We start from the raw sequence: 57671 nt of genomic DNA on the forward strand, positions 1-57671 counted from the left end.
GAGATCTTCGGCTCGTTCGGCCTCCTCAAGGAGACCGCGGGCGAGCTCGATGCCTCGCCCATCGAGTGGCAGCTCAACAGCAAGATGTTCCTCACCAAGGACAAGGCGGTCTACGTCGGCGCCGGCGTCGGCACCCGCATGAGCGGCGGCTACGCGCCCGATTTCCGGGGGGTCGCCCTCGTCGGCGGCTCGTTCGGCATCGCCGACTCCGACGCCCGCTCGCCCGGCTTCAACTACGTTATCACGGCGGAGAAGGACACCGACGGCGACGGCTACCCCGACGTCATCGACCTCTGCCCGGAGGACCCCGAGGACGGCAAGCAGCCCAAGCCGAGCGACGGATGTCCGGACATGCCGGACCGCGACAGCGACGGCATCCCCGACGTCGTCGACAAGTGCCCGGACGACCCCGAGGACAAGGACGGCATCGACGATCGCGACGGCTGCCCCGAAGAGGACGCGGACCAGGACGGCATCCCCGACGCCGAGGACAAGTGCCCGAAGGAGCCGGGGCAGGTCGTCGTCGAAGACCCGGAGAAGAACGGCTGCCCGTTCTACATCCGCAGGATCACGGGCTCCGCCGAGATCGAGATCATGAAGCAGGTCGAGTTCGAGTTCGACAGCTCCAGGATCCTCCCGCAGAGCTATCCGATCCTCGACGAGGTCGTGCGCCTGCTCAAGGCGAACCCCGAGATCAAGCTGCTCAGCATCGAGGGGCACACCGACAACCAGGGCACCATCGACTACAACGACCGGCTCGCGCACAACCGCGCCATCGCGGTCAGGGTCTACCTGATCAACAAGGGCGTTCAGTCGGAGCGGCTCACGTCCATCGGCTATGGCTCCCGCCGGCCGCTCCTGTCCAACGACACGCCGGAAGGCCGGCAGCGCAACCGGCGCGTCGAGTTCCATATCAAGTCGCAGTCGATCGAGGGCCGGTAAGCTCCAGCCGGAGCGGCTGGCCGATCCTCCCCCCGAGATCGAGCCACGTTTGCGTGCACGTGCCCCGGCATGTGCACGCGAACGTGATCTCCCAGAGCCGGCTGGGTTCGGCCCGGCCACGCGGGCGCGTCCCACGCAAGCGCGCTGCCGGGGACCGGCGTTCAGTCGTCGCGGCGGGTGAGCGCCGGGCGACGATGGTCGCATTTGCCGGGGATCGGAAAGCCGCAGACCGCCTCTTCCGTCAGGCAAACCTGCTCCGCGGGACATTGCTCCGGATCGAGGGCGCCGGGATCGCAGGGACGAGAGCAGAAATCGGGCCTCGCCAGCGGGGCGTCGTAGCGGCCGTTGCCGTCGACATCGATGGTGATCGGGTTGGTGATCGCGTAGGGCGGGACCGGCGACCAGTCGGGCACCGTCGGCGTGGGCGCGAACAGGGCGCTGAGCGCGGGGATCCGGCCGAACGCGTCGCCGGCCAGCCGGGAGAGCTGGATCTCGCCGAAGGGGACGTCCAAGGAGACAGGGCTCATGAGGTTCCTGTCCTCGAGCCCCATGGCGATGATCACCACCCAGGAGTCGCGATCCGGCGCCGTGAAGGTGACCTTGCCGCGCACGTCCACGATCGCGCTCGGCGGCATGGCCGGCTCCAGCAAGCGGACCATCCCGCCGTTCAGGTAGATCTCCACCCGATCGACGCCGAACCAGCTCGCCGTCTGGACATCGAACAGGAGCTCGAGCGATTCCCCGGCGCTCGCCGCCGCCACCTCACCATACGTCTTGCCGCGGATCGTCGCGCGGATGAAGGGGCCGTACGTCGCGAAGGCGTGCGCGCCCCGCAAGCTCTCGACCGCGGCCGGCGTCTCGAGGGCGGCCGGGGAGTCGGTCGCGCTCCGGAAATAGGTCCGCGGGAAGCCCGGCTCCTTCGACCCGTCGTGGCTGTCGCTGCTGGCGATCTGCGCCGGGGCGAAGCCCCGCTCGAGGTAGCGGAAATAGTCGTCCACCTGGCCCGCGCGGTACGTGCACGGCGCGTCCCGCGCGTCCTCGGGGACCGGATCGTCGCCGAGCGCCGCGGGCCCGCAGAGATCCTGGCTGTCGGAGGTCGTTCCGGAGAAGCCCCAGTCGTTCGCCTGCTCGTCGGGCGTCCGGGCGAGGATGCGCTTCATCAGCGCCCACGCGAGCTCGGTGCGGGCGCGGCGCTTGCAGTCGGAGACAGCGACAGCGATGGCGGCGGCAGCCGCGCCGACGCCGGGGGCGCCGCCCGGCGCGGACGCCGCCGCGCACGGCGCGCGCAGCCAGCCCGCCACCTCGGGGCACGCGGCCTCGATCTCGGCGGCGCTCCCGGCGGCGTTCAGCCGCGCGAGGCAGCGGTTCCAGTCGACGACCTCGGCTACGCTCGGCGTGCGCACCAGATCGAACCGCTTGCCGTTGATGACCTCCATCGCGTCGAACGCGCAGCTCGCGGTCCGGAAGACGGGGTTGTTCTCCTCGAGGAACGTCGGCGTCCGGCCCATCGTGTACGTGTCGACGCCGAGCTGGTCGATGTAGCCGAAGAAGCCGTCGCGCGGGTGCGCGACGATGGTCAGCGGCGCCACGGTGCCGTCGCCGGAGGCCCGGATGGCGTCGAGGATCGCCCCGCCGGGCTCGCACGTCCAGTCGTGCGCCCCGTGGCCCGGGACGTCGAGCTCGTCGTACCCGAGCGGGAACCCGATGAAATGCCCCTGCTCCAGCGTGGTGATCCCCGCCCCGATCGCCGTGGCGAGGTGAGGCGCGAGCCCGAGCGCGCGCGCCGTCGGCTGGTAGTCCGTCTCGACGTCGTGGTCGGTCGACACCGCGAGCTCCACGCCCTCCGCCGCCGCCGTGGCCACCCGCCGCGCCAGCGCCATGCCGCTGTCGAAGCTCGGCTCGGAGTGGAGGTGCATGTCGGCCGACATCCACCCGCTCGTGTCGACCTCGCGCACGAGCGTGGCGTCGAGCTGGAACGTGCGGCCCGGCGCGAGCGTGACGTCGCGCTCCACGTAGATGCCGTACTCGATGCCGCGCGACACCGTGATCTGGTATCGCCCCGGCTCGATCTCGACCTCTCCCTCGCCGGTGGCCGTGATCTCGACGGCGCGGTTGCCGTTGCCGAGCCGGCCGTCGCCGAGGTAGACCCTGCGCCGGCCGTCGCCCGGGAGCCTCCGCCCCGCCTCGTCGAGCGAGGCGAAGGCGAGCTTGGCCGGCACCCGCTGGCCCGCCTCGTCCGCGACGCGGTAGCGCACCCTCGCCGGCGCGGGGAGGCGCGGCGACAGCTCGACCTCCTGTCCGGCCCGCAGGCTCACCCGGACGGGCGCCGACATCGCCGTCCCCGCCGCGTTCCTCGCCACGAGCAGGTAGCTGCCGGGCGGCAGGGCGCCGCGGAAATCGCCGTCCTCGGACGGGTCGAGGCCGAGATCCGCGTCGATCTCGTCGATGAGGCCCACGTCGCCGCGCGCCTCGCGGTTGGCCGCCACGAGCTCGTCCAGCGAGGCGAAGGGCCGCGCGGGATCGGGATCGGCGAAGACGAACACCCGGGCGTTCGGCGCGGCCTCGAGGGTGTCCTCCCACAGCACGTGGCCGCTGACCGCGCCCGTCGCGGTCCCGCGGAGCCGGTGCATCACGCCGGTCACGCTCGAGACGTCGCCGTCGCCCACGGCGAGGTAGCGCTCGTAGCTGAACGCGCGGTGGGCGTCGCACGCCGCGTCGTCCTCCTCGCTGAACAGGCACGATCGGCTGGCGGACACGAACGCCGTCGCCGCGCTCGCGAAGAGGGGCACGTTGACCACCGATGGCGCCGCGCCCTCCGCCGCCTTCGTGAAGTAGCCGTAGCTGACGTCGCCGCCCGCCGCGGCCACGAAATCGAAGGTGAGCGGCGCCTGGAAGGAGTTCCGCCCCGCGTTCCATGCGTCCTGGACCGCCGTGTCCTCGTCGAAGCCCGCGCCGGGCGCGAAGACGTCGTTCTGGTTGCCGAAGAACACGAAATCTCCGGCGACGATGCCGGCGCGGCGTGACGACGCCTCCTGCGCGGCCTCCGGCGGATCGCCGAGGACGCCCCCGAACACAGAGACCGGGGCCGTGGCGTTGTCGAGCGGCAAGACGTCGCTGCACGCGCAGGTCAGGCAGCCGCCCGGATCCTGCCGGTACCCGTTCGGGCACGGCGCGCAGCTCCTCTGGGGCTCGCAGCCGGGCGGCTGCCTGTCGTCGAGCAGGAGCACCGTGCGCACCGTCACGAACCGATCGCCCGGGTGAAGGAGGTAGTCTGTCCGGAAGCGGATCCTGGAGCGGACGCCGGGGAAGAAGAGGCCGAGCAGATCCTCCTGCGCCCGGAGCAGGCCTATCGCCTCGAACAGGAACTCTCCGTCTCCCTCGACGCGGATCCCGGCCTCCGCGCCGTCGGAGCCGTCCGCGAGCACGGAGACGTCGGTCGCCGTCGGGTCGGGCACGATGAGGTTGGCGAGCGAGAACATCTCCGCGAACCGGTCCCGCCCCTGTCCGCCCTCCTCGCCGATCCGCCCGCGCCGCCGGTCGACGTCGACGATGGCCCCGCCGAAGATCCCCGGCCCAGGCGAGTCTCGCCCGCCCAGGATCGCCACGCGGATCTGGTCGTTCTCGAGGAGGAAGTCGCCGATGTCCGCCATCGCCACCGGGCCGCCGACGAGCTCGGCGCGCTGCTCTATCCGCTTGGCGCGGAGCAGCCGATCGCCCCCGCAGCTCGGCAGCGCGGGGGCGGCGAGCGCGGCGGCGGCGAGCGGGACGAGCGCTACCCGGGTGAGCCAGCGGTGGGGTCGCCGCACAGCAATCTCTCCTACAGCGAGAGCTGGAGTTGCAGGAGGAGCACGTCGTTCGAGAGCGACAGCCCGCCGAGCTCCTCCCGGTGCGTGACCTCGAGCTGCGCCTTCACCAGATCGTCGTATGCATGGTAGCTCGCGCCGCCGGTGAGCACGAGGTTGTCCCCTTCGTCGTCGATATCCAGGTTGGGGTCGATCCACTCCACGCGACCCGAGACACCGAGCTTCCGGGCGATGAGCATGTAGCCTGCCTCGAAGACGAGGGCGAGCGACGAGATCGAGGTGATCTGCGCGATCGGCTGGGTGGGCACCGCCTTGGGGCTCGCCCCGGTCCAGAGCACCTCGCCGAGCGCGTGAAGCCCCGCGGCGTGCACCAGGACATCGGCGCTCGCGCCGTAGAGCGTGCGCGCGCCGCCGTCGCTGAAGAAGCCGTCGGCGCCGACCCCGAGGCGGAAGGGCGAGCGGGCGACGTCCTGGAGCGCACGGCCGAGCGGGCCCCGCGGCTCGGTGGCGACCCGGCCGGCGACGGCGATCCCCTCGAAGCGGTTGCCGAAGGGGGCGAGGCTCTCGGAGGGACCTGCGTAGAACTGATCCGAGCGCTGGAAGGCGTTGTAGACGCCCGCGTGACAGCTGAAGGCGCGGTCCTGGAAGTGCCCTTCGGCCTGGATCCCGACCTGCGTGAACGGGGCGATCGCGCGGACGGCGAGCGGCCGCTCGGCGAGGGCGCCGTCGCCGGCGCCGGTCATCGCCGAGCGAGAGAAGGGCACGGTGCGCGCGCCCGCGATCACCTCGATCGCGCGCGCCGCCGTGACGCCGGCCCACGCCTCGTGGATGCGCGCCGTCCCCTCGTCGTCCCCGGCGAGCTCCGTCGAGATGGCGAACCGCACGAGCCCCGCGACGTCGCCGCGCAGCCCGGCGCGGACCCGGCGCAGCCGGAAGCCGGGCCGCTCGGCGCTGTCGCCGGCCTGGCCCAGCGCGTCGTCGCCCACGTAGGGCGCGGCTTGCAGCGCGAGCAGCGCGATCGGCGCGATCTCCAGCGGCCCGAGCGCGACCCGCACCCGCTCCCGGAAGCCCGGCGACAAGAGATCGCCGCGGTCGCCGCGGTCGCCGCTCGCGGGCGCCGGAGACGCCGGCGCTGGCGCCTCACGCGGCCGCGGCTCCCGCGCCTGCGCGCTCGCCCGAGCGGCCGGCGCCGCCGCGCCTTCCGGCTCGGCGGCCGCCTCGACCGCTTCTGCCTGCGCGTCGCCCGGGCTCGCGACCGCGGCGGCGGGCTCCTCTGCCGCGGGCTCGGGCTCCTGCGCGCGCGGCGTGGCGGCGGCGAGCAGGACTGCGGCGCCGCCTGCGACGCGAGCGAGGTGCCTCATGGATTCGAGTCTCCTGGAGGGCTGCGTGGAGCGCCCCGTGCCGCTCCGGCTGGCCAGTGGTCGTCACCTCGTGCCGTGTCCACCCGGCGAGGTGCCCGGGAAACTAGAGGAAGACACGCGGCGCTGCAATCCGCGCGGCGCGCTGTGCTAACGCTCGCGGCCTGCCCGCTCGTCGCGCAGCAGCGGAGGGAAGGGGAGCGCCACACTTCTCATGGAAATGCCCGTTTCGAGCCCGCCCGACAGCGATCCCACGCCCCGGGCCGGCGCGCCCGCCGCCTCGCCGCCTCGACCTCCCGGCGCAGAGGCGCCTCCCGCGGTCGGGAGCGGGGATCGCTGGCCCTGCGACAGGGCGTTCGCCGCGACGTTCGTGCTCCTCGCCGTCGCAGCCATCGTGCCGATATGGCGGGTGCGGTTCCTGCCGCTGCTCGATCTGCCGAACCACCTCGCGGCCGTCCATATCTGGCACAGCTTCGATGAGCCGTGGACGCGCTTCAGGGACTTCTACGAGCTCAGCCTCCGTCCGGCCCCCTACGGCGCCTATCACATCCTGACGCACGTGATCGCTTATGGCGTCGGCCTCGAGAACGCGAATCGCGTCGTGCTCTCCGGTTATGTGCTCGCCATTCCCGCGGCGGCGCTCGGCTGGGCGCGCCAGACGCGGCGCAGCCCCTGGCTCTCGGTCCTCACCTTCCCGCTGGCCTTCACCCTCTCCTGGGCGTGCGGCTTCCTGCCGTTCCTCGTCGGCGTCGCGCTGCTGCTCGCCGGCGTGCTCGCGCTCGACGTCTACCTCGATCGGCCGAGCCCCTTGCGCGGGGCCGCCGTCGCGCTGCTCAGCGTCGGCTGCGGCCTCAGCCATCCGCTCATCCTCTTCGGCTATTACGTTTGCGTCGCCGTGCTGATGCTCTGCCACCTGCCCCGGTGGTCGCGGATTGCCGTCGCGCTGCCGCTCTTCGCGCCCGCCGTCGCGCTCGTCCTGTGGCAGCTCGTCGCCTTCAAGAGCCCCATGGTCGATCTGCGGAGCGGCCCGCGGTTCCAGGGCGTCTGGGTGACATGGCACGAGATGCTCCGATCGTTCCCCGAGTACACCCTCGACTCGGTATCGGGCGATCTCGACACCCGCCTCTTCTGGGTGCTCCTCGCGGTGGCGTCGCTGCTGGGCCTCTCTGGCATCGCGCGCGTCGCGCGCGTCGCGCGCGTCGCCCGGCGCTTCCTCCCTGGCCGCAGCCTTCCCGCGCGCGAGCCAGCCGCGCCTGCCGGCTCGCTCCTCGACCGGCTGCACCGCCATCGCTCTCTCGCCCTCTGCGCCGCGATGGCGATGTGCTATTTTCTCGTGCCGCTGCACCTGGCTCGCCCCTTCGACTGGTGGTTCGTGAGCGGGCGCTTCTCGCCGTTCATCTGCTTCTTCGGCTTCCTGGCCATCACGGCGCCGCTCCAGGGCCGCTCGCGCCTGCTGATGGCCCCCGCCGTGGCGGCCGCGCTCGTGCTGCCGCTCCACCTCTCGGAGAAATATGCGCGCTTCGACGAGCGGGTCGCGCCGTTTGCCCGGATGGTGGAGCGGATCCCGCCGGGCGCCGAGGTCCTCTTCTTGACGCTGCCTCCACGGACCGATGAATCGCTGATCATCGAGGGCACGAACCACTTCTCGTCGTGGGTGCAGATCATGCACGGGGGCTTCAGCGCGGACGGCTGGCACAACGTGGGTTTCCCCTTCACGCTGAAGCGTCGCCTCCCCGCGCCGCCGTCGAACCGCGGTGAGTGGTTCAAGCCGGATGTCCATGGCGTCGCGTACGATTACGTGATCGTCCGGAACGAGCGGCCGGATAAACCGCTGTTCACCGCGGCGCACCGCTCGTTTCGCCGGATCGAGCGCGACGGCGCCTTCACGCTCTACGAGCACACGCGTTGAGCGACGCCCCGGTCGCACCTCCGCGCGGCGCGGCCGAGCGCGCCGCGGTCGTGTGTCGCGCGTCGCAAAGCGCGCCGTGGTCGTAGGCGCCGCGTCGATGACGTGACGTTCGGGCGAGGCGCCTCATCCCCGCCGATCTGCCGTCGTTCCAGGCACCGACCGGGTAATCTACGATCCTTGCGGTCGGCCACCCCTCGGGGGCGTCGCGCCGAGGAGGGGAGCCGCTTGCCGATGTCGACAAGAACCCGCGCAGTCCGTCGCCGCCCGCTGGCCTGGAGCGGAGGGCTCGCCGCCGTGGTCGGGCTCGCGCTGGCGTCCGGCGTGGCGCCGTCCTGCGCCGGCGCGGCAGGCCCCGACATCCCGCGAGGCGCGGGAAGCGAGGGCGCTTCCGGCTGCCCGGCCGACTGCGCCGCGGACCCGAGCTCCCCGCTGTGCGACCGGGAGACGGGCGACTGCGTGGCCTGTCTGCCTGGCCCTCTGGCGTGCCCGTCCGGTCAGTACTGCGATCCCGAGGCGAAGCGCTGCCTTTCGGGCTGTGAAGCCGAGTCCGACTGCGCGGCTCCGCTCACCTGCGATCCCGCGAAGCACGCCTGTGTCGCCTGCGTCGTCGACGGCGACTGTCCCCTGGGCGCGCTGTGCACCGGAGAGGGCGAGTGCGTTCAGGGCTGCTCGGCGGCGCACCCGTGTGAGAGCGGCGCGGCGTGCTGCGATGGTGTCTGTCGGGATCTCCGGACGGACGCGCTGAGCTGCGGTATGTGCGGTCGCGCCTGTCCGGAGCTCTCGCACGCCGGGATCGGCTGCGTCTCGGGCGCGTGCGCGCTCATCGCGTGCGAGGACGGGTTCCTCGACTGCAACCGCGACCCGGCGGACGGGTGCGAGCACGACGAAGCAGAGCGCGGGCCCTGCTCGTGCGCGCCGGGCGACACGAGGGTGTGTTACGAGGGACCGCCGGGCACCGAGGGGGTCGCCCCCTGCGCGCCAGGGGTCTCCACGTGCAGGCCGAGCGGCCTCTCGTGGGGGCCGTGCCTCCACCAGGTGCTGCCGGCGCTCGACGTGTGCGCCGACGGTGTCGACAACGACTGCGACGGCACCGTCGACAACCCACCCGATCAGGACGGCGACGGGTGGACGATCTGCGACGGCGATTGCTGCGACTTCCCGTCGGACGGGTGCGGCGCCCCGGCCCTCGTGAACCGCGGCGCGTTCGAGGTGGCGGGCAACGGGATCGACGACGATTGCGACGGCGTGGCAGACAACACCGCGCCTTGCGACGCCGGGCTCGCGAGCGACTCGCCGACCGCGCTCGATTACGCGAAGGCGATCGACCTGTGCGTCACCACGACGGCGAGCCCGCCGTCCAGCTCGCGGCGAACGTGGGGTGTCCTCTCCGCGAGCTTCCACCGCGCCGACGGCACAAGCGCGCCGGCCGCGGCCCAGCGATCGATCCGCCAGGGCTTCGGCTCCGGCATCACGCCGCTCCGGGGCGCGCGGCTCGCGGTGCTCTCGACCGGCGTCGCGGCGGCCGAGGCGGCGCCGAACGACACGAGACCGAGCTTCGCCCCGTTCCAGGGTGGCCAGGACATGGGGACGTCGAGCAGGGTGCCCGCGGACTGGCTCGACGCGAACGGCGACAACCTCCCGAACGCGCCCGGGTGCCCTGGCCCGCAGGGCGGCGCGACTGCCCACGATCCCGTGATGCTGAAGCTGCGCGTCCGCGTGCCGACGAACGCGAGCGCGTTCAGCGTCTCGACGTTCTTCCTCTCGTCCGAGTATCCGGAGTGGGTGTGCAGCCGGTTCAACGACTTCTTTCTGGCGCTCCTCGACTCGACGTTCGAGCCCTTTCCAGGCGAGACGGCGAACCCGGCGGACGGGAACCTCGCCTTCTATGACCCGCCGCCTGCCGGGGGGCCGGTCTACCCGCTGGGCGCGAACCTCGCGTTCGGCGGCACCGGGCTCTTCACCCAGTGCGTGAACGGGCCAACCGGGTGCGGCGACGGCGCCATCCCCGGCACGACGACCACCTGCACGAGCATCACCCAGCTCCGTGGGACGGGGTTCGATGCCACGAGGCCGCCCGCCCACGTCGGCGGTGACCCTGGCTGGTGCGGATCGAGCGACCTCGCGGGCGGCGGGACCGGATGGCTGGTCATGAACGGCAATGTCACCCCGGGTGAGATCATGGAGCTGCGCTTCGTACTTTGGGACACCGGCGATCCCTGGAATGATTCCGTGGCCCTCCTCGACAACTTCCAGTGGTCGACGTTTGCCTCGACGCCCGGCACGCGCGAGTGAAGCGCCGCGCGGGACGATGGCGCGCGACCGCAGCGGACGGACGGCGACCCGATTACACTGCGCGGCGCACAGAGGACCGCGGCACGCATCCCTCGGCCTCGCGCTCGTCAGGAGCGCTTCCGATGATCACCCAAGGAGACTGCATGAGGAGAACGATCACGCCGCTCGCGCTGTTGCTCGCGAGCCTGTCTTTCGCCACGCTCGGCTGCGATAGCAAGGGGAGCGACGCGACGGCCCCCGGAGCGGTGGCCGAGGGCAAGCCGACCGAGAGCGCCGCGCCTGCGGCGACGACGGCCGCGCCGGCGGCGACGGCGGCCGTGCCGGCCGCGGCGACCGCCGAGCCGACGGCCGCTGCGTCGGCCGCGCCGGCGGAGACGGCCGCGGCGACCGCCGAGCCGGCGGAGACGGCCGCGCCGAAGGCGACGGCCGCTGCGTCTGCCGCCGCGGCCGCGGGGCCGGCGTCGACCGGCGCCGCGCAGGCGGGCGAGAAGAAGTTCGAGTGCGGCGCGAAGGGCCAGAAGATGTGCCCGATGCAGGCCTGGATGAAGAGCACGATGGCCTCCGCGACCTCGAGCGGCGACGCCGCGAAGATCGCGACGGCGCTGCAGTACGTGGCCAGCAAGCCGCCGCCCGGCATGGGCAGCTGGGTGGCGATCACGAAGGCCGGCATCGCCAAGGCGAAGGCCGGCGACGTCGACGGCGCGAAGGCGAGCTGCAAGCAGTGCCACGACCTCTACAAGGAGCAGTACAAGAAGACGATGCGCGATCGTCCCTGGTGAGCCGCCCGCCGGCGGCGCGGCGGAGCCGCTCCGGCTCGCGCCGCTCGCCGCTGCGTCCCCGCGGCTCGCCGCGGCGAAATTCCCGTAACCCAACGACATTTTTGAGGGCTCACGGCGCCGTGGCGAGCGCTGAGCGCCGCTTCCAGGAGCGCCGCGAGCGTCGCCGCCGCGCGCCCGGTCGGCGATCGCTGCTCGGCCGGCGGGGCGCGGGACAAACATCTTGGACGGGAGGGGGTGATGCGATACAGCGCTGAGCTGATGGCGCGCGCTGTTCGCACAGGCCCTGGGGGTGCCCATGCGCCTGCCACCGCGTCCACTCGCGCGCGGGGGGCCGGCAAATCGAGCGGGGCAGCGGGTGCTCCGCGCCCGCGCGGCGGCCAGGCCGCCGACCCGTTCTCGAGCGGCGCGACGCCGCCCTCGAAGCCGCGCGCGGGCGCGGCGCCGCGGCTCACCGGGGACGCGGCCCTCGACGTCAGGTCGAGCACGGCGGCCCCGAGCGCGCGCCCTCCAGCGGCCCCGTCCTCGCCGAGCGTGCGCCCTCCAGCGGCCCCGTCCTCGCCGAGCGTGCGCCCTCCAGCGGCCCCGTCCTCGCCGAGCGTGGGCCCTCCGCGGGCGGACGCGGGTGCTCCTGCGGCCGCCTCGAAGAGGCCTCCTCCGCCGGACGACGACGACGATGACGATGACGACGTGCGGGGCGGCGCGCAGCGCGGCCGGCCGCGCGGCCCGTTCACCCAGCACCGGCGGCTCGACTCGCTGCGCAGCCTGCTGCAGAAGCACCCTGCCGGCCTGACGATCTACGATCTCGCGCGCGAGCTCAACGTCACGCCGCGCTCGCTCCGGCGCTACCTTGTCGAGGTCAAGCGCGAGCTCGATCTCGTGTCGGTCGCCACGCGCCCCGGGGGCCCTCGCCTCTGGCGGCTGTCTCCGAGCGAGGCGCCCCGGCGCGTCGAGGTGCGGCGGACGCAGGCGTACGCCCTGCTCGCCGCCCGCCGCCTGTTCGAGCCGATGCGCGGCTCGACCCTGTTCGAGGAGATCGACCTCGCCGCGCAGCGCCTCCTCGGCGTCGCGCGCAGGCCCGGGCGCGGCCCGAACGCCGGCGTCGCCGACGCGCGGTTGGAGGAGCGCTTCCTCTATCTCCCGTTCGCCCCGAAGGACTACGCCGCGCGCACCGAGGAGCTCGACGACCTGTTCCAGTCCGTCGCCGACCTGCGCCCCCTGCGGTGCCGCTACCGCCGCTCGCGGGACGGGCGCGAGGAGCGGGTGCTCATCCACCCGTACGCGCTCGTCCTCTACAAGGACGCGATCTACTGCGTGGGCCTCCACGTGGGGCGCGGCGAGGTGCGCACGTTCCTGCTCGATCGCATGCGCGACACGGAGTGCGCGGTCACCGAGCGGTTCGAGCTGCCCCCGGATTTCTCCATCGACGACTACTTCCAGGGCCAGTTCGGCATCTGGCGCGGGGGCGAGCCCCGGCGCGTCGTGATCGACTTCGACGAGCGCGTCACCGAGTTCGTGCGGACGCGCAAGGTGCACCCGTCTCAGGAGATCACGCCGCTGTCCGGCGGCGGCGTCCGGCTCACGATGCTCATCGGCGACATGACGGAGCTCGCGACGTGGGTCCTCGGCTTCGGCGAGACCGCGCGCGTCGTCGAGCCGCCCGACCTCGTGGACCGCGTGAAGCGCGAGCTCGCCGGCGCGCTCGCCCGCTACGAGGAGCCGCCGTCGCCGGCCGAGGCCTAGCTCCGCAGTCCAGCGATCCCGGGTGGGATCCCTGACCCACGGAGCTGGCCCGCCTCAGCGCGAGGCCTGGAGCGCCTCGTCGATCATCTTCTGGTGCTCCGCCGGGTCCGCCCAGCGGGCGCGCCCCTCGGCCGGGAGCTGATCGATCGGATCGAAGTACGTGTACCGCTGCCCCGGCTTGACGCTCGGCGCCTCGAACACCGAGATCCCCGTCGTGCGGTCGTAGTGCTCGAACGAGTGCGCGTCGCGCTTGCCTCCGCCGCCGGGCGCGTCGACGACGAACGTCGGCGTGTTGAACCCGGCGGTCGAGCCGCGCACGTGCTTCTCGATCGTGAGCCCGGTCGCCAGCGTGGTCCGGAGGTCCTCCACGCCGCGGACGAGGTCGTGGATGTAGACGTAATAGGGGTGCACGTGCACGTGCCCCAGGCGCTTCACGAGCAGCTTCATCGTCTCGGGCGTGTCGTTCACCCCGCGCTGGAGCACGGACTGGTTCCTGACCGTGATCCCCCGCTCGAAGAGCTTGTTCATCGCGTCGCGGGTGACGCCCGTGATCTCGTTCGGGTGGTTGAAGTGCGTGTGGATCACGACCTCCTTGTGCAGCTTCCGGCCGAGCTCGACCGTGCGCGTGACCGCGTCGATCCACTCGTCGTCGGTCAGGATCTTCTGCGGCATCACGGCCGGGCCCTTCGTGGCGAGGCGGATGCGCTGGATGTTCGGCATCCTGAGGAGCGTCTCGCCGATCGCGCCGAGCTGCTCCGGCCGCAGGTTGTACGCGTCGCCGCCGGAGACGACGATGTCCTCCAGCTCGGGGCGCGACGCGATGTACGCGTACGCTCGCTTCCAGCGCTCCTCGTCGACCTTGAAGTGGGTCTTCTCGACCTCCTCCGTGTCGATGCCCACCGCGTAGCTGCGCGTGCAGAAGCGGCAGTACACGGGGCACGTGTCGAGCGGCAGGAAGAGCGCCTTGTCGGCGTACCGGTGCGTCAGCCCGGGGACGGGCGCGTCCGCGCGCTCGTGCAGCGAGTCGAGCCCGAGCTTCGGGTGATCCGGCAGGAAGCGCGAGGCCAGCGGGATGAACTGCGTGCGGAGCGGATCGCCGTACGGATCGTTCCAGTCGATCAGAGAGAGCATGTACGGCGAGACCCGGACGCTCATCGGCGCGCGCGCGAAGCCCTCGGTCGCGTCCCGGATGAAGTCGTCCGACACCATCCCGCGCAGCGTGTCGAGCAGCTTGTCGGGGCGGGTGATCGACTTCTTCGCCTGCCACCGGTGGTCCATGAACTGCTCGTCGGTCACGTCGGCGTAAGCCGGGATCCTCCGGAAGTCGGGCAGCTCGAGCAGGTTCGCGTGCTGGAGGGACACCGGGTCCACCGGCGGCTTGAGGGGCGCGATGTCGTGGCTTCGCTTGCTGAGTTCGATGAGGCTCGAGGTGGTCGTCATGTCGTGGACCCTTGCTCGCGCGGAGCAAAGAGAGCGTCGAGGGATGGCCGCGTGCCTGCGCCTACGCGTCTCGGGGCCTGCCCGGGAGAGGCTGCGGCAGCGGTTCCTGAGAGCGTAGCATCGCGGTACCCCGCCCGGGGGCGATGTGCGCCGCTTGTCGCCGAGCAGCGCCTCTGGCGGGCGGGCGGCGGGTTGGCGAGCGCGCTCGCGGTCGGCGGGCGCGCGAGCCGGTCAGGGCTCGATCGATGCGACCGTGGTGTCCCGGGTGGTGCGGTAGCGCGCGTAATAGGTCCGGACGCGCGTCACGTAGGCCTGGGTCTCTTCGTAGGGCGGGATGCCGCCGTGCCTCATGACGGCCCCTTCACCGGCGTTGTAACCGGCGATGGTGAGATCGAGATCTCCGTTGAAGAGGTTGGCCAGGATGCGCAGGTACCGCGTTCCACCGAAGATGTTCTCTCGCGCGTCGAACGCGTCGCGCACCTGCATGCGGAGCGCGGTCTCTGGCATCAGCTGCATCAGCCCCTGCGCGCCGACGGGCGAGACGGCCCGTGGATCGTAGTCGCTCTCGCACTTGATCACCGCGCGGACGAGCTCCTCGGGGATCTGATAGAGCGCGGAGGCCTGCCGGATCCACGCGTCGTAGCGGCTGAAGCGCTCGAGCGATTTGTCGCTCGGCGCGACGGGCGTCACCCCCGCGCGCGTCGTCGAAGAGCGGCGCCCGTCGCCCTTGATGTACAGCTTGAACCGCGCGTCGCCGGTGGGGCGGTTCGCGAAGTGCACCGTTCCATCCGCGTCGGTGTACGTGAAGATGTCGGCGAGCGCGCTGCCCGGGTGCAGCGCGAGGACGGCGAGCCCGAGCGCGGCGGCGAGGGCGCGCAGGGGCACGCGAAGGGAAGGCCCGGAGGTCGACGGGGCAGGCATCTCTCGGTTCAGCATAGGTTGCGATCGTCCGCTCGCGCAAACCGCACCGTATCGGCGGAAATCGTGCCGGTGGAATCGGAGGAAGCTGAAGCTGAATTGGAGAGCAACGCTTCGGGCCCGCGCCGTCATCCCGAGGACGGCGTCGTGAGGCGATCCGGCGCGCCGCGCCCCTGTGGTGGAAGCTCGGTCTGGTGAGCACGTCCCGGGCGCTGTAGTAAGGCGGGCGCCATGGAGATCGGCTGGCGGCATGTGCTCGCGGGGGTTGCGGCCCTCTTCATCCTGTTCCTCGTCGTCAAGATGCGCCCTGCCCGGCGGCGCCGGGAGGCGCTGAGCGCCGAGGTGCAGGCCGCGCGGGAGCGCGCGCGGCGCGCCGCGACCCCGCGCGAGCGGGCCGAGGCCCTGTGCGACGCTGGCGTACAGGCGATGCACGGCGGCCGCCGCGTGACAGCGGCCGTGGGGTTCTTCGTGCGCGCGATGCGCGCCGACCCGACCTCGGCTCGGGTCATCGAGCTCGCGAGCGGCGCGCTGGCCAGGCAGAGGCCCCGGCTCCTCGAGAAGATCCTCTGGCGGAGGCTCGCGGTGCTCCCCTGGGACGGCGAGCACCGCGACGCGGTGCGCGCGGCCGCGGGCGGGCTGGAGGCGCTCTACCGGCGCGGGATCCGTGACCGCAGCCGGGCGGAGATCATGCGCAAGCTGACCCGGACGCTCGGCTGAGCCCGCGGCGCGAGGGCGCGCTGCCGGCCGGCCGGCGAAGACGTCACATCCCCCAGAACGATCGCGGCAGCGCGCCGCGGTTCGACAGCGCGACGAGGTCCATGAGCAGCGCGATCGTGACGTGGACGAGGAAGCCCGAGTAGATGCTCTTCGTGCGCATCGCGAGCGAGCCGAGCGCGATCCCGGCGACCACGGCGCCGGCCGCCTCCAGGTACGGCTTGCCGAAGTGGATCATGCAGTAGGGGACGATCATCGCGAAGATCGCGCCGGAGCCCAGCGTGTGCCGCAGGCCGGCGAGCCAGAAGCCGCGGAAGAAGATCTCCAGCGCGAAGAACTGGGCGAAATACATCGTCTCCCAGGCGATGAGGTCGAACCAGGAGCGGGAGGACTGCTTGTAGAACGGGTAATAGGTCCCGAAGTCGGGCGCGCTCGCGACGACGAACACCGCCGGGACGACGACGGCGAGGCAGAGTAGGTAGATCCACGCGTGCTTCGCGAGCCCCCGGACGCGCAGCCCCATGTCGAGCAGGCTGTCCTTCGGGAAGCAGGCCTTCCACGCGACCATCGGGATGGCGACGTAGCCGAAGACGCGGGTGAACGACCACCAGACGTAGCCGTAGAGCTCGTCGTAGCGGCGGAGCGAGATGGGCAGCAGCGTCCCGGCCGGCGAGAGCGACTGAGCGAGCTCGATCTCGCGCAGCCACGGCCGGATGTGCTCGTCGTAGACGGCGCGGCCGCCGTAGTACTGCTGCAGCATGAGCACGACCGCGGTGATGGTGAACAGGACCGCGGGGCGGCGGTCGTAGCCGCCGGCGGCGAGGGTGCGCCGCTGGTGCTCGTGGGCCTCGACGTCGAGCTCCCGCCAGGTGCGCCGGAAGAAGAGCCAGAGGACGGGCGCGAGCGCGATGAACGCGACGACCGGGAACAGGGCCTTGAGGACGGTGCTCCCCAGGGCCGACGAGGGCGCGGCGAGGCGGGAGCCGACGTCCGAGAGGGGCGGCTTCAGCGGCCGGAGCCGGTCGACGTGCGCCACGAGCCAGCTCCCCAGGTTGAGCATCGGCGCGCCGTGTACCACGATCCGCGGCCCAGCACAGCGGCGACGCTCGCGCGCCGCGGGATCTCGACCGCCGCCGGCGCCGCCCCTCCGCAGCGCGGCCTTGCGGCGCCCCGCCATGCTCTGCTAGATCGCGCCCCTCTTCAAAGCCGCGCGAGTCATCTCGCGCATGTCCGGCGCAGGCCTCGCCTGCCCGTGGGAGTCTCAGCAATGGCCAGCAAAAATCCGCTTGCGATCGTGAAGGAGCGCTTCGGCGACAAGGCGAAGCTCGTCGAGGCCGTGAAAGGGTTCGCGACCGAGGACCTCTGGCTCGGGCGCGTCAGCTCCGATCGGGGCGGCACGAAGGGCCTGGATCACGTCTCGAACGCCAAGCTCCTCCGCCTCCACGCGACGTTCAGCGTTGTAAAGGAGAAGTTCGGGACGCGGGCGAAGCTCATCGACGAGACGTTGACCGTCCTGAACCGGTCGAAGGACCAGGGGTACAGGAAGCGCCTCGAGGCGTACCCCGTCCCGCGCCTCTACGATCTCTACCAGTCGGCCTCGAAGCGGGCGAAGGCGGCCTCGAAGGCCCAGGCCTGAGCGCGCGCTGCTCGGAGCCCCCTCCCACCGGTTGTGACCGGGCTGCCTGCCCTTGAAGGTCAGGCGTTCCTATCGTAATGAGCCGCGTCGCCAGCGCGCGGCCTCCCGCCGTCCTGCGTCGGACCGACGATCTGACGTCCCCCTGATGAGCCAGAAGCCCCCTCCTGGGGGCCCTCCCAGATAAGGTGTTGGCGCCGCCGGCCGCGGCGCCCGCCAAGGAGAACGACCGTGAGCAGCGCGCACGAGACCGAGACCGACGTCTGGACGACCGAAGACGCCAAGTCGCTCTACATGATCGACCGCTGGGGTCGTGGCTACTTCGACGTGAGCCCGGACGGCAACCTCACGGTCGCGCCGCTCCAGGAGCGCGGCAGCAAGATCGCGATCCGCGACGTCGTCGACGCGGCGATCGAGCAAGGGCTCCGCACGCCGCTTCTCATCCGCTTCCAGGATCTCCTCCATCACCGGGTGCGGGCGCTCAACGAGGCCTTCAACAGGGCGATCGCCGAGAGCAAGTTTCGCGGGACCTACCGCGGCGTGTTCCCGATCAAGGTGAACCAGCTCCGGGAGGTCGTGGAGGAGATCCTCGACGCGGGAAAGACCTACCACTACGGCGTCGAGGTCGGCTCCAAGCCCGAGGTGTTCGCCGGCCTGTCGGTCCATACCGACCCCGAGTCGCTGATCGTCTGCAACGGCTACAAGGACGACAACTTCATCCGGACTGCGCTGATCGGGCGCAAGCTCGGCAAGAAGGTGATCCTCATCGCGGAGAAGCTCTCCGAGGTGCGGATGATCACCCGCGTCGCCAAGGAGATGAACGTCGAGCCGATGATCGGGCTCCGGGTGCGGCTGCTCACCGAGGGCGCGGGCAAGTGGAAGACGTCGGGCGGAGAGAACGCGAAGTTCGGGCTCTCCACCGCCGAGATCCTCGCGGCGATCAGGATCATGGACGAGGCGGGCATGAGCTCCTCGTTCAAGCTCCTCCACTTCCATATCGGCTCGCAGGTGCCGGACATCCTGATCATCAAGCGCGCCGTGCGCGAGGCGACGCGCTACTACGCGAAGCTCCGCAAGATGGGGCAGCGCATCGAGTACATCGACGTCGGCGGCGGGCTCGCCATCGACTACGACGGCTCGCGCTCGACCTTCCACTCCTCGATGAACTACTCGGTCGAGGAGTACGCGCGCGACATCGTGCACAACATCGCCGACATCTGCGACGAGGAGCGGGTACCTCACCCCAACATCGTCTCCGAGTCCGGGCGAGCGATCGTCGCGCACCACTCGGTGCTGGTCGTCCAGGCGTTCGGCTCGATCGAGAAGACGCCGATGTCGCCGATCGACATCCAGACCGAGGAGCACAAGCTCATCCAGAACCTCCTTTACATCAAGGACAACATCTCCGGGCCGAACCTCGGCGAGTCGTGGCACGACCTCCTCCAGATCAAGGAGGAGGCGCAGAAGATGTTCGAGCTCGGCCTCCTCAACCTCGACGTGAAGGCCCGGGTCGAGATCCTCTTCTGGGAGATCGCCGAGAACATGCAGAAGATCGCGTCGTCGCTCGAGCCGGAGGAGGTGCCGGACGATCTCGGCGAGCTCCGCAAGCAGCTCGCCGACCAGTACATCTGCAACTTCTCGGTGTTCCAGTCGCTGCTCGATCACTGGGCGCTCGGCGCGCTCTTCCCGATCGTGCCGATCCACCGGCTGAACGAGCGCCCCGCGGCCGACAGCACGCTCGTCGACATCACCTGCGACTCCGACGGCAAGGTGAGCAAGTTCATCGATCTCAACGACGTGAAGGACACGCTCCCGCTGCACCCGATCTCGGGCGACCAGCCGTACTACGTCGGCATCTTCCTGACCGGCGCGTACCAGGACATCATGGGCGACATCCACAACCTCTTCGGCCGGGTCAACGAGGTGCACGTCTTCCTCGATGAGGACGAGGAGAGCGGGTACTACATCGAGGAGACGATCGCCGGGAACAAGATCCACGAGGTGCTGGCGCTGACCCAGTACGACAACCGCGATCTCGTGGGGAAGGTGAAGGCCCAGGTGGACGGCGCGATCAAGCAGGACCTGCTCAAGCCGACGGAGGGCATGCGCCTCCTCGCCGACTACGAGCGGGGGCTCAAGGACCAGACGTACCTGAGCCTCACCTCCGCGCCGTGATCTCGGAGAGCACGGCGCCCACGGTCCGCGCGTCGCTCCCCCGGCGCCGGCCCGGCTGGGCGCGCCAGGCGGCGCTCGTCGCGCGGAAGGACCTCGCGATCGAGCTCGCCACGGGCGAGATCGTCACCACGAGCGGGTTCTTCGCGGTGCTGGTCGCCGTGATCGCGTCGCTCGCGTTCTACGCGGGCCAGGACGCGGCCGAGCGGGTCGCGCCCGGGGTCATCTGGGTGAGCGTGGCGTTCGCGTCGGTGCTCGCGCTGAGCCGCACGTGGCAGCGGGAGCGCGAGGACGGCGCGCTCTCGGGCCTGCTCGTGCTGCCGATCGCGAGGAGCGCGCTCTTCGCCGGCAAGGCGCTCGGGCTCTGCGCGTTCGTGATCGCGGTCGAGGTGATCATCATCCCGGTCGCGGCGCTCCTCTTCGCGGTGGATCTCGTGAAGACGGGCCCGGGGCTCGCGCTCTTCTGCCTCGCGGCGACGCCGGGCATCGCCGCGAGCGGCACCCTCTTCGGGGCCATGACCGTGCGCACCCGCGCCCGCGACCTCGTGCTCGCGAGCGTGCTCTTCCCGCTGCTCGCGCCCACGCTGCTCGCCGCGGTCGCGGGGACGCGGGAGCTCTTCGGCGGCGCGTCGATCGGCGAGCTCACCGACTACGTGGCGCTCATGGGCGTGTTCGACGTCGTGTTCCTCGCGGGCGGGCTCGGCCTCTTCGATCTGATCATCGAGGGCTGAGCCGCCGCGCGGGTCGATCTCGTCGCGCGCGCCCGCAGGCTCACGCGGGCGCGCCGCGCGCCGCGAGCACGTCGTCGGCGAGGGTCGTCGCCGCCCGCTCGATGCCGGCGAGATCGAGCGAGGCGCCGGTGCACTCGCCGATCGCCCACAGGCCGTCGCCGGCCTTGCCGCGCGCGTCGACCTGCACCGCGTACCCCGCGCGCGGGTCGATCTCGACGCGCGCGCCCGCCTGCGCGGCGACCTCGAACGCGGGCGCGGCCGGCGCGTCCACCGCGACGGCCACGACCCGGACGTCGCTCGTCGGGCTGTCGGGGGCGAAGGGCGCGTCGCGCACCGCCACGCTCTTCACCCGCGAGATCCCGTTCACCGCGGCGAGCGCGGCGAGCGGGATCCGGACCGCGATGCGGTCGCCGAGGGCGCCCGCGAGCTCGTCGGCCCAGAGGCCCTCGCCCGCGAGCGCGACGGGGCCGGTCGGCTCGACGCCGCACGCGAGGAGCCGGCAGAACGCGCGCGCCGAGAAGACCCCGGGCAGATCGTTGTTCGGGAACGCCGCGACGCCGTCGTGCGCCCCGGTGGCGAAGACCTTGGCGGGCGCCCTGATCACGGTCGCGCCCGCGTCGCCGGCGACCAGGAGCTCGCCGAGGTAAACGCCGGCGGCCACGTGACGGCGGAGCACGCGGACGCCGTCGAGCGGGTATCGCGCGAGGAGCTCCGCCGCGCGGCGCGGCGCGCCGGCCAGCGACCCGCCGGGGGCGAGCCCGTCGTCGACCAGCGCCACGCGGAGGCCGCGCGCCGAGAGCACCGACGCGGCCGCGACGCCCGCGGGCCCGGCGCCGATCACGGCCGCGTCCACGTCGAGCCGCGCGGCGCGCTCGGGGGGGAGGGCCGCGCTCGGCAGCTGCCCGAGCCCCGCCAGCTTGCGCGCGATCGACTGCATGACCCCGGACAGGCCGGGGACGCCGGCCATCAGGTGGTGGTGGTCGATCCCCTGGGGGAAGAACCAGTCGGTCACCTGGAGCAGGTCGGCCTGCCGCGAGCCCACGACGTTCTGCACCTCGATGCGCTCTCCGCCGGCCGCCGGTCGCAGGCAGGTCATCACGTTGGGCACGCCGTCGACCCGCGCGAGGCAGCCGTCGCAGCCTCCGCGCAGGCAGGTCGGCGCCCTGGGGCGGTGCAGCTTCGGGCTCCGCGCGAGCGTCACGCGCCCGGAGGCGATCAGCGCCACGGCCAGGGGCTCGCCCCGCTCCGCCGGGACGTCCGCCCCGTCGAGGGTGATGGTGACCGGATGCTGGAGCGCGCGAGCTCGCCGAAACATGGGCGGACGCTAGCAGACGCACGCCGCGCCGGCAGAACGGGAGGCGCGGGAGGCGCGGGAATCATGGGAGGCAATGGGAGGCGCGGGAAGCGCGCAGAGCGGGCGGAGTGGAGAAGGTGTCCTCACCTTCGCGCGGTGATCTATGCTGTGTCCGATGCGCCTCGGCGTCCTCGGCCCTGCTCAGGGTGATCTGCCCGCGCTCGCTCGCGGCGCGCAGCACCTGCTCGACGAAGGCCACGCCGAGCGGGTCATCTATGTCGCCGAGGACGACGCGCTCGACCGGGTCGTCGTGGGCTGGGCGCAGCGCCTGGTCGGCGCGGACCCGACCGAGGGCGCGCTGTTCGATCGGGCCGCTCGGTGCGCCGCCGCGACCCCGGACCAGATCGACGCCTTCGTGGCGTCCGAGCGCGCTCGGCTGCGCCTCCGGGTGCTGATGAGCCTGCCGTCGGGCCGGCGCACCATCGAGATCCTGGACGGGCGCGTCGCGCTCTTCGTGTTCGACAAGGCGGCGCTCGACGAGGAGGACATCGTGGCGGCGTCGCTCCTCGTCTTCGGCAAGAGCCCGGAGCCGCTCATCAAGAAGGTCGGCTCGCGGACGTTCTTCTCTCCGGGGCCGATCGGCTCCGACGGCGGCACGGCGCTCCTCGACGACGGGCAGGGCGGCGTGCGGATCGAGGTGATGAACGCGAGCGGCGCGGTGACGGCGCGCGAGATCGTGGGCCCGTCCGCCGCCGGCCCCAGGCTGAGGGTTCAAGGTGGCTCGCACGGTTGATGCGCCCGCCCGCGCCCCGGCCGCGCGCGCGCCCGAGGCGCGCCGCGTCGCCATCTTCGGGGGCAGCTTCAACCCGCCCCACGTCGCGCATGTCCTCGCGGCCACCTACGCGATCTCCATCGCGCCGATCGACGAGGTGCTGGTCGTCCCTGTCTACCGCCACCCCTTCTCGAAGGAGCTCGTGCCGTTCGAGCATCGCCTGGCCATGTGCCACCTCGCGCTCGGGTGGCTCCCGGGCGTGTCGGTGTCGCCCGTCGAGCGCGATCTCGGCGGCGAGAGCCTCACGCTGCGCACGCTGGAGCACCTCGCCGCGGCGCACCCGGGCTGGGCGATGCGCCTGCTCGTGGGCGCCGACGTGCTCCCCGATCTACCGAGGTGGCACCGCTTCGACCGCATCGAGCAGCTCGCCCCGCCGATCGTCCTCGGCCGCTCCGGCGCCGTCGCGCCCGCCGCGGAGCGCCTCGACGCGGGGCCGGCCGATGATCGCCCTCACCTGCGCCCCGCGGACGTGGAGCTCCCTCGGATCTCGAGCAGCGACATCCGCCGGGCGCTCGCGGCGGGCGATCTCGAGGCCGTCCACCAGCGCGTGCCGCGCGCCGTGCTGGACTACGTGCTCGCACACCGCCTTTACGGGAGCGACCCATGAGCGAGATGGACAGCACGCGCCCGTCGCCGGTGCACCCGGAGGACAACGCCCTCCTGGAGGTGTTCATCTATGGCGGCGGCAAGGTGGGCCGCGGGCTCGCGCGCGCGATCCGCGACGCTGGGCTACGAGTGACCCTCCGGCCGGCGCGGGACGGCCTGCCGTCGGAGCGCATCGAGGCGAACTTCGTGATCCTCGCCGTGCGCGATCGGGATATCGCGCCGTGCGCCGAGGCGCTGCGCGACCGCGGGCTCGTCGGCCACAGGGACGTCGCGGTGGTGCACTGCGCCGGCGCGCTCGGCCCGGAGGCGCTCGCGGCGGCGCGAGGCGGCCGCGTCTCGGTCGCGCAGATGCACCCGATGATCTCGTTCGCCTCGCCCTCGTTCGCGCCCTTCCTGGAGCGTGGCCAGCTCCACATCGACGGTGATCCGACCGCCGTGCGCGCCGCGCGCTCGCTCGGGGTGTGCCTCGGCATGACGCCGCGCACGTTCCCCGGCCTCGACCGCGTCGCCTACCACGCGGCGGCGGGCCTGGTCGCCAACGGCGCTGCCGCGCTCGCCGCCGCGGGCGTCGACCTGCTCGAGCGCGCGGGCATCGATCGAAGGACGGCGGCCGAGATGCTCGGCCCGCTGCTCCGCACGGTCGCGGACAACGTCGAGGTCCTCGGCGTGCCCGACGCGCTGACAGGGCCGGTGCGCCGCGGCGACGCGGCCGGCGTCGCGCGGCACCTCGAAGCGCTCTGTCGGCTCGCGCCGCACCTCGTACCGTTCTACGTCGCCGCCGCGGCGACGCAGCTCCCGCTGGCCCGCGTCCTGGGCGAAGCACCCGCGGATGCGTTCGATGCCATCCAGCGGGTCCTGGACGGAATACAGCAATAAGACTGTAATTTTCTTATGGTGAGGTAAGCGCCTCATTATATCGAACGGCAGGATCCATTGATACGAGGTCCGGCGGAGAGGTACGCTTTTGTTGCCTTGGGATCCGTTGCCGCATCCTGCGTTTCTTCTGTCATCACGAGCGACTCCGGGGGGTTCCGGGCGCTCGATGAGCGCGTCCGTGATGCCGCGTCGCGTGGGGTGCTCCACGTCCATGGACAGCGGTCGGTCCTGGACGCCGTTTGTTCCCACCTCGCGCGCCGCGCTCGAGGTGTGGGACGCTCGCTGATCTCGGCCGCGCACGCCGCGGATCGGGATCCCTGGCGCGATCTCGCGCTTCGCTGCGCTGTCACCTCTGCCGACCCGGCGGCGGCCGCGCAGGGCATCAGCGCCGCCGCGCAAGGCGCGATCCTGCTGGTCGCCGAGGGAGAGGCCACCAGCTGGGGGAGCCTGGTGCTGGACGAGGTCACGCGACTCATCGCGGAGGGGTCGTGCTCCGCGCTGGTCATCGTGTGCAGCGACGGCGCGATGCGGCCCTGGACGAGCGCGCTCACGATCGACGGCATCGCGTCGCCGGACGATCTGCACCGCTTTTGGGAGGCGTTCGCGGCGGACGCGGAGCGCCGGGTCGTCGCGAAGATCGAGCGGCTCGACGCGCTGGAGGGCTTTTGCTCCGCCGTGCTGGCCGCGCCGCCCGAGCAGCGCCCCGCGCGGCAGCCGCCGAGCCGCGAGGCCGCGCGCCTGCTCGATCGGCTCGCGCTGAGCCGGCGGCCCTGGCCGTCCGCGCAGCTCCGCCAGCTCGCGGCGCGGCGCGCGGAGCCCGGGTTGGGGGACGCGGCGTGCCAGGGGGTCGCCCAGGAGCTCGCCGCCCTCGGTCTGATCGAGGTCGACGATCGAGGGTGGGTCGCCGCGCGGCGCGCGATCGTCGACCCGGCCAGCGTCGACCGCGAGGATGTGTTCGCGATCGCGGAGGCGCTCGAGGAGCAGTCGTCCGACCCGTGGAGCCTCTCGCGCGCGAGCGAGCTCCTCGCCTCGCTGGGCCAGGACGACCGCGCCGAGGCCGCGGCGATGCTCGCGATCTCCTCGGTCGGCGAGCCGTCGGCGCGCGCCGATTTCTGGCAGCGCTGGGCCCGGACGATGCGGGCGCTCTCCGGCGGGAGCGCCGCGTCGGGCGAGCGGCTGCTCCGCGCGGCGACGCTCGCGCTCCGGCTCGGCGACATCGAGTTCGCCATCGACTTCTCGTCCGCGGCCCAGCGCGAGCGGGAGACGTTCGCCGCGCTGCTCGTGCGCGGCCGCGCGACGAGCGCGCGCGGCGACCTCACGACCGCCGCGATGGTGCTCTCGCGGGCGCTCTCGCTCGCGGCCACGCCCGAGGAGCGGGCGCGCGGCGCCGTGGAGATGGCGGAGCTCTGCTGCAAGACGGGCGACCTCGCGGCGGCCAAGGCGCGCGCCGAGGAGGGGCTCGCCGGCGCGGGGGAGATCGCGACGCGCCTCCAGGCGCGCAACATCCTCGGCAAGCTGCTCCTCGCGCAGCAGGCCTGGGCCGAGGCAGAGCTGCACTTCGCGGCCGACGCGTGGGAGGCGGCGTGCGCGGGCGAGCACGTGAGCGAGCTGCGCGCCCGGCTGAACCGCGCCATCGCGCTGCTCTCCAGCGGCCGTCTCGACGAGGCGCGCACGATGCTCGCCGGCGTGCTCGAGGAGGGCGAGCGGCGCGGCGAGCGCGCGGCGACCGGATATGCGCTCACGAACCTCGCGGTCATCGCCCACCTGAAGCACGAGTACCCGGAGGCCTTGCGCCTCTTCGAGCGCGCGATCGAGATCTTCCGGAGGATCGGCGACAAGGTCGCGCTCGTGAACCTCATCACGAACCTCGCCGAGATCCGGCTGCAGCTCGGGCTGATCGAGGAGGCCGAGCAGGCGCTCGCGTTCGCGCGGAAGGCCTGCGGCCACGTCATCCCCGGCGTTCGGATCACGCACGTCGCCTACGTCGCGGCGCAGATCCACCTCGAGTGCCGCCGCACGGTGGACGCCTGGTCCGAGCTCACGGCCGCCTTCGCCTGCGGCGCCGGCTCGAAGCTCGGCGAGTGCTACGCGGTCGCCGCGCGCATCGCGCTGCACGACGGCGACCTCCTGCAGGCCGGTCAGATGATCCAGCGGGCGCGCGCCGAGGCGACCTCCGACCGGCACCGCGCCGAGGTAGCCCTCCTCGAGGCGATGTGCTCGCGCGCCGCCGGCGCGCCGTTCGGGCAGATCGCCGCGGAGGCGCTTGCGCTGTCGCGCCAGGCCCACAGCCACGAGTGCGCCCTGGAGGCGCACGTGTTGCTTCACCACGCGTCGTCCGCCGGGGACCGCGCGTCGCGCGCCCCCGAGGACGAGCCCACGGCGGCGCGCTCGCACCTGGAGGCGGCGATCGACCTCCGCGATCGCATCGCCGAGTCGCTCCCGCCCGAGATCTCGCGCAAGTTCCTCGCGCGCCGGAGCTTCGCCGAGCTCGCCCGTCTGGAGGCGTGCGCGCGCAGCGCCGCCGAGGCAGAGCCGAGGGGCTGCGAGCTCTGCGGCTCCAGCGCGTGCGCCGGGTGCGCCAGGGGGGCGGCTCGCGCCCCGAGGCCGGCGAGCGCGGGCCCCGCGATCAAGCGGATGGTCGGGACGACGCCGGCGCTGCTCAGCCTGATCCACCAGATCGAGAAGGTCGGCGCGAGCGACGCGACCGTGTTGATCCATGGCGAGAGCGGCACCGGGAAGGAGCTCGTCGCCGAGGCGATCCACGAGGTGAGCGCGCGGCGCGCGGGCCCGCTGATCAAGGTCAACTGCGCCGCCCTGGTCGAGACGCTGCTGCTCTCGGAGCTGTTCGGCCACGAGAAGGGGTCGTTCACCGGCGCGGCGTCGCGCCGTCGCGGGCGCTTCGAGCTCGCCGAGGGGGGAACGCTCTTCCTCGACGAGATCGGGGACATCTCGCCGCGCACGCAGGTCGCGCTGCTCCGCGTCCTGCAGGACAAGACCTTCGAGCGGGTCGGGGGTGTCACGCCGCTGCGCGCGAACGTGCGGATCCTCTGCGCGACCCACCGCGACCTGCGCGCGATGGTTGCCCGGGGCGAGTTCCGGGAAGATCTCTATTACCGGCTCCGGCAGGTCGTCCTGGAGGTCCCCGCGCTGCGCCATCGGCCGCGGGATCTGCCCGCGATCGCGGCCGCGATCCTGGAGAGGATCGGCGGCGAGCGTGGCGTGGCGCCGAAGCGCCTGTCCAGCCGGGCCATCGAGGCGCTGTCGCGGCACGCCTGGCCGGGGAACGTGCGCGAGCTCGAGAACGCCCTTCGCGCCGCGGCGATCTTCGCGGACGGCGAGGTGATCGATCTCGAGGATTTCACGACGAACGTCGAAGGGCTGCGGGAGCTCGACGCCGCGGAGCTGGTGAGCGCTCCGATGACGCCGAGGGCTGGCATGCATCCTGCTTTCGAATCGTCCAGAGAATCGTCCAGAGAATCGTCGAGAGAATCATCGAGAGAGCCGTCCAGAGACGCGCCCAGAGAGCCGTCCAGCGGGCCACGCGCGTCGGCGCCCGATCCGGCGACGCTGGTGGCACATCCCCCGTCGATGCCTGTGGATCGCACGCCGCTGGAGCTCGCGTACGCTCATGTCCGCGGAGGGGTCAGCCTCAGCGACATGAAGCGCGAGATCGAGCGCGAGTGCGTTGCTAGGGCGCTCGACGAGAGTCGTGGGAACATCACACGCGCCGCCGTGCTCCTGGGCATGAAGCGCCCGCGGCTTTCCCAGCTTGTCAAACAGTATGGCTTTGGCGGGACTTCGGAGGATTGAAGTGATGCGAGGTTGCTGGAGGAGTTGGCTGTCGGGGGGCCTCGCGGCGCCTCTGCTGCTGGCGGGCTGCGCGATCGCGTCCCCAGAGCACGAGGAGCAGAGCGTCGAAGCGTGGAGCGATCTCGACCCGATGATCTCCGAAGAAGCGTCCGGAGCGAGCGATGGCACCGACGGCGATGTCGTCGTACCCGTCACCGACTTCGTCGCGCCTGCGTCGCTCCCGCCGCGCGACGTCGCGCCGCCGTCCAGCGGTGACGGCGCGCCCACGACGATCGAGGTGAGATCGCAGGAGCACTGCAACCCGGACCCGCTCCCGTGGAGCCCCAGCAGCGCGGACAGACGCGACGCCGCTCCCTCCGAGAGCGACGGGACGCGCTGAGCCGCGCGCCCGGGCGGCCTGAGCGCGTCCGCGCCCCGGCGCCGCCCGGCCCCGCTCCCCGGCGCGTTTTGCGGTCGCCGCGCGGCTCGCCGCGGTAGCCTTCGCGCGTGGCGCCGCTCGGGATCGATCTCCGCACACGGACGACCCTGGTCTGCGGGGCCCTTGCCCTCGCCATCGCGGCGTCGACGCTGCTGCGAGGTCGCGTCCGCCGCGTCCACCTCTTCTTCGCCGCGTTCGCCGCCGACGTCGGGCTCTGGTACCTCTCGCAGTCGCTCTTCGGCTTCTTCCAGGCCTCGATCTGGGAGCGCTTCACGGCGATCCTCGCCGTGCTGCTCCCGCAGTTCGCGCTGCAGCTCTTCGAGGCGATGATCCCCCATGACCCGGATCGGCGCTCGCGGCTGCTCCGGTTCGCGGGGGTGCTCGTCATCCCGCTGTTCATCCTCGTGCTGGTGAGCCGGGAGCCGGGCTCGTGGCTCGACTGGCTCACGCGCGGCTGCATTTTCCTCTACGTCTTCGCGCTGCTCACCGCGGGGCTGTACACGCTCGGCCAGCGCGGCAAGCAGAGCTCCTCGCGCGCGACGCAGCGCCGCGTGCGGTTCCTCGTGGTGATCGGCGCGCTCGCCGGGCTCGCCAGCGTCGCCGACTTCGCCTGGTTCCTCGGCGCGGAGCCGCCGCCCGTGGGCGCGGCGCTCTCGATCGTGTTCCTGTTCGTCCTCGCCCAGGCCCTCCGTCACGAGCGCCTGCTCGACGCCTACGAGATGCTCGCGCGCCTGCTCGTCGCCACGGCGGTCGCGTTCCTGATCGCGCTGATCTTCTATCTCCTGCTCACGTTCATCGGCGGCTTCAACACGATGTACCTGAACGCGGTGCTCGCCGCGATCGTCATCCTGGTGCTGTTCGACCCGCTGCGGGAGCGCGTCGAGGAGCAGCTCCAGCGCCTCTTCTTGCGGGAGCGGTTCGATCTCGACCGCTCGCTCGCGGAGGCCCGGCGGCGCCTCGTGCACACGCTCGAGGTGGACGAGATGGGCTCGATCGTGATGAGCGCGCTCGAGCAGTCGCGCCGGGTCACGGGGGCGGCGCTCTACCTGCGCGATCAGGACGGGACGGGCTTCGACCGGCTCGCCTCGCTCGGGCCGCGGGTCCCCGAGCGGATCGAGGTGGCGACCGCGAGGGCGCTGCTCGATCGCCTCGATCGCGGGCCGCTCGCGATGGAGGAGCTGGAGCGGGAGGCGCGCGAGCGGCGGGCGCGCCGCAGCCAGAGCGACGCGGACGACGACGGCAACTTCGCGCGGCGGACGGAGGTGCGGCCCCAGGTCCCCGAGGACGCGGTGCTCGCGGCGGCCGAGGTGCTCGGCAGCCTCTGCTCGGGCGTGGTGCTGTGCGCGCGCGACGAGCAGGGCGAGCCGATCGGGCTCCTGGTCGTGGCGGACACGCGCGTGCGCGACGCGTTCTCGCCCGAGGAGCTGACCCTGCTCGAGACGCTCGCCGCGCAGATCGGCGTCGTGCTGGAGAACTCGCGGCTCTACGCGCAGATGAAGGAGCGCGACCGGCTCGCGCTCCTCGGCCAGATGGCGGCCGGGCTCGCGCACGAGATCAGGAACCCGCTCGGCGCGATCAAGGGGGCGGCGCAGCTGCTCGCCGATCCCGTGCCGGAAGCGCAGATCGACGCGGCGTCGCGCGAGTTCCTCGGGATCATCCTCGAGGAGGTCGATCGGCTCGATCGCGTCGTGGGCTCGGTGCTCGATCTGGCGCGGCCGGCGCAGGGCTCGGTCGTCCCGACCGACGTGAACGCGATCGTGCGCCGCACTCTGCAGGTGCTCTCGATCGAGCGCAGGAACGATCAGCTCGAGGTCGAGGTCACGCTCGATCCCGGCCTCCCCCGCGTCGCCATCGATCCAGAGCAGCTGCGGCAGGTGCTGATGAACCTGTTCCGCAACGCCGTTCAGGCCATGAAGGGCCGGGGCAAGGTGGTGATCTCGACGCGCGTCCGCTTCGGCCGCGGCACGCGGCCCGGCTCGGGCTCGGACGAGCCGTTCGTCGAGCTCAACGTCACAGACAACGGCCCCGGGATCTCCCAGAAGGTGCTCGCGAACATCTTCCTGCCGTTCTTCACGACGAAGGACAAGGGGACCGGGCTCGGCCTGTCCATCAGCCAGCGCATCGCGCAGAGCGCCGGCGGCCGCATCGAGGTCCGGTCGTACGAGGGGAAGGGGAGCACCTTCGCCGTGATCCTCCCCGCCGCCGTCGACAAGCTGAGCGCGCCGCAGCCATCGCCCGCGGCGCTGGCGCCCGCCGAGCCGGCCCCTCAGGAGCGGCCCGGCTGAGGCCGGTGTGCCCGGGAAGCGGCCGCGTCATCTGGGCGCGTGCGCGCTCCGCGCGTCGCGTTGCGTCGGGCAGGGCGCTCAGCCGTAGCGCGAGGTCATGAGCCGCTCGAGCGCGGGATGCTCGCGCACGAGCGCGAGCGTGTGCTCGGCGTGTCCGTGCGCGTAACCGTTGCCGATGTAGAGATCCACATCCTTGCCGATCCCCTCGGCCCCCAGGGCGGCGGCGGTGAAGCTCGTGCTCATCGCGAAGAAGTACGTCTTGCCGCGATCGCGCGTGGCGACGATCGCGCTGAGCTCCACGCCTGGGACGTTCACGCACGAGAGCGTGAGGTCGGCGCCCGCGTCGCCGGTGAACGGCAGCACGGCGTCGCGCACGGCGAGGGGGTCGCGCGCGTCGAGGACCGCGACGTGGTCGCAGATCGCGAGCGAGCGCAGATCGGCGGCGAGCCCCGGCGACGCCTCGATCCCGATGACGCGCCCGGCGCGGCCGACGCAGCGCCGCGCCTCGGCCGCGCACAGGAGGCCCGATTTTCCGCCCGCGCCGAGCACCACGACGCTGTCGCGCGGGCCGGCGAGGCGCGCCACCTGAGGCGCCGCGCCGGCGACGTCGAGCAGCGCGAGGGCGAGCCGCTCGGGCATGTCGGTCGGCATCCGGGCGAGCGGCGCCGACCCGAAGAGGATCGCGGTGCCCTCGACGTCGATCTGCGCGGACGCGGGCCGCACGGCGATGATCCGGCGGAGCGAGAGCGGCGTGAGCGAGAGCGACGCGAGCGTCGCGACGCGATCGCCGACGGCGACGCCGCGGTGCTCGGCGAGCGAGCCGACCCGACGCACGACGCCGAGCAGCATGCCGCCCGAGCCGGTGACCGGGTTGTGCTGCTTGCCCCGGCGCGCCACCGTCTCGAGGACGAGCTGGGCCACGCCGTCCGGGCTGCCGCCGGAGGCCTCCTCCATCTGGCGGAAGCTCGCGGCGTCGATGTTCAGCGTCTGCACATCGACGACGATCTCGGTCTCGAAGTGGCGCGAGGCGTCGGCGTCCAGCCGCTCTGCCGGCTGCGGCATGGCCCCCGGTGGATCGAGCACGCGGTGCGTGCCCAGCGGATCGCCTGCGGGGAGGGGGGGTCGCGTCGCTTGGGAGCTCACGCCGAGGCCGTTCAACATGCCGGGCTCGAAAGCAAGGGCAATGAGCCGAGCGCCCGCAGGATTCCTCGCTGAGGCGGCCCGGCGCACCGTCCGGGGCCAGCGGGCCCCCGAAACCGGCGGTGCCGACCGTTTCGACGGAGCCAATCGCCCTCTTTCCTTCAAATTGGATACACTTGCGTGCGCCGAGTACGTTGGCCCCTACCCCCGCGGCCCCTGTGGCGGCCGAGGGAGGGGGGCCGGCGCGATGCGTCAGGATCGGACGAGCCGACTCATTTGAAAGAACGGACCGGATCTCTTGACCACCTTTGCTCGGTGAAACTAAGCTTTGCCCCCTGCTGGCGCTCTCGTAAGCGCACGAAGGTTTTTACTCCCTGCGATGGATAACCACGCTCCCAAGGTGTCGGCAACGCGGCAACTAGCGTTGCGCTTCATCTCCGGGAAGTACCAAGGCGGCGAATTCCCCCTCGGGGAGCAGCAGGAGATCGTCGTGGGTCGCTCCAGCGACCTCGACATGGTCCTCGTCGAGGACATGGTCTCCCGGCGCCATGCCCGGATTGCCTGCACCGAACAGTCGATTGTGATCGAGGATCTCGGCTCGACGAACGGGACGTTCGTCAACGGCGAGAAGATCAAGAAGACGACCCTGAAGGAGGGCGATCGGGTGCTCATCGGCACCAGCATCCTCAAGGTCGTCTCCACCGACCCGGGCGCGCCGCCGGCGCGGAAACGGATGGACGAGCCATCGCTGAGGAGCGGTCAGACCCGGTCGATGTCCGGGTCGATCGACGAGATCCCGCTCCCGGATCTGCTGCAGCTCTTCGGCACATCGAAGAAGAGCGGCGTCCTCGTGGTCCGCTCCGACGACGACGTCGGCAAGATCTACCTGCGCAAGGGCATCGTGACCTTTGCGACCATCAACGATCTGACCGACGTCCCGCCGCTGAAGAGCGTCTACCGGATCCTCACCTGGGCCGGCGGGACGTTCGACCTCGAGGCGGCCGAGGAGCGGGTCATGACCGGCGAGATCAGCGCGACGGTGCAGGAGCTCCTCATGGAGGGGCTCCGGCAGATCGACGAGCTGAACAACATCCGCCACCAGCTCCCGGACCTGTCGGCGCGCCTGGTCATCCCCCAGCCGCTCAAGCCGCAGCTCCGCGATCTCTCGCCCGTCGATCTCGACGTCCTCCAGGTCGTCTTCAACCACGGGCACCTCGCGATGGTCCTCAACAAGAGCCCCGCGACGGATCTGGAGACCGCGCAGTCCGTGTTGAAGATGATCAACGCGGGCTACCTCCGCGCCGAGTGAGCCGGTGGGCGCACGGCGTCGCGAGGCCGCGCAAGGCGGCCGATCGCGGCGGCGCGCGCGGCGCTCGGCTGAACCGAGCTCGATAGGTCAGGGGAGCGCGGTCGACAGCGCGCCCTCGCGCGCCGCGCTCCCGAGGGCGCGGCGCGCCGGGCGGCAGCGCGGCGTCAGGACTGCGACGCGCCGCGCTTCGCGGGGTCGGTCGCCTTGCTCGCGAGGCGGAGCGACACGGCGCGGGCGTGCGCCTGCAGGCCCTCGGCCAGGGCCAGCTTCTCGATGATCGGGCCTTGCGCCCGGAGCGCCGCGCTCGAGTACCGGATGAGGCTCGCGCGCGTCACGAAGTCGTAGACCCCGAGCGGCGCGCCGAAGCGGGCTGAGCCGCCGGTCGGGAGGACGTGGGACGGCCCCGCGAGGTAGTCGCCCGCGGCGACCGGGGTGAGGTCGCCGAGCAACGCGGCGCCGAGCGTGCCGATCTCCGAGAACAACCCCTCGGCGTCGGCGACGTGGAAGGCCACGTGCTCGACCGCGAGCTGATCGGCGATCTCGGCGAGGCGAGCGCGCGAGCCGACGACCAGCGCCGCCGCGTGCGTCGAGAGCGACGCCTGCACGATCGCGCGCCGCGTGAGCTCGGGGAGCGCCGCGTCGAGCTCGCGGGCGACCGCCTCCGCCAGCTTCGCGGAGGTCGTCGCGAGCAGGGCGTAGGACGCCTCGTCATGCTCGGCCTGCGAGAGCAGATCGGCGGCGACGAGCCGGGGATCCGCGGATTCGTCGGCGAGCGCGAGGATCTCGCTCGGCCCGGTGATGCCGTCGATCGACACGTCCCCGAAGACCAGCTTCTTCGCGCACGCGACGTACGCGTTGCCGGGCCCCACGATCTTGTCGACCGGCGCGAGCTCCGGGAGCCCGTAGGCCATGGCCGCGATCGCCTGCGCGCCGCCCGAGTCGAGCAGGGTCGTCACGCCGGAGAGGTGCGCCGCGGCGAGCGTGGCGTCGTCGGCCGACGGGCTCGCGAGGACGATCTCCCGCACGCCGGCGATGCGCGCGGGGATGGCCGACATGAGCACGCTGGAGGGGTAGCGGGCCTTGCCGCCCGGCGCGTAGACGCCGACCCGGCGCAGCGGGCGCACCCGCATGCCCAGCAGGACGCCCTCCTCCTCGTAGCTGAAGCCGGCCTGCAGCGCGGGCCCGTTCGCCGTCACGTTCGCGGGGCCGAGATCGCCCGCGTCGCGCTGCCGCTCATGGTAACGCGCGATCCTCGCTGCCGCGGTCTCGAGCGCGGCGCGGACCTCCGGCGAGAGCCTCGCGAGCGCCTCGGCTCCGCCGAAGCCGCCCTCCGCCTCGGGGCCTGCGTGGCGGACGAGCGCCTTCGACGTCCTCCGCTCGAACTTCTCGATGTAGCTGAGCACGGCGGACGTCCCCCCGCGCCGCACGTTGTCGATGATCTCGGTCACGGCCGGCGTGACGTTCGCGAGGTCGCCCGTGCCGCGGGTGCGCAGGGCTGACAGGGTGGACTCGAACTGAGGCGAACCTTCGATGTAGATGGGCAGCATGGCTTGAGTTGGACCGGCGCGGTGGAATCTCCGCGTGGACGGCGACACCCCCTACCACACCACCCCGGCCGCTGGTACGTCGGCCGCGCCGCTGCAATCGCGGCGCGCGCTGCGGCAGTGCATCGCGGCCGCGGCAGCGCATCGCGGCGGCTGCCGCGCGTCGCTCCCCGAGTTCCCCGGCCTGAGCGGATCGAGTAGGGTCGCCCGATGCGGTCCGGCTCGTTTGGTCTCGCCTCCACCGCGCTCTCGGTCGTGCTCCTCGCGCTGGCGCCTGCCGTGCTCGTCGGTTGCCCGGAGAACTCCTGCTTCCTCAAGATCTGCCAGGGCAGCAGCTGCCGCTGCTCGATCTCGTCGTGCAGCGACGGCGCCGGCTTCGACACGAAGCAGAACCGCTGCCGGTGCCTGAAGGGCTACCTCTCGGTCGCGGGCCAGTGCCTCACGCCCCAGGCGGCGAACGCCTACTGCGGCGTGGGTCGCCACTACGAGGCCGGCGGGTGCGTTCCCGATCGCTGCCGGCCCGGCGACGAGATCGACCAGAGCACGGGCTACTGCGTGTCGCGCGAGCAGGTGGCGACCAACATCGGCGTCGCGGTCGGCGCCGGGCAGAAGCTCGGGTGCCCACCTGGCCAGGAGCTCATCGTCGACGGTCCGACCGCCGCGTGCGTACCGCTCTCGCAGACCTGCGCGCGCGACGAGGTCTGGACCGGCCAGGCGTGCGCGAAGGTCGGGCGCTGCCCGACGGGCGCGATGTGGGATCCCGCGCTCGCGCAGTGCGTCCAGTACGCGCAGGGCTCGGGGGAGAGCGGGCTCACGGTCAACGTCGGGCAGTGGGCGTCGGCGAACTACGGGCCCGACGGCGGCATGGGCACGAGCGGCTTCTGCGGCGCCTTCGCGAAGAAGCCGTACAGCTTCGGGATCGTCGAGGGGGCCTCGGCCTACGTTCGCGCCACGGTGATGATGTCCTTCCCGGAGGGCGAGATCGCCCGCGGCGTCGTGCAGGCGGTGACGGTGTTCGACGCGAGCGGGAACCCCGTGCCGCCGCGCGGCGCCGCGGAGGTCGATGCGGCGGCGCGCAACATCTTCGGCACGCTCGTCCTGGGCGGCGGGCGGGCGAGCGCGCCGACCTCGTCGACGACCGTCCGCTGCGCGGTCATCCACGCCGGAAAGCCGCAGCCGGTGCCCGCCGTGGGTGGACTTTGAGCGAGGCTCACCCGCTCGGCGACGCGCGTTGCCGGGCGGGATTCAGCGCCTGCGCCTCACATCCTCGACAGCGTGCTCACGACGCGCGTGGCGGGGAGGGCGCTGAGGCCGACGCAGCTGACGACCTTGCCGCGCTCCACCACGAAATTGCTCGTGGAAGGCTCGATCTTCGCGAACTCGACGCTCAGGCGGGCCCCGTCGAAGCTCGCGCGCAGGGGGTGGCCCTCCACCGCGCTGCGGACGTCCTGGCAGGTGCCCCTGGAGCGGGCCGGATCGAACTTGCGCGACTCGGGGGCGATGAAGCGGAGCCGGTCCTCGACGGCGAACACCCCGGTCTCGCCGGCTATCTCGCGCAGCGAGAAGCGGGCCTCGCCCTCGGCATAGTCCTGAGGCGCGAACTGCTCCGGGCGGCGGACCCGGAACTCGAGCGACTCGCCGGCAAGGACGGCCTCGAGCTCGCGCCCGTTGCCGACCCACAGGCCGGTCAGGCTGGCGAGCGGCGACGGCTGCGGCTGCTCCGCGCTCGCCGCCGGGGTGGTGCTGCTCGCGCTGGCCGCCGGGCGCTGCTCTCTCGACGAGACGGCCCGCCGGCGACCCTCGCGCGGCCTGTCGAGCACGCCCAGCCCGAGCAACGCGGCGGCCCCGCCGAACATCACGAGGGCCCCGGCGCCGATCGCGAGCCACGAGCCGCGCGGGCGTTGCGACCCCGCAGGCCCGCTGGCCAGCGCGGCGCCCGACGGCGACCGCAGCCCCTCGCGGACCTCGTCGACCGTCGTGGCCGCGGGCGGCGGCGGGCGGCTCGACGCGCCGAGCGGCGCGGCGGCCGCGGCAGGCGCAGGGTGGGCGATCGCGTCGAGCGCGGCGAGCAGCTCCTCGCAGCTGGCAAAGCGATCCGCCCGTTCCTTGGCGCACGCCTTCTGGAGGAAGGCGTCGAGCGCCGGAGGGACGTCGTGACGCACGGCGCTGACCAGGGGGAGCGGCGCCTCCGCGTGCTGCCGCATGATCTCGATGTCGCTCTCGGCGTCGAACGGCACCTGACCCACGAGCATCTCGTAGAGCACGACGCCCAGCGCGTAGATGTCCACCCGCTTGTCGAGGTCGCGGCGCCCGAGGACCTGCTCCGGCGACATGTAATAGAGCGAGCCGATGATCCCCTTGGTCAGCCCGCGCCCCGCGAGCGCGTCCGCCTCGGCCTTGGCGATGCCGAAGTCGGTGACCTTCGCGACGCCGTCCTTGCCGCGGATGAGCACGTTCGCCGGCTTGAGATCGCGGTGGATCACCCCCTCGCGGTGCGCGGCCGCGATGCCGGAGGCGATCTGGCGGAAGATCGAGAGCGCCTCGGGCAGGGGCATCCGCCGGCGCTCCTCGGCGTACCTGGCGAGCGTCTGCTCGAGGCTCTCGCCGTCGATGTACTGCATGACGAGCCAGAGGTCGTCTCGCTCCGCCACCACCGCCTTCAGGTGGACGACGTTCGGATGATCGATCTGCGCGAGCGCGCGGCCCTCGGCGAGCGTCCGCGCGCGCACGTCCGGCCGGTGCCCGAGCTCCTGGCGCACCGCCTTCAGCACCACGTGCAGGCCGGTGTGGACGTCCCGAGCGAGGTAGACGACGCCCATGCCGCCCTCGCCGAGCACCCGCTCGACCACGTACTTCTGATCGACGAGCGTCCCCGCCGGCAGGTGGCCGCCCGGCGCGCGCCGCGGCAGCGAGCCCGCCAGCGGCGCGGGGACGATGTGAGGCGCGTGGACGTTCGCCGCGGGCCCGTTCGCACCGCCGGCCGCGAGGTCCGAGAGGCTGGCCCTGTGCGCCGGATCCTCGGGCACCAGCGCGCCCAGCAGCGGCTGCCCAGGGACGGTCGTCCGCGGGCCGGGCGCAGGAGGCGCCGAGGTCGCCGCGCCGGCGCCCGCCTCCTTCGCGGTCAGCGACGCGCCGCACGCCACACAGAACCGGGCGGAGCCGGGGTTCTCGGCGTTGCATACGAGGCACCTGGCCATGGCGCGGTCAGCTCGATCCGCGGCGCGCCCGGCGAGCAGCGCGCCGTGGAGGTTACGTCAGGTCCAGTGGCCCGCGCGGAGCGCCGCGGAGTCGATGGTCTTGATCTTCGGCGCGAGCGCCTCGCGGAAGATGGCCTCGTCGTCGTCGTCGAGGCCGCTCTCTCCGAAGCCGGACGCGACCTCCATCGAGGTAGCGAGGATGCGCAAGAACTGCTGGAAGCTCGACGCGCAGAGCTCCGGCTTGAGCGACTCGGTCCCCGTCATACAGGTGAACACGGGGCAGTCCCCCTCGGCGTCGAGCTTCGAGATGTCGAGGAAATAGGGATCTCCCAGCAGGGCGCTGCGGGCGATGAGGATCCAGCTCTTGCGCCAGCCCGCGAGGGAGCTGTCGCCGCCGTTCGCTTGCTGCTCGGCCGCGAGCTTCTCGGAGGGGATGAGGCGTACACGCTCGACCGGGGTCACCGTCTCGACGTCGAGCGGGTCGGCCTCCTGCAGGAAAGCGCGGTACCTCGCGGGCACCCGCAGCGTCTTGCGCAGCTCTTCCACAGCCGCTGGAGCCGCCTTTCCGAACCTCGCAGGGATGCCTCTTCGGACAAAGGCATCCTTGAGCGCCGTAACCGACTCGGCAAGGTCGCTATCCACCGAACATCCCTTCCTTTGCAAGTCCACCGGGACAGCCCGCTGGGCGGGCGCCCTCATCGCTTCGAAACCACTCCGCTCCCGGGGAGAGCACCGGCGCGCACCCGGAGGAATACCCCGCGCCGGGCCAGGTAGTGTAACAGAAAAACGATGGTCGACGTTGCGTACGCTGAGAGTCGATTCCGGCCCCCCGAAATCGCCCATCGGTACGGTCCGTGCGTGCACCTGCTCGATGACCCGCTCGCATGGACTCTGCTGGCTCGAGCCTGCTCCCCGGAGACGGTCCAGCCCGACGTCGGGCGCCTCGTCGGGGTTCTCTACCAGAACCTGGCGCGCGCCGTCCTCGCCGCCGAGCTGGGGCGCGCGCGCGTCGACATCCCGACCCGGATGATCTCCTCCCACCCGGAGGCCGTGTATCGCGGCGCCGCGCTGTCGCGCGCGACCAAGGCCGTCACCGTGGGCATCGCGCGCGCCGGGACGATGCCCTCCCAGGTCGTCTACGAGCTCTTGAACGAGGTCCTCGACCCCGCGCTGGTCCGGCAGGATCACCTGTTCATGAGCCGGCAGACGAACGAGCAGGGCGAGGTCGTCGGCGCGACCTGGCACGACGCCAAGATCGGCCGCGACGTCGAGGGGCGCCACGTGCTCTTCCCCGATCCGATGGGCGCCACCGGCTCGTCCATGGTCAGCGCCATGACGTACTACAAGACCGCGCTCGAGGGGCGGCCGGCCAAGTGCATCGCCATGCACCTCATCGTGACGCCCGAGTACATCCGCCGCGTCACCGAGGCGCACCCGGACGCCATCATCTACGCGCTCCGGCTCGATCGCGGCCTCTCGCCGGCGCGCGTCCTCAAGACCGAGCCGGGCACGCACTGGGACGAGGAGCGCGGCCTGAACAGCATCCAGTACATCGTCCCGGGCGCCGGCGGCGTCGGCGAGATCCTCAACAACGCCTGGCTGTGAGCGCGAGGGCGTCGCCGCGGCGGCGCCCCGTCCGCGCCGACGCCGTGGCAGGCGCGGCCACCTCGCACGCCCGCTGTCAGCGGCCGCGCTTCGAGCGGCGGTTGTGGCCGGCGGCGAGCGCGCGGTAGTCGATGTCCGCGTGCGGCCGGCTCACGGCGGGGCGCAGATCGCTGCAGAGCCGCGTGAGCTCCGCGACCATCGCGCCGAGATCGCTCGCGCCCGCGGCCCTGCGCTGCGCGAGCTCGCCGTAGGCGGCCGCGAGGGACGCGATGCCCTTGCCGGAGACGTGCCCGCGGCGCGACAGATCGACGTAGCTCCGCGCGAGCGCGACGCTGTCGAAGTTGTGGGCGACGACCAGCGACTGCGCGACGCGGAGCACGGCGTGCGCCGCGATCCGGCCGTCCTCGTGGAGGACGAACGCCGCCTGCAGGTAGTTGTAGAAGGGGACGACCCGGTCGCCGAAGATCCGGAAATCCGAGGGCGAGGACTGGCGGTCGAGGTGGATCAGGATGCGCTCGACGACGGGGCCCTTCTCGACGTAGCTCGCGAACCGGATCGCATCGACGATGGTGTCGTCGTAGGCGTGCCCGAGCCGCATCACCTCGCCGAGCTCCAGCGGGGTGACCCGGCCCTCGCAGACGTCCGCGTACAGCGAGTAGACGAACGCGTCGGCCTCCGCGTCGTCCCCGAGCAGCACCTCGCGGATGAGCGCGCCGCTCTGGTCGCGCTGATCCGCGAGCTCGCAGCGCCGCTGGAGCAGCGCGGGCAGCTTGTAGCCGAGCTGCCCGCGCAGCGCGCGGAAGCGCAGCCGGAGGATGTTCTGCAGGTTGGGCTTCAGCGTGAGCGACGCCCAGCGCGCGCCGTCGAGCCGCAGCTTCTGCTCGATGCGGGAGCGGAGCTGCTCCGGGCTGCCCGAGAGGATGTGGGTCTCGACGCCCGCGCGGCCGAGCTCGCGCAGGAGCGACCCCGCGCCCGGCACGGTGCGCTTCTGATCCGGCCGCTCGATCGCGGTCCGCACGAGGTCGCGCAGCGTGTCGAAGTCGGTCCGGAGGTAGGTCTTGTCGAGGTCCCACCGCGCGATGAACGGCGCGCGCGGCGGCGACGCCGCTGCGTTCGCCGGCGAACCGGCCCCTCGCGATCGTTCCTCGTCGTTCACCGTCTCTCGCTCAGCGCGCCATCCACTCGCGCCGCATCTTGTCGAGCGACTGCACCACGTCGCTGTCGGCGCCTTGCCGGGCGAGGTCCATCGCCTCGCGGAGGTACATCGACGCCTCGCCCGTGCGCTCGCGCTGGTGCGCCACGTGCGCCAGCGCGCCCAAGACGAGCGCGCGATCAGGCCCGCCTGGGCCGGCGAGGTCGAGCGCCTCGCGCAGCACGCCGTCGGCGTCGGTCAGATCGCCGGCGCGCGCGAGCGCCTCGCCGAGCTTCCGGCTGAAGATCAGGACGGCGCGCACCGGATCGTCGAGCTCGCCCCGGAAGATCTCCCGCCGCGCCAGATCGAGGCCGCGGCGCAGCGCGAGCACGCTGCCGGCGCTGTCCCCGCGCGCGGCGGAGCGGTCCGCCGCCTGCTCGAGGAGCATCAGCGCGACGAACGCGTTCTGCGCGTGGTAGGCGTGGATCGCCTGCACCTCGAGCGGCAGCGCGAGCGGGTCGCCCGCGCTGTCGAACGTCGCCTTGGCGTGCAGATCGCGCCGGACGCCGGCCGGGATCGTCGCGAGCGTCACGTCGCGGAGCAGCGGGTGCGCCGTGCGGATGCCGCTCGAGTGCTCCTCGATCATGCCCGCCGCCGCGAGCTTGCCGAGCAGGTCGTCGAAGGCGCGGATGTCCGGGAGCAGACGCTGCAGCGTGGACCGGTCCGCCGCGTCGCCGATGACGGCGAGCGCCTGCAGCGTGCGGCGCGCGTCCTGCGGCAGCCGCTCGATCCGCGCGGCGACGAGGTCGGCCATCCGCGCGGGCGGATCGCTGCCCCCCTCGAGCGTGTAGCGGACCAGCTGGTCGATGTAGAGCGGCGGCACCGTCGCGGCCTCGCCGCCGAGGACGGCCGGCGTCGCCGCGCTCGCCGGCAGGGCCAGCGGGGTTTGATCCGCCGCGGCGCCGTCCAACGGGTCGCGCCGCGGCGACAGCCGCAGGCCGCCCATGCTCGGGGGCGTCTTGCGGGCGGCGCGGTGGTCCAGGCCCACGCTGCCGCGGAGGAGCGAGAGCGCGATGTCCTTCGGAAGGCCGCCGAGCGCGCGCACGGCGCCGCCCCACTCGGGCTCGAAGCCCGGGGTGTGGCTGGCGACGATGAGCAGCGCCGCGAGCGGCGGCTCCGCGATCACGTCGGTGAACGCGTTCCGGCTCGCGCCGTCGACGGCGTGCAGGTCGTCGATCGCGAGCAGGACCCGGTGCGGGAAGGCGGTCTGCTGCGCGCGAGAGAGCGCCCAGCGCAGGGCCTCCGCGGCGATGAAGCGGCGATCGTCGGGCGAGAGGCCCCCCGCCGTCGGCTTGTTCCAGGCGTGCCTGCGCACGTCGCTCCCGCGGTCGCCCTTGCCGAAGATCTCGAGCAGCCCGCGCCGCGCCTCCGGCGTCGCGCCGCTCCAGTTCGACGCGTTGCCGCCGTCGGGCGGGAGCTCGGCGAGCCCGGCGATCGCCCAGCGGAGCGCGTAGTAGCCGACCTCCGCGCCCCACGGGTCCGGGCCGGTCTGGATGACGATGTCGCCCCGGCTCGCGGCGACGTCGAGGAACTCGCGGAGGAGCCGGGTCTTGCCGACGCCGTGCTCGCCGACGATGCGCGCGGCGACGACCGAGCCCTCGACGTCGGCGAGGCAGGTGTCGAGCCACGCGAGGTCGTCCTCGCGCGCCGCGAACGGGAGCGGGAGCGGGGGGGCCGAGGGGGCGCGATCGCGCCGGGCGGCCTGGGGCGCCGCGCGCGGCGCAGGGGCGGGCGAGTGGGCCTGCGCGATCCTGGCGCCGCACTCGCCGCAGAACTTCTGGCCGCGCGGCACGATGGCCCGGCACGAGCCGCAGATGACGGTCGCGTCGGCGAACGAGAAGCGCCCCGAGGGGGTGTCGAACGTCCCGAGCGCCGCGCGCAGCGCCGCCGCGAACTCGTCCGCCGACTGGTAGCGCCGCGCGGCGTCCTTCTCGAGCGCCCGGAGCGTGACCTCGACGAGCGGCTCGGGGATCTCGCGCTCCGGCGCGAGCAGGGCGGGATCGGGCGGCGGCAAGGAGAGGTGCATCAGCACCACCTGCGTCGGCGATTCCGCCTCGAACGGGAGCCGGCCGGTCAGCAGCTGGAACAGGATGACGCCGCACGCGTAGAGGTCGCTCCGCGCGTCGATCGGATCGCCGCGCCCCTGCTCCGGGGCCATGTAGTCCGGGGTCCCGCAGACGATGCCGGGGCTCGTGATGTTCGTCGTCGCGACCTCCCCCTTCAGCTTCGCGAGGCCGAAGTCGACGACCTTCACGAAATCGCCGCCCGAGCGCATCGGCTCGAGCACGATGTTCTCGGGCTTGAGATCGCGGTGGATGATGCCGAGGTGGTGCGCCTCGGCGAGCGCGGCGAGCACCTGGCAGAGGATGTCGACGATGCGGCGGAACGGGAGCGGGCCGTCCTCGTAGACGACGCGGGCGAGGTCGCGCCCGCGCAGGAACTCCATGACGAGGTAGAGCTGCCCGCCGTTCTTACCGAAGTCGATGACCCCGACCGAGTTCGGGTGGTTGAGGCGGCTCGCGGCGCGCGCTTCGGTGATGAACCGGACCGACGCGCTCTCGTCGCCGAGCAGGTGGGGATGGATGATCTTGACGGCCACGGTGCGCCCCAGGGCCTTCTGCTCGGCCCTGTACACGCGGCCCATGCCGCCCACCCCGACGAGCTCCAGGATCACGTAGTTGCCAGGGAGCGTCGTCCCGATCAGCGGATCGTCGGACGTCCGGTTGAACTCCGAGATCGGGAAGCCGCACACCGGGCAGAATTTGTGCGCCTGCTCGCACGGATTCGCGCATTGCGGGCAGACCACTGTGGACACGCGCGGGACCTTACCACGTTCGGGATAGCGATTGGAGTCGAGGTCTCCCTCGGCCCGAGGGGGCGCCGTCTGGAGGGGGCGGGGAGGCTCGTCCAGCCGTCTGTTAGGTCCTGGATCCTTCTTGGGGTAACCTCGGGCGCGATGGTTACGCCTCGCCTACGTCTCGGTCAGCTCCTGGTCGACGCGCGGATGATCACCCAGGACGCCCTCGAGAGGACCCTGGAGCAGCAGCGCACGGATGGCCGGCGGCTGGGGACGCTCCTTGTCGAGCAAGGGCTCATCAACGAAACCCAGCTGACGCAGATCCTGTCGCACCAGCTCGCCGTCCCCTGGGTGTCGCTCCTGCACATCGAGTTCTCGCGGCAGCTGCTCAACCTCGTCCCGCACGACGTGGCCGAGCGCTACTGCCTCGTCCCGATCTACGTTCGTCACGTCCGCAACCAGGGCGAAACGCTGTACGTCGCGATGGACGATCCGACGAACGAGGACGGCATGAAGGAGTGCATGGCGTTCTCCGGCCTGCCCGTGCGCGCGATGATCGCTCCGCCGAGCGACATCCGGAACGCCATCCGCGTCTATTACGGAGCGCGCGCCCGCTCGGCGCCGCCGCCCGCGCCCGCGAAGCAGGCCCAGGTGAGCGAGCCGCAGTCGCGGGCGCGCCCCGCCGACCCGCCGCCTTCGTCCGAGCTCTCCGGAGCGCCCGAGACCGCGCGCCACGCGGAGGACACGCCGCTGACGCCATCGACGCCGGAGCCCTTGCTGCTCACCAGGCCCGCCATGCGATCCGGGGCGCGGCTGGTCGAGGACGCGGGGCCGGCGATCGAGACCTCCGACGTCGACCCCTCCGACGTGGGCGTCATGGATGACGAGCTGGCGTGGGAAGCGCCTCGCCCCGCGGCCAAGGAAGCCCGCAGCTCCCCGGAGGAGCGGCAGATCCGCGGCCGACCGGACGAGCGCTCGCGGCCGACGTTGAAGGTCGCGCCGACGCCCGAGCTGCTCGCGGCGGCGCAGGCGGCACGATCCGCGCAGCCCGCGCAACCTGCGCAGCCAGCGCAGGCGCAGTTCACGCAGGCGGCGCAGGCGCAGTCCACGCAGGCGGCGCAGGCGCAGTCCACGCAGGCGCAGGCAGCGCAGCCGGAGCGCCGGAAGACGATGCGCCCGAGCTCCGCACCGGGGCCCGTCGCGGCGTCCGCCGCCGACGCGGCGCCGAGCATGGACGGGGCGCCGACGTCGAGCACGCCAGCCGCGGCCCTCCTCGGCGCGGTGCTCGGACGCGCCAGCGCTGCGGCGCGCACCGTCCCGGAGAGCGTGCCCGACTACGGCGACGAGCCCCCGAGCGAGCGCGAGGTGCGCAACATCCCCGCGCCGCAAGGCCGCGGTCGCCGGCGGATGGTCTCGCTCACCCTGCTCGACGGGACGACGATCACGCTCCCCGCGCGCGGGTCCAAATCCCAGCAGCAGCCGCAGCAGCAGCGAAAAGAAGCCCCGTCCCCCCGCGCCACCGCGCAGTCCGAGCCGCCTCCTCCTCCCACGGCGGACGACTCGGGCCTCACCGCGCGCGATCTGGTCTCCGCGCTGCGCGCGGTGTCCCACGGCGCCGACGCGAGCGAGATCCTCGGCAACAACGTGCGCTGGGAGGCGATGTTCGCCGCGCTCCTGTCGCTGATGCTCAAGAAGCACCTCATCGCCGACTGGGAGTTCGTCGACGAGCTGAAGAAGATCTGACGCGAAGCAGGAGCTCGGTCCCCGCCGCCGGCGCGCCGCGCGCATCTTTCGACGTGGCACGTGGCACGTGGCACGTGGCACGTGGCGCGCGGCGCGCTCGCGAACGGAGGCCGTCAGCGCGCCTCCCGCGCCGCGCCAGCGCGGATCAGCGCGTCGATGTCCCCTTCCGAGAAGCCCGCGTCGCGGAGCACGGCGCGCGTGTGCTCGCCGGCCCGAGGCGCCGGCGCGAACGCGGCGCCCGCCGGCGTGACCGGCGTCCTCAGCTGGGGGATCCGGCCGCGCGGCGAGGCGATCTCGAACAGGAGATCGCGCGAGGCGAGGTGGGGATCCGCCGCGGCGCTCCGCGGATCGAGGACCGGCTCGAGGCAGCAGTCGCGCTCGGCGGCGAAGGTCTCCCACTCGGCGCGCGTCCTCTCCCGAACGACGGCGGCCAGCTTGCGCTTGAGCTCGGCCTGGTGCGGCCCGGGGACGAGCGCGCTCGGGTCGGGATCGAGCCCGGCACCCTCGCAGAACGAGGCCCAGAACTTCGGCTCCAGCGCGGCGAGGGCCATCGCGTGCCCGTCCTTCGAGAGGTAGGTGTTGTACGGCGCGAGCCCGCCGGTGAGCGGCGCGCCGCCCGCCGCGCGCGCCGTCTCCCCGGCCGCTTCTCCCCCGCGCGCGAGCGCGGCGGCGAGCGTGGGAAGGGCGAAGCCGAGCACGCCGTCGGTCATGGCGATGTCGAGCACCGCGCCCTGCCCGGTCCGCTCCCGCTCGCGCAGCGCGGCGAGGATGGCGATCACGCACCACATCCCGCCGCTCATGTCGGCGACCTGGAAGCCCGGCACCTGCGGCGGCCCCTCGGCGGGCCCCTGCGCGCCGAGGACCCCCGCGCGCGCGATGTAGTTCAGATCGTGCCCCGCGCGCGCCGACAGGGCGCCCGTCTGACCGTAGCCGGTCAGCGCGCAGACGATGAGCCGCGGGTTGTCCGCGCGCAGCGCCGCGTGACCGAGCCCGAGCCGATCGAGCACCCCCGGGCGGAACTGGTCGAAGAGCACGTCGTAGCCGGCGACGAGCCGGCGGAAGGCGTCGCGACCCTCAGGCGCCTTCAGATCGAGCAGGGCGCTGCGCTTGCCGCGGTTCAAGAGCTGGAACGCCGCGGATTCTCCGGCGATCTGCGGGGGGAGCTGGCGCAGGAAGTCCCCGCCGGCGACGTCCTCGATCTTGTCCACCGTCGCGCCGAGATCCGCGAGCACGAGGGTCGCGAAGGGGCCTGGCAAGAGCCTCGAAAGATCGAGGACGCGCGTGTCGGTGAGAGGGCGCACGGCGGCTTTCCTGTCGTTGCGCGAGATCCGTCGAGGGATCGAGCGTATCGAGGAATGATGAGCGAAGGGCGCGCCGCGCGCAGAAGGCACCCGAGGTTGGCTGCGGCGGATGCAGGGGCTGCGATCCACAAGCGAGCCGTCAGCCCCCGTGGCGCGCGCGGCGGCGCGGCGGGCTCGCCGGATCTCCGCCGGCGCCTGGATCAGCCCGCGTTGAGCTGGAACAGCTTCGGGAGCTTCATCGCGAGCATCTGGTTGCCCGTGACCTTCAGCTTGCCCGCGAAGAAGAGCTGCATCGAGTTGGCCTGCGGGTTCTCGTGCAGCTTCTGGAAATCCTCGCTGCTGAGCGAGATCGTGACATCCGCGTTGCCAGGGTTGCCCGAGGAGAGCTTGGGCCCGCTGTCGGACAGGTCGATCAGCCACTCGCCGCCGCCCTCGCCCGTCACGTTGATCTGGTACTTCCCGCCGATCTGCTTGGCCGCGTCCGAATGCTTCACCAGCGCAGCGGGCAGCTCCTCGTTGAACAGTTTCTGGATATCGACGGCCATGGATCGCCTCCGGATGTCGTGTGGGACGTGGTGACTCGAAATCGCCTGGATACCGAGCGCGGTTTACCCGTGCCCGCGCGCGGGAGTCAAGCGAAGCACGATGCCCGCGCGCTGTCTCTTCGCTCCGTCAGGTCAGCCCTGGCGCGCCGTCTCGTCGACCCATCAGGACAACCCTGGCGCTGGGTTCACGGTGGATGCGTCATGCGCGCGCGCGCGGCGCCTGCGCGGCGGGCCGGGGCGCCTTGTCCAGCGCGGATCGGATCGGGACCATCAGCAGGCGATCGATGGCGACGCGCTGATCGGCGGGCGGCGGGCTCTCCGGTATGCCTTGCATCAGCCGGAGGTCACGGAGCGCGCCGCGATCGAGCGGGCCGAGCGATGTCCCCAGCCCGTCGAGCGGCGGCGTCATCGCGGGGAGCAGACAGACGAGGGAGATCTCGTTGGTACCCTGGCGTACCCACGTTCCCTGGTACACCGCGATCGCCTGCCCGAGCGCCTCCTGGAACACGAACGCGCGCCACTCGAGCGGCGCCGTCAGATCGAAGACGCGGCCGCCGGCGCGGAGCTCGCGGCTGTCGAGGCCGAGGGCGGCGCCGCGCGCGTCGGTCAGGAGGAAGCGCTCGAGGCACCCAGGAGAGCGCAGCGTGAGCTCCTCGAGGAGCGCGGCGAGCGCCGCGGGGCTGAGCGAGATCGGCTCGCCGTCCGGGCCGATCGCCTCGAGCCCGACCTCGTCGGAGCCCACGACGGACGCGTGGTCGAGCAGCGCGGCGAAGGTGCGCCGCGAGGGGCCGTCGAAGCCGGCCCCGATGGAAGACATCCCGGCGCTGGAGCTGAGCAGGGCGACGATACGATCCCGGCGCGGCGTCGCGAGGAGCGTGACGCCGAACCGCTCGCGGGTGGTGAGCAGCACGTGCTGCGCAGCGCTGCTCTGGCTTCGAAGCAGCAGCTGATCGCCCTCGAGGCTCAGCCCGCGCCGGCTCACCTGCGGAGGGGGCACGAGCTGCCGCCGTCCCCGCGCGAGCAGCGCGACCGCCGCCGTCACGAGCGCGACCGGCAACAGCGCACGGAATATCAAGCCGCGCGCCGTCACGACCAGCACGAGCGCGGCCAGGAAGAGCGGGATCGCCCAGCGCCGCCGGGTGTCCGTGCCCCCCGCCGGCCTCATGTCGGGAGCGGTCGCGTCGAACCACCGGGCCCGTGGGAAAGGCGTCACGGCGGCGTCGTTCGCCCGCTCGCCCGCGCGCTGCGTCGCCGGCCTGCCTGTCGCAGAAGGAGGCTCGTGGGCTCGGACCTCGATCGACGGGAGCATCGCGACGGACCCAAGCGGGTCCTTCTGGCCCTTCGCCTCGCGTCCCATCGCACCTCCACCCCGGCCGAAAGTTGGCGGTAGAATAGCATTGACCGAGGCCTGAGCGAGGGGACTTTGGGACAACGCGCTGCGTAGGGTGCTGCGCGTTGTCGACGACCCGCTCGGTTACGACCTGTTACGACCTGTTACGACCGGTTACGACCTGCCGAGGACGTCCTCGGCGGGTCGCGGATGGCGTGCGCTGCGATGTGTCACGCCGCGTTGCGACCCACGCCTCCTCGGCGACGAGGCACCCCGACGACGTCCGCTCGCATGCTTCCTCGAACTCGCGGTTTTCCGTGCACGAGATGGATGGCGCCTGCCCCGGAACGCCTGGTGACGCGGCAGATCCGGTCGAAGCGGAGGTGGCTCTCGACCGCAGGCGCGGGGCCGATGGCGTACGACGCGCTCGCGAGGCGGACATGGAGGTTGTCGCCGCCTGCGTCGCTGCAGACGACGATGCCCTGGAGGCCGGCCTCATGCAGCGATCGGAGGACTCGCACGGCGATCTCACCGCGGTTGGGAAAGAGGACCTTGCGGATCACGAGCCGGCCCTCTCACACGAAATCGCCTCCGCGAACGGCTCGTCGCTCCGCCGCTCCGCGCCGAGCCTCGCGGCGCGCCCGACGGCGGGCTCGCCTGACGCGGGATCAGGCCCGCGAGAGTCTTTCCACAGGCCGAGCAAAAGGGTACGTCTGCCCTGTGCAGCGCCGCGATATCCCGCCCGAGCTCTCGTTCGCGGCCCTTCCCGTCGCCGAGCCTCGCGAGCTCACGGGCCCGCCGCCCTCGCGCCGCCAGCGGGGCGCCGAGCCGGAGGTGGTCTCGGTCGCGGAGCTGGATCGCCGGCTGAAGCGGATCCTCGAGGGGTCGACCGCGGACGTACGCGTCGAGGGCGAGATCTCGGGCCTGCGCGTCGTGGGCAGCGGCCACGCCTACTTCACGCTCAAGGACGAGAGCGAAGAGGCGGCCATCGACTGCGTGATGTACAGGACCGCGGCGCCGCGCGCGCGGAAGCTGCTCGCCGACGGCGCGCGCGTCGTGCTCACCGGCCGCGCCACGGTCTACGTGCCTCGGGGCCGGCTCCAGTTCTCCGCGGACGACGCGCGCCTCGCCGGCCGCGGCGCGCTCCTGGAGGCGCTCTTCCGCCTCAAGGAGAAGCTCGCCGCCGAGGGGCTCTTCGCGCCGGAGCGCAAGCGCAAGCTGCCCGTCGATCCGCAGATCATCGGCGTCGTCACGAGCGGCGACGGCGCGGCGATCCACGACATCGTGACCGTCGCGTTCCGCCGCGGCGGCGCACGGCTGATCCTGGCCCGCACGCCGGTGCAGGGCGCCGGCGCCGGGCAGCGGATCGTGCGCGCGATCGCGCTGCTCGAGGAGTTCCCGGGCATCGAGGTCATCATCGTGGGGCGCGGGGGCGGCTCGGCCGACGACCTCAGCGCGTTCAACGAGGAGATCGTCGTCCGGAAGGTCGCGGCCGCGCGCGTGCCGATCGTGAGCGCCGTGGGGCACGAGATCGACGTGGCGCTGACCGACCTCGCCGCCGACGCGCGCGCCGCCACGCCCTCGCAGGCAGCAGAGATGCTCGTCGCGGACGCGGCCGCGCGGCGCGCGGCGCTGGAGCACCTCGAGGCCCGCATGCGCCGCGCGATCGCCCACCGGCTCCGGGGCGCTCGGGCCGATCTCGACCGGCAGCGCGCCCGGCTCGGCTCGCCCGCGCAGATCCTGGCGGAGCCCCAGCAGCGCATCGACGACGCCATGGCGAGGCTCCGGCGCCGCATGGAACGCATCCTCGTCGAGGATCGCGCCGCGCTCCAGCGCCTCGAGCGGAGGCTCGCCGCGCGCCACCCGCGCGCGGTGCTCGCGGGCGCCCGCGGGGCGCTCAGGCCGCTGTCGGTGCGCCTCGCCGCCGCCGCGCACCGCCACGTCGCCCTCCTGCGGGAGGGCTTCGCGGGCGACGTGGCCCGGCTCGAGGCGATGTCGCCGCTCCGCGTGCTCGCGCGCGGCTACGCCATCGCGACCGACGGGTCGGGGCGCGCGGTCCGCGATCACCGCGAGGTCGCGCCGGGCGATCCGATCGCGGTGCGCGTGCACCACGGCGCGCTGCTCGCGCGGGTCGTCGTCACCGCAGGTCCGGACGAGCCGCTCGTCGAGGGCCACGCGCACGCGCCGGCCGCGGCGGCCGCGGCCGCCGCGGCGGCGCCCGCGCCGCCTGCGCGCCAGGGCGGCGGCCCGCGCGCCGCGTCCGGCCGCGCGCCGAGGCGCAAGAGGACGCAGCCCGGCGCGCCCGCGTGCGAGCAGCTCGGGCTCGGCTTCGCGGCCGAGGAGCACGCTCCGACCCTCGGTCGCGCGGGCGCCGCCGGCCAGGTCTCGGTGGGGCAGGGCGGCGCGGAGGCCGGCCCTGAGGAGAGGCACCATGTCGAACGCTGAGCGGCGAATGTTCGGTCTCGTGGGGCACCCGGTGGGCCACTCGGTCTCGCCGGCGATGCACTCGGCCGCGTTTCGGGCGCACCACCTGCCGCACATCTACAGCGCGTTCGACGTGCCCACCGGCGCGGAGCTCGCGCGCTTCGTCAGCGACATCCGCAGCGGCCTCATCGCCGGCGCGAACGTCACGATCCCGCACAAGCGCGCGATCATGTCGATGGTCGACGACGTGGACGCGAGCGCGGCGGACGTCGGCGCCGCGAACGTCCTCTGCGCGACCGAGTCGCGGCGCGTCACGGCGTACAACACCGACGTGGTCGCGCTCCGCGACGAGCTCGCGCTGCTCCTGGGATCCGCCCCGCCCCGCGGGGACGATCCGGAGGGGCCGTACGGCGCGCGCTCGAGCCCGCGCCAGCGCGCGGTGATCATCGGCGCGGGCGGCGCGGCGTTCGCGGCGATCGCCGCGTGCAAGCTGCTCGGCTATCACCTCATCAGCGTGACCACCCGCTCGTGGACCAGCACCGAGGCGATGCTCGAGTCGCCCGCGGGGCAGCGCGCGTCCGAGCTCGGCGCGCTCACCGCGCCCTGGCCGATCCCGACCGACAGGTCGATCAGCAGCAAGTCCTCCGTGGCGCTGCGGCTCAACTGGAGCGAGTTCACGGTCGCCGCCGACCTGATCATCCAGGCCACGAGCGCCGGCATGCTCGGAGGGCCGCCCGGGGAGGAGGTCACGGGCATCATCCCGTGGGACGCGCTCTCGCCGAGCGTGTGCCTCTACGACCTCGTCTACAACCCCCCGGTGACGCCCTTCCTCCGGACGGCGCGCGAGAGAGGGCTCCGCGCCGAAGGCGGGCTCGGGATGCTGGTCGGCCAGGCGGCGCAGTCCTTCACGCTCTGGACCGGCCTCCCGGCGCCGGTCGAGGTGATGCGCGCCGCCGCCGAGGACTCGCTCAGGAAGGCAACCGGCGGTCGATGAGCTCGGACGGATCCCGGCGGAATTCCCCGACCCACGACGCGCTGTCGTCCACGCCCGCGGCGCACCGCGGCCAGGGCGCGGCGCTCGAGCACGCCTCGCCGTGGCCGCACGTCGAGGTGCGGGGCCAGTTCTCGATCGCGCGCAAGGAGTGGCTGCACACGAACGGCGCGGGGGCCTACGCGAGCTCGACGATCGCCGGCATGCACACCCGCCGTTACCACGGCCTGCTCGTCGCGGCCCTCGACCCTCCGCGGCGCCGGCACGTCATGCTCTCGCACGTCGACGTCTGCGTCCGCCCGGTCCGGCAGCAGGGCGCGCCGTCCGAGCGCCGCGCCTCGTGGCCGCGGTGGGACCTCGCCAAGCACCAGTTCCCGGGCATCGATCCGGAGAGCAGCTCGTTCTACCTCGAGCGCTTCGATCAGGATCCGCTCCCGCGCTGGGCGTACGCCGTCCCGGGCGGCGAGCTCGAGGTGACGCTCGGCCTCGTGCGCGGTGAGAACGCCGCCGTCCTCCGTTATGCCTGGAGCGGGGCGGATCCGGTGATGCTGACGCTGCGCCCGCTCCTCGCGGCCCGCCACATCCACCAGCTGCTCCGCGAGAACGGCGGGATCTCCCAGAAGGTCGAGCTGCGCGCAGGGGCGGCGCGCGGCGAGCCCGGCTCGGGGCGGGACCGCCCCGTGATGGGCGAGGTCCGGGTGCAGCCGAACCGCGCGCTGCCGAGGATCTGCTTCCGCTACCAGGGCACGTTCGTCGGCTCGCAGGACTGGTGGCGACGCTTCGAGTACCTCGGCGAGCAGGACCGGGGCCTCGATTTCCTCGAGGATCTCTGGACGCCGGGCCATTTCGAGACGGTGATCGGCGCCGAGCCCGTTCACCTGCTCGTGGCGGTGGGCGCGCTGCCCGACGACGAGCCGGAGAACCTCCTCGCGGCGGCGAGCGCGGCGATCCGCGCCGAGGACCCGGGGCCCCGGCGCCCGCTCCTGGAGCGGAAGCTCGCCATCGCGGCCGAGGCGTTCCGCGCCGACGCGGCCGCGCGGCCCAGCGTCATCGCGGGCTACCCCTGGTTCGAGGTGTGGGGCCGCGACGCGCTCATCTCCCTGCCCGGCCTCTACCTCGTGCCGCGCAAGACCGAGGCCGCGATCCGCGTCCTCCGCGCGATGATCGACGCGATGCAGGACGGCCTCGTGCCGAACCGGCTCCCCGACGCGGGCGAGCCGGCGGACTTCCACGCGGCCGACGCGACCCTCTGGCTGTTCGAGGCGGCTCGCCTGCTCGCGGACGCGGTCGGCGACACGCACCCGTTCGTGGCGGGCGAGCTGCTCGGCGCGCTCCGCGACGCCTTCGAGGCCGCCGTGCGCGGGACCCGGAACGGGATCCACGTCACCGCCGACGGCCTCTTCGCCGCCGGGCGCCCGGGCGAGGGCGCCGTCGACGGGCTCACGTGGATGGACGCGCGCGTCGCGGGCCGCGCGGTGACCGCGCGCGCCGGTTGCCCGGTCGAGCTCACGGCGCTGTGGGCGAAGGGCTCGGAGACGCTCGCGCGCCTCGCGCGGGCCGCCGGCGACGCCCGCCTCGCGGGGCGGGCGGAGGCGGCCGCGAGCGCGGCGCGCCGGGGCTTCGCCGCCCGCTTCTGGTGCGAGGAGACCGGCTACCCGTACGACGTCATCTCGGAGCACGCGGACGGCGAGGGCGCGTTCCGCGACGCGTCGATCCGCCCCAACGCGCTGATCGCCGTCGCCGTGGATCCCGCCTGCTTCACGCAGGAGCGGGCCGCGTCGCTGCTCGAGCGGGTCCGCCTGGAGCTCGTGACCCCCGCCGGCGTGCGCACGCTCTCGCCGGCCGATCCGGCCTACGCGCCCCGGTACCAGGGAGGCCCCGAGGCGCGCGACAGCGCCTACCACCAGGGCACGGCCTGGCCGTTCCTGCTCGGGTTCTACGCGCGCGCCGCCCGGCGCTTCTCCACGCTCGGCGAGCACGTGATCCCGCTGCTGCACCGGCTCGCGGCCTCCGCGGCCGCGAACGAGATCGCGCTCGGCCAGGTGCCCGAGGTCGCCTCCGGCGAGCCGCCGCACCACCCTGGTGGCAGCTTCGCGCAGGCCTTCAGCGTGGCAGAGCTCCTGCGCCTCATCGCCTGGGACCTGCCCGCCCAGGACCCAGGCAGCGCCGCGGGCGCGCCGCCGCGCTGAGCCGCGCGCCGGCCGCGGGGCCGGCGCGCGCCTTCAGCCTTGGCGTTCCAGCGCCGACTCTTCGCGCAGCGCCTTGCCGCCCCGGGCGGTGAAGCGGAGCAGCTTCCCCGGATCCTCGGCCTCCATGGCGAAGGCCTCGACCTCCTCGAACAGCGCCTCGAGCTTTCGCGGACCGCACGTGGGCAGGAAGCCGCGGAGCACGCGCGGGTCGTAGAACCGGAAGTACTGCTGCTTGCCTGTCCCGTTCTCGACAAGGAGGAATCGGCGGAGGTGCTTCCGCACGTCGCTGAACGGGCGGTCGCTCGTCAGGAAGACGCCCCAGCAGTCGCCCCAGCCTCCGTCGACCAGCGCGTCGAGCAGCCTGGACCCGTGCGGGAGGTGCACGAGCGTGGGGCCGACGTCCGCGAGGATCTCGCCCTGGAAGCCGGTGTAGAGCGAGGCGGTCTGCTCGCCCGCCTCGCCGAGCAGCAGCCGGATGCGCGGGTCGCGGGCGGCGTCGACGACCGCGAAGAGGGGCGAGCGCTCCTGCCGGAGCCGCGCCCGCGCCGACGCGGCGAACGGCGCCCCGGTCGCGAGCGCGAGCGCCGCGGCCCTGCGCGCGCGGCGCGACGGCGGCGCGGGCTGGGTCGGCGCGTAGCGGCGGTTCACCTCGCGGCGCACCACCGCGAAGACGGTCCCCCCCGCGCGGATCTCGTCGCCGTCCCGGAGCGACACCTCGCGCGCCCGCTCCCGGTTGACCTGCGTCCCGTTGCGGCTCCCCAGGTCGCGGAGGAGGTAGCTGCCGTCGATCTGCTCCACCGAGAAATGCAGGGCAGAGAGCTCACCGTCGCTCGTGATCGAGAGATCCGACTCCGGCGCGCGGCCGACGAGCAGCGGACGGTCGCCAGGGATACGCGCCGTCTGCCCGGCCAGGGGGCCCGAGATGACCCGGAGGACGAGCCCTGCTTCCTGGTCTTCGCTCATGGTCGTCTCCATCGCACAAGGCGCCGATGAGGCCGGCAACTAAGCCTAGAACACCGATCGGAGGGAAATCCACCCGAAGGCGGGCGCCACGTGGGAGACGACCGGACGACTGTCAATCTTTTCCGCCTTCCAGGCGAGGGCCCTTTGAAGCAGCCTGCGCGGATTTCACGCCGGCAGCCCCCGTTCGCCGCCCGAGACAGCGGGGGTGCGACGCGCGCGGACGCGTCAGCCGTGGCGGCTCCGCAGCGGTTCGAGGCGCAGCCAGCGCGCCACGAACGCGCGGTCCTCGGGGGCGAGCGCGCCGGTGATCCGCGCGGCCACGAGGTAGAGGCCCGCGTAGAGCGGGGCGCAGAGCGCGAGGCTGAGCGCGGGGCGCCTGTCGGTCGCGCCCGTGAGCAGGAGCGCGGCGAGCGGCGCTGCGGCCACGATCGCGGTGGCCGCGACGCGCCCGTAATGGCCCCACGGGAAGACGCCGCGGAGGCCGACGCCGGAGAAGCGCGCGATGCAGGCCACCGTCAAGGCGATCACGAGCACCTGGGTCAGCACCGCCGAGAGCGGCGCGCCGACCATGCCGATCGTCGGCAGGAGGACCAGGTTCGCCGCGGCGTTGAACGCCATCGAGAGCACCTGGATCCGCAGGATCATCGACGTCTTCCCGAACGCCATCAGCATGATCGCGTACGCCGTCACGCGCAGCGGCAGGAGCGCGGAGTAGATGCGGAACGGCACGGCGGCGCCGGCGTAGGCGTCGCCGTAGATGGTGCGCATGAGCGGCTCGGCGAAGAGGAGGAGGAACGCCGCGACCGGGAGCATGATCAGCGTCGTCTTGCGGACGCCCGAGTGCCACAGGTCGATCGCCGCCCTCGCGCCCTCCGCCGGCGTCCGGCCGTTCTCGACGCGGGCGACGAGGTCGGGGAGCATCGTCGAGGCGACGGAGTAGGCGAGGACGCCGACGAGCGGGAGCTCCTGCGAGCCGACGGAGAACTCGGCGTAGAGACCCGCGCTGAAGAAGAGGCCGATGACGAACTTGTCGAGCTTCTGGTTGAAGAGGCCGGCGAAGCGCGTGACCGAGAGCGGGAGCGCGTAGGCGAGCTGCGCCCTGACGCCGCCAGGGAACGGGGCCGGGGCGATGTCCTGGAACAGCCGCGTGTAAAGCCGGTACGAGAGCCAGAGCCGGAGGGCCTGCGCGGCGCACTGCGCTGCCACGATCCAGGCGATCGAGCACCCGAGCGCCGCGGGGACGATCGCGCTTGCGGCGTTCGAGAGCGTGACGATCAGCGCGAGCCCCGCCGACTTGCGGTGGTTGTTCGTGGCGATGAAGAGCGGGCCGAACACGCTCGCCGGGTAGGCGATCACGCTCATGAGGCCGATGAGCAGGAGGAGCTGCGTGACGCCCTCGCGGCCGTCGAGGAAGACGCTGGGGACCAGCGCGAACACCGAGAAGGCCAGCGCGGACAGCGCCCCGAGGCCGACCAGGAGCAGCATGCTCTGCCGCACCAGCCCACGGAGCTCGGCGCGGGTCACCTTGGGCGCGAAATAGAGGAACGACTCCGGGAGGTAGAGCAGCGCGAAATCGCGCCCCGTCACGAACAGCATCGTCGCGAACGCGAGCACGCCGTACTCGGCCTTGCCGAGCAGCCGCACCACGACGACGCCCTGCACGAGGACGATCAGCGTGTTGACGACCTGCCCGCCGACGATCATCCCGATCCGATCGGCGAGCGACGTGCCCTGCGCCTCGGCGGGCGCCGGCGCCTCCCGGGGGGCCTGCGGGGCGCGCGAGGGCGCGCTTGGAGCGATCTGGGTTGGCTGCTCGTCCCGCATGGCGGCTCGGTAGCACATCCTTGCCTGCGCGGCGGCCGCCGTGGCATGCGAGTCGCGATGCCTGATCATCTTTCGCAGGACCTGGACGACAGCGGCTTCCAGCAGGATCTCGAGGCGATCAACCGGTACTACACCGGGCGCTTTCTGCCGGCGAACCCGTGGGCGAGCCTGCTCAACGCGTACCCGTACCTCGCCGCGCGCCAGCGGCAGCGCCGCATGCGCGAGGCGCTCGTCGCGTGCGGTGTGCGCACGCACGAGGCGCTGCGCGAGATGTCGGTGCTCGACGTGGGCTGCGGGTCGGGCTCCAATCTGGCGTGGTTGGTCGAGCTCGGCGCGAACTCCTCGCGCCTCACCGGCATCGATCTCGTCGCGCAGCGCACCGACATCGCGCGATCGCGCTACGCCGGCATCCGCTTCATGGCGGGCGATTTCCTGAAGACCGACGTCGGCGGCCCGTTCGACATGGTGATGATGCTCGCCGTGCTGTCGTCGGTCACCAACGCTGAGCTCAAGCGGCGCCTCGTGGACAAGGCGCTCGCCCTGCTCAAGCCGGGCGGCGTCTTCTTCCTCTACGACGTGATCTCGCGGCGCCACGTCCCCGGCACCGCCGAGTACCAGCGCCTCACGTTCGCGGAGCTCGAGGGGTACGTCGCCCCGCGCAAGATTCGCTACTTCCGCAAGGATCTCCTGCGCCGCGGTGTCGCGGAGCGGCTCCTGCCGCGCGTGGGCGTGACCGTGACCGAGCTCGTCCAGGCGACCCGGCTGTTCAACATCGACGGGACCTTCGCCTACATGCGCGGTTGATCCCCGGCTCGATGGGTGGGGCAACATGCCCCGTCAGAACACCCCACCGGGGGAGCGAGCGAGCCGATCCTGAGCCGGTTCGTCCTCGCCCCGCAGCTCCGCTTCGTCTACGCGCAGTTCATGCACACGCGGTTCGGCGCGGCGCCGCTCCCGCTAGGCGCGTGGATCAAGTCGATCCTCGTGGCGATGACGATCCTGCCGGTGATGAGCGTCGAGCGGTG

Annotated in this window: 42 protein-coding genes (2 of these 42 only partly in view); 24 read left to right on the forward strand and 18 right to left on the reverse strand. The window is 72.7% G+C overall.

Going from position 1 to position 57671, the window contains the following annotated elements; translation table 11 throughout:
- Positions 1-942, forward strand: the 3' portion of a protein-coding gene (locus tag WMF34_RS12655; RefSeq protein WP_437994631.1) for an OmpA family protein. The gene continues 795 nt to the left of window position 1, outside the view; 942 of the gene's 1737 nt are visible here — the last part of the coding sequence; its start codon lies off the left edge, out of view; its stop codon occupies positions 940-942.
- Between the two features lie 161 nt (positions 943-1103).
- Here the strand turns inward: WMF34_RS12655 and WMF34_RS12660 are convergent, their stop codons facing one another.
- Entirely contained in the window at positions 1104-4748 is a 3645-nt protein-coding gene (locus tag WMF34_RS12660) for a PHP domain-containing protein (RefSeq protein ID WP_437993447.1), read from the reverse strand.
- A gap of 11 nt (positions 4749-4759) precedes the next feature.
- Positions 4760-6106, reverse strand: coding sequence for a porin (locus WMF34_RS12665; protein WP_437993448.1), 1347 nt, complete (start codon positions 6104-6106; stop codon positions 4760-4762).
- A 211-nt stretch (positions 6107-6317) separates the two neighbouring features.
- Here WMF34_RS12665 and WMF34_RS12670 point away from each other — a divergent pair, with 211 nt between their 5' ends.
- The 4 genes from WMF34_RS12670 to WMF34_RS12685 all read left to right on the forward strand — a co-directional run bounded on the left by WMF34_RS12670 (position 6318) and on the right by WMF34_RS12685 (position 12823).
- Entirely contained in the window at positions 6318-8012 is a 1695-nt protein-coding gene (locus WMF34_RS12670; RefSeq protein WP_437993449.1) for a hypothetical protein, read from the forward strand.
- Positions 8013-8243: 231 nt separating this feature from the next.
- Complete coding sequence (locus tag WMF34_RS12675; protein WP_437993450.1) at positions 8244-10304, forward strand: MopE-related protein; 2061 nt, start codon at positions 8244-8246, stop codon at positions 10302-10304.
- 143 nt (positions 10305-10447) lie between these two features.
- Positions 10448-11083, forward strand: a complete 636-nt coding sequence (locus tag WMF34_RS12680) for a hypothetical protein (protein WP_231864807.1) — start codon at positions 10448-10450, stop codon at positions 11081-11083.
- Positions 11084-11770: 687 nt separating this feature from the next.
- Positions 11771-12823, forward strand: a complete 1053-nt coding sequence (locus WMF34_RS12685) for a helix-turn-helix transcriptional regulator (protein WP_437993451.1) — start codon at positions 11771-11773, stop codon at positions 12821-12823.
- A 54-nt stretch (positions 12824-12877) separates the two neighbouring features.
- Here the strand turns inward: WMF34_RS12685 and WMF34_RS12690 are convergent, their stop codons facing one another.
- Positions 12878-14263, reverse strand: a complete 1386-nt coding sequence (locus WMF34_RS12690; RefSeq protein ID WP_012235080.1) for a KamA family radical SAM protein — start codon at positions 14261-14263, stop codon at positions 12878-12880.
- A gap of 231 nt (positions 14264-14494) precedes the next feature.
- Entirely contained in the window at positions 14495-15199 is a 705-nt protein-coding gene (locus tag WMF34_RS12695; protein ID WP_231864809.1) for a transglycosylase SLT domain-containing protein, read from the reverse strand.
- 213 nt (positions 15200-15412) lie between these two features.
- On the opposite strand from WMF34_RS12695, the gene WMF34_RS12700 reads away from it, so the two are divergent.
- Positions 15413-15898, forward strand: a complete 486-nt coding sequence (locus WMF34_RS12700) for a hypothetical protein (protein ID WP_012235081.1) — start codon at positions 15413-15415, stop codon at positions 15896-15898.
- Between the two features lie 43 nt (positions 15899-15941).
- Here WMF34_RS12700 and WMF34_RS12705 read toward each other — a convergent pair whose 3' ends face one another.
- Positions 15942-16955, reverse strand: coding sequence for a CPBP family glutamic-type intramembrane protease (locus tag WMF34_RS12705; RefSeq protein ID WP_231864810.1), 1014 nt, complete (start codon positions 16953-16955; stop codon positions 15942-15944).
- A 207-nt stretch (positions 16956-17162) separates the two neighbouring features.
- Between WMF34_RS12705 and WMF34_RS12710 the strand changes: the two genes are divergently transcribed.
- From WMF34_RS12710 to WMF34_RS12720, 3 genes are all read left to right on the forward strand, one after another.
- Positions 17163-17531 (forward strand): hypothetical protein, encoded by a 369-nt coding sequence (locus WMF34_RS12710; protein WP_012235084.1) that lies wholly within the window; start codon positions 17163-17165, stop codon positions 17529-17531.
- Between the two features lie 228 nt (positions 17532-17759).
- Complete coding sequence (speA, locus tag WMF34_RS12715) at positions 17760-19703, forward strand: biosynthetic arginine decarboxylase (RefSeq protein WP_012235085.1); 1944 nt, start codon at positions 17760-17762, stop codon at positions 19701-19703.
- Positions 19700-20431 (forward strand): heme exporter protein CcmB, encoded by a 732-nt coding sequence (locus WMF34_RS12720; protein WP_012235086.1) that lies wholly within the window; start codon positions 19700-19702, stop codon positions 20429-20431. The genes speA and WMF34_RS12720 overlap by 4 nt, the downstream gene beginning before the upstream one ends.
- 40 nt (positions 20432-20471) lie before the next feature.
- On the opposite strand, the gene WMF34_RS12725 is transcribed toward WMF34_RS12720, so the two are convergent.
- Positions 20472-21746 (reverse strand): (2Fe-2S)-binding protein, encoded by a 1275-nt coding sequence (locus WMF34_RS12725; RefSeq protein WP_437993452.1) that lies wholly within the window; start codon positions 21744-21746, stop codon positions 20472-20474.
- 154 nt (positions 21747-21900) lie between these two features.
- On the opposite strand from WMF34_RS12725, the gene WMF34_RS12730 reads away from it, so the two are divergent.
- From WMF34_RS12730 to WMF34_RS12755, 6 genes are all read left to right on the forward strand, one after another.
- Positions 21901-22518, forward strand: coding sequence for a hypothetical protein (locus WMF34_RS12730; protein WP_231864811.1), 618 nt, complete (start codon positions 21901-21903; stop codon positions 22516-22518).
- Positions 22502-23164, forward strand: a complete 663-nt coding sequence (nadD, locus tag WMF34_RS12735) for a nicotinate (nicotinamide) nucleotide adenylyltransferase (RefSeq protein WP_012235089.1) — start codon at positions 22502-22504, stop codon at positions 23162-23164. The genes WMF34_RS12730 and nadD overlap by 17 nt, the downstream gene beginning before the upstream one ends.
- Entirely contained in the window at positions 23161-24039 is an 879-nt protein-coding gene (locus WMF34_RS12740) for a DUF2520 domain-containing protein (protein ID WP_012235090.1), read from the forward strand. The genes nadD and WMF34_RS12740 overlap by 4 nt, the downstream gene beginning before the upstream one ends.
- A 270-nt stretch (positions 24040-24309) precedes the next feature.
- A complete protein-coding gene (locus WMF34_RS12745; RefSeq protein WP_437993453.1) occupies positions 24310-27849 on the forward strand; it encodes a sigma 54-interacting transcriptional regulator in 3540 nt (1179 codons plus the stop codon).
- 4 nt (positions 27850-27853) lie between these two features.
- Positions 27854-28228, forward strand: coding sequence for a hypothetical protein (locus WMF34_RS12750; protein WP_437993454.1), 375 nt, complete (start codon positions 27854-27856; stop codon positions 28226-28228).
- Between the two features lie 107 nt (positions 28229-28335).
- Positions 28336-30552, forward strand: coding sequence for an ATP-binding protein (locus tag WMF34_RS12755; protein ID WP_437993455.1), 2217 nt, complete (start codon positions 28336-28338; stop codon positions 30550-30552).
- Positions 30553-30630: 78 nt separating this feature from the next.
- Here WMF34_RS12755 and WMF34_RS12760 read toward each other — a convergent pair whose 3' ends face one another.
- On the reverse strand, positions 30631-31713 hold the full coding sequence (locus WMF34_RS12760) for an L-erythro-3,5-diaminohexanoate dehydrogenase (RefSeq protein ID WP_437993456.1): 1083 nt from the start codon (positions 31711-31713) through the stop codon (positions 30631-30633).
- A gap of 358 nt (positions 31714-32071) precedes the next feature.
- Here WMF34_RS12760 and WMF34_RS12765 point away from each other — a divergent pair, with 358 nt between their 5' ends.
- Entirely contained in the window at positions 32072-33001 is a 930-nt protein-coding gene (locus tag WMF34_RS12765; protein ID WP_044964731.1) for a DUF4388 domain-containing protein, read from the forward strand.
- A 164-nt stretch (positions 33002-33165) separates the two neighbouring features.
- Here the strand turns inward: WMF34_RS12765 and hisD are convergent, their stop codons facing one another.
- Positions 33166-34548 (reverse strand): histidinol dehydrogenase, encoded by a 1383-nt coding sequence (gene hisD, locus WMF34_RS12770; RefSeq protein ID WP_437993457.1) that lies wholly within the window; start codon positions 34546-34548, stop codon positions 33166-33168.
- Positions 34549-34755: 207 nt separating this feature from the next.
- Between hisD and WMF34_RS12775 the strand changes: the two genes are divergently transcribed.
- On the forward strand, positions 34756-35748 hold the full coding sequence (locus WMF34_RS12775; RefSeq protein WP_012235097.1) for a hypothetical protein: 993 nt from the start codon (positions 34756-34758) through the stop codon (positions 35746-35748).
- A 56-nt stretch (positions 35749-35804) separates the two neighbouring features.
- On the opposite strand, the gene WMF34_RS12780 is transcribed toward WMF34_RS12775, so the two are convergent.
- Both WMF34_RS12780 and WMF34_RS12785 read right to left on the reverse strand, forming a co-directional pair.
- Positions 35805-37742 (reverse strand): protein kinase domain-containing protein, encoded by a 1938-nt coding sequence (locus WMF34_RS12780; protein ID WP_437993458.1) that lies wholly within the window; start codon positions 37740-37742, stop codon positions 35805-35807.
- A 57-nt stretch (positions 37743-37799) separates the two neighbouring features.
- Positions 37800-38288, reverse strand: a complete 489-nt coding sequence (locus WMF34_RS12785; protein WP_012235099.1) for an SMI1/KNR4 family protein — start codon at positions 38286-38288, stop codon at positions 37800-37802.
- Between the two features lie 243 nt (positions 38289-38531).
- Here WMF34_RS12785 and WMF34_RS12790 point away from each other — a divergent pair, with 243 nt between their 5' ends.
- Positions 38532-39347 carry a uracil phosphoribosyltransferase gene (locus WMF34_RS12790; RefSeq protein WP_012235100.1) on the forward strand — a complete coding sequence of 272 codons (816 nt, stop codon included), beginning with the start codon at positions 38532-38534 and terminating at the stop codon, positions 39345-39347.
- 76 nt (positions 39348-39423) lie between these two features.
- On the opposite strand, the gene WMF34_RS12795 is transcribed toward WMF34_RS12790, so the two are convergent.
- On the reverse strand, positions 39424-40503 hold the full coding sequence (locus WMF34_RS12795; protein ID WP_012235101.1) for a hypothetical protein: 1080 nt from the start codon (positions 40501-40503) through the stop codon (positions 39424-39426).
- Positions 40504-40513: 10 nt separating this feature from the next.
- Positions 40514-43354 carry a serine/threonine-protein kinase gene (locus WMF34_RS12800; RefSeq protein ID WP_012235102.1) on the reverse strand — a complete coding sequence of 947 codons (2841 nt, stop codon included), beginning with the start codon at positions 43352-43354 and terminating at the stop codon, positions 40514-40516.
- Positions 43355-43495: 141 nt separating this feature from the next.
- Here WMF34_RS12800 and WMF34_RS12805 point away from each other — a divergent pair, with 141 nt between their 5' ends.
- Positions 43496-45079 carry a hypothetical protein gene (locus WMF34_RS12805; RefSeq protein WP_437993459.1) on the forward strand — a complete coding sequence of 528 codons (1584 nt, stop codon included), beginning with the start codon at positions 43496-43498 and terminating at the stop codon, positions 45077-45079.
- A gap of 113 nt (positions 45080-45192) precedes the next feature.
- Here the strand turns inward: WMF34_RS12805 and WMF34_RS12810 are convergent, their stop codons facing one another.
- The 4 genes from WMF34_RS12810 to WMF34_RS12825 form a co-directional block, all read right to left on the reverse strand.
- Positions 45193-46380, reverse strand: a complete 1188-nt coding sequence (locus tag WMF34_RS12810) for a CaiB/BaiF CoA transferase family protein (RefSeq protein ID WP_437993460.1) — start codon at positions 46378-46380, stop codon at positions 45193-45195.
- 200 nt (positions 46381-46580) lie between these two features.
- A complete protein-coding gene (locus tag WMF34_RS12815) occupies positions 46581-46925 on the reverse strand; it encodes an SCP2 sterol-binding domain-containing protein (protein ID WP_012235105.1) in 345 nt (114 codons plus the stop codon).
- 199 nt (positions 46926-47124) lie between these two features.
- The gene (locus WMF34_RS12820) at positions 47125-48282 is read right to left on the reverse strand and encodes an IMP dehydrogenase (protein ID WP_437993461.1); all 1158 of its coding nucleotides are present in this window, start codon (positions 48280-48282) and stop codon (positions 47125-47127) included.
- 203 nt (positions 48283-48485) lie between these two features.
- Positions 48486-48818 (reverse strand): biotin carboxylase N-terminal domain-containing protein, encoded by a 333-nt coding sequence (locus tag WMF34_RS12825; protein ID WP_044964734.1) that lies wholly within the window; start codon positions 48816-48818, stop codon positions 48486-48488.
- Positions 48819-48975: 157 nt separating this feature from the next.
- Between WMF34_RS12825 and xseA the strand changes: the two genes are divergently transcribed.
- Genes xseA through WMF34_RS12840 form a run of 3 tightly spaced genes read left to right on the forward strand, consistent with a single transcriptional unit; the run spans position 48976 to position 53859 of the window.
- The gene (gene xseA / locus WMF34_RS12830; RefSeq protein ID WP_080598855.1) at positions 48976-50700 is read left to right on the forward strand and encodes an exodeoxyribonuclease VII large subunit; all 1725 of its coding nucleotides are present in this window, start codon (positions 48976-48978) and stop codon (positions 50698-50700) included.
- Positions 50687-51673, forward strand: a complete 987-nt coding sequence (locus tag WMF34_RS12835) for a shikimate dehydrogenase family protein (RefSeq protein WP_012235108.1) — start codon at positions 50687-50689, stop codon at positions 51671-51673. Before xseA ends, WMF34_RS12835 begins: the two co-directional genes overlap by 14 nt.
- Entirely contained in the window at positions 51670-53859 is a 2190-nt protein-coding gene (locus WMF34_RS12840; protein ID WP_012235109.1) for an amylo-alpha-1,6-glucosidase, read from the forward strand. The genes WMF34_RS12835 and WMF34_RS12840 overlap by 4 nt, the downstream gene beginning before the upstream one ends.
- Positions 53860-53892: 33 nt before the next feature.
- Here the strand turns inward: WMF34_RS12840 and WMF34_RS12845 are convergent, their stop codons facing one another.
- Positions 53893-54822, reverse strand: coding sequence for a DUF4123 domain-containing protein (locus WMF34_RS12845; RefSeq protein WP_012235110.1), 930 nt, complete (start codon positions 54820-54822; stop codon positions 53893-53895).
- Positions 54823-55047: 225 nt separating this feature from the next.
- Entirely contained in the window at positions 55048-56646 is a 1599-nt protein-coding gene (locus WMF34_RS12850) for an oligosaccharide flippase family protein (protein ID WP_437993462.1), read from the reverse strand.
- Between the two features lie 57 nt (positions 56647-56703).
- Between WMF34_RS12850 and WMF34_RS12855 the strand changes: the two genes are divergently transcribed.
- Both WMF34_RS12855 and WMF34_RS12860 read left to right on the forward strand, forming a co-directional pair.
- Positions 56704-57450: a class I SAM-dependent methyltransferase gene (locus WMF34_RS12855; RefSeq protein WP_012235112.1), complete on the forward strand. Its 747-nt coding sequence runs from the start codon at positions 56704-56706 to the stop codon at positions 57448-57450.
- A gap of 15 nt (positions 57451-57465) precedes the next feature.
- Positions 57466-57671: the 5' portion of a hypothetical protein gene (locus WMF34_RS12860; RefSeq protein ID WP_437993463.1), read on the forward strand. 73 nt of this gene lie beyond the right edge of the window; the window shows 206 of its 279 coding nt (coding positions 1-206); it begins with the start codon at positions 57466-57468; its stop codon lies beyond the right edge, outside the window.

Origin of the sequence: Sorangium sp. So ce145, from assembly GCF_051525985.1 — a bacterium.
In the GTDB taxonomy this organism is placed as follows: Bacteria; Myxococcota_A; Polyangia; order Polyangiales; family Polyangiaceae; genus Sorangium; species Sorangium cellulosum_B.

Excerpts from the sequence above, each read along its gene's own strand:
- WMF34_RS12665 (WP_437993448.1), bottom strand. The coding sequence starts at position 6,106 with ATGAGGCACCTCGCTCGCGTCGCAGGCGGCGCCGCAGTCCTGCTCGCC.
- WMF34_RS12790 (WP_012235100.1), top strand. The coding sequence starts at position 38,532 with ATGGTCGACGTTGCGTACGCTGAGAGTCGATTCCGGCCCCCCGAAATC.
- WMF34_RS12680 (WP_231864807.1), top strand. The coding sequence starts at position 10,448 with ATGAGGAGAACGATCACGCCGCTCGCGCTGTTGCTCGCGAGCCTGTCT.
- WMF34_RS12670 (WP_437993449.1), top strand. The coding sequence starts at position 6,318 with ATGGAAATGCCCGTTTCGAGCCCGCCCGACAGCGATCCCACGCCCCGG.
- WMF34_RS12815 (WP_012235105.1), bottom strand. The coding sequence starts at position 46,925 with ATGGCCGTCGATATCCAGAAACTGTTCAACGAGGAGCTGCCCGCTGCG.
- WMF34_RS12675 (WP_437993450.1), top strand. The coding sequence starts at position 8,244 with ATGTCGACAAGAACCCGCGCAGTCCGTCGCCGCCCGCTGGCCTGGAGC.
- WMF34_RS12690 (WP_012235080.1), bottom strand. The coding sequence starts at position 14,263 with ATGACGACCACCTCGAGCCTCATCGAACTCAGCAAGCGAAGCCACGAC.
- WMF34_RS12805 (WP_437993459.1), top strand. The coding sequence starts at position 43,496 with ATGGTTACGCCTCGCCTACGTCTCGGTCAGCTCCTGGTCGACGCGCGG.
- WMF34_RS12700 (WP_012235081.1), top strand. The coding sequence starts at position 15,413 with ATGGAGATCGGCTGGCGGCATGTGCTCGCGGGGGTTGCGGCCCTCTTC.
- WMF34_RS12740 (WP_012235090.1), top strand. The coding sequence starts at position 23,161 with ATGAGCGAGATGGACAGCACGCGCCCGTCGCCGGTGCACCCGGAGGAC.
- WMF34_RS12695 (WP_231864809.1), bottom strand. The coding sequence starts at position 15,199 with ATGCTGAACCGAGAGATGCCTGCCCCGTCGACCTCCGGGCCTTCCCTT.
- WMF34_RS12765 (WP_044964731.1), top strand. The coding sequence starts at position 32,072 with ATGGATAACCACGCTCCCAAGGTGTCGGCAACGCGGCAACTAGCGTTG.
- WMF34_RS12855 (WP_012235112.1), top strand. The coding sequence starts at position 56,704 with ATGCCTGATCATCTTTCGCAGGACCTGGACGACAGCGGCTTCCAGCAG.
- WMF34_RS12780 (WP_437993458.1), bottom strand. The coding sequence starts at position 37,742 with ATGGCCAGGTGCCTCGTATGCAACGCCGAGAACCCCGGCTCCGCCCGG.
- WMF34_RS12760 (WP_437993456.1), bottom strand. The coding sequence starts at position 31,713 with ATGTTGAACGGCCTCGGCGTGAGCTCCCAAGCGACGCGACCCCCCCTC.
- WMF34_RS12845 (WP_012235110.1), bottom strand. The coding sequence starts at position 54,822 with ATGAGCGAAGACCAGGAAGCAGGGCTCGTCCTCCGGGTCATCTCGGGC.
- WMF34_RS12725 (WP_437993452.1), bottom strand. The coding sequence starts at position 21,746 with ATGTTTCGGCGAGCTCGCGCGCTCCAGCATCCGGTCACCATCACCCTC.
- WMF34_RS12850 (WP_437993462.1), bottom strand. The coding sequence starts at position 56,646 with ATGCGGGACGAGCAGCCAACCCAGATCGCTCCAAGCGCGCCCTCGCGC.
- WMF34_RS12710 (WP_012235084.1), top strand. The coding sequence starts at position 17,163 with ATGGCCAGCAAAAATCCGCTTGCGATCGTGAAGGAGCGCTTCGGCGAC.
- WMF34_RS12835 (WP_012235108.1), top strand. The coding sequence starts at position 50,687 with ATGTCGAACGCTGAGCGGCGAATGTTCGGTCTCGTGGGGCACCCGGTG.
- WMF34_RS12750 (WP_437993454.1), top strand. The coding sequence starts at position 27,854 with ATGCGAGGTTGCTGGAGGAGTTGGCTGTCGGGGGGCCTCGCGGCGCCT.
- WMF34_RS12705 (WP_231864810.1), bottom strand. The coding sequence starts at position 16,955 with ATGCTCAACCTGGGGAGCTGGCTCGTGGCGCACGTCGACCGGCTCCGG.
- WMF34_RS12775 (WP_012235097.1), top strand. The coding sequence starts at position 34,756 with ATGCGGTCCGGCTCGTTTGGTCTCGCCTCCACCGCGCTCTCGGTCGTG.
- WMF34_RS12820 (WP_437993461.1), bottom strand. The coding sequence starts at position 48,282 with ATGGGACGCGAGGCGAAGGGCCAGAAGGACCCGCTTGGGTCCGTCGCG.
- WMF34_RS12730 (WP_231864811.1), top strand. The coding sequence starts at position 21,901 with ATGCGCCTCGGCGTCCTCGGCCCTGCTCAGGGTGATCTGCCCGCGCTC.
- WMF34_RS12840 (WP_012235109.1), top strand. The coding sequence starts at position 51,670 with ATGAGCTCGGACGGATCCCGGCGGAATTCCCCGACCCACGACGCGCTG.
- hisD (WP_437993457.1), bottom strand. The coding sequence starts at position 34,548 with ATGCTGCCCATCTACATCGAAGGTTCGCCTCAGTTCGAGTCCACCCTG.